Below are 57,671 nucleotides of genomic sequence, written 5' to 3' on the forward strand. Positions count from 1 at the left end.
TTGTATTTGGAACAAAGCGTAGCGATCAGTTGGTTGTGGAATGAAATGGCTATTTTCCTTATTGGAGCAGGAGTTGCCTTGCTTCTCAATCTCTATATGCCATCTAAGCAGTCCGATATTGAGAACTATCATCTGAGAGTTGAAGAGAAACTCAAAGCCATTCTTATGCGCTTTAATGGTTTTTTACTGAAAGGAGATGGGACAAATGAGGCGGTTCTCATTGGTGAGTTAGACCAGCTGTTATCGGAAGCGCAGCGATTGGTTTACCTAGAACACAACAATCAGCTCTTCCAGCAAACCAATTATCAGGTGCATTATTTTGATATGCGGATGGACCAATCTAAACTCCTTCGTCAGATGGCAGTTAATGTCAACTCTTGTCAATTAGAGAGTCGAGAAAGTGTGATTTTGGCGCATCTTTTCTATGAAACAGCAGCGCAACTTAGTCAAGAAAACCCAGCTAAGCTCCTTCTGGATGATATTGCTGAGTTTAGAGAGTTATTCCGAAAGCGGCCTCACCCAAAAACGCGCGATGAATTTGAAACCAGAGCAGTGCTTTTTCAGCTATTAAATGACCTTGAGCGTTTTATCCAACTCAAAGTTGATTTTTACAACCAGTATGGGAAACAAGTTGCCTGACTGCATTGAACCCATTAAGAGGTTTTAGACTTGAAATGGGTTGTCATTGTAAAACGGTCTAATGGAACGCCTCAACAGCCATTGCCTACTTTCTTAACGCCTAAAGAGGCGTTTTTTGGTATAATCAAATAAAGAATGATGCTTTAGAAAAGAAGAGGTACCCAATGAACGAAATCAAATGCCCACATTGTCAGACCGTTTTTACCATCAATGAAAGTGAGTATGCCCAGCTGCTGGCACAAGTACGCAGTGGTGCCTTTGAGAAAGAAGTGCATGAGCGACTGGAAAAGGAGACAGCTTTATTAGCAGAGCAGTCAAAAAATCAGCTTCAATCAGCCCTCGCTCAAAAAGATTTAGAGTTAGAGCAACTGAAAGGTCAACTCGAAACCAAAGCAGTGGAACAGGATCAGGAAGTTAGTGCTGCTATTGCTTCAAAAGATAAAGCTTTAGCGGAGTTGCAAGCTCGTTTTGATAGTTTAGCGAGTGAGAAGCAGCATGAATTGAAAACAGCGCTAGCTGAAAAAGACTTGGAATTAGAAAAACTGCAAGGTCAACTAGCAGCGAAATCAACAGAACAAGAACTTGAAGTCCGCTCTGCCATTGCCCCAAAAGATCAGGAAATTGCTGAGCTTAAAGCCCGTCTAGAGCGCCTAGAACTCGAAAAAGCTTACGAGATGCAACAGGCGTTACAGGCTGTTGAAAAAGAGCGTGACACGGTTCAAAATCAGTTAATCTTGCAAGAGCAGCAAGGTGAGTTATCCCGCCAAGCCTTGATTAGTCAGCATCAGCTCGAGTTGGCGCAGAAGGATGATTTGATTGCTTACTATAAGGATTTCAAGGCTAAACAGTCTACTAAAATGATTGGGGAGAGCCTAGAGCAACACTGTGAGTACGAGTTTAATCGCTTGCGCATGACAGCCTTTCCACAAGCTGAATTTGGTAAGGATAACGATGCGACGTCAGGATCTAAAGGGGATTATATCTATCGCGAGTACGATGAAAACGGTGTTGAAATCATCTCCATTATGTTTGAAATGAAAAACGAAGGTGATGAAACAGCGACAAAGAAAAAGAATGACCATTTTTTCAAGGAATTAGACAAGGATCGTCGTGAGAAGAAGTGTGAGTACGCGATTTTAGTGTCTCTCTTAGAAGCCGATAATGAGCTTTACAACAATGGGATTGTCGATGTTTCCTATACTTATGAGAAAATGTATGTGGTTCGCCCTCAATTCTTTATCCCTATTATCACGCTTTTGAGAAATGCTGCGCTGAATAGCCTTAAATATAAGCAGGAGCTAGAACTTGTTAAGGAGCAAAATCTGGACATTACCCATTTTGAGGAAGACTTGGAAACGTTCAAGACAGCCTTTGCTAAGAATTATAACTCCGCAAGCAATAATTTCAAAAAAGCTATTGAAGAAATTGATAAGAGCATCAAGCGAATGGAGGCTATCAAAGCAGCTCTAACCACTTCGGAAAACCAATTACGCCTAGCAAACAATAAATTAGATGATGTCTCTGTCCAAAAATTAACCCGTAAAAATCCTACCATGCGTGCAAAATTTGAAGCGCTGAAGGAATAAAGTCCTATGGAAATTAGAAATTATCAAACAACAGATATTGACGATTTATTACCCCTGTATGCCGATTTAGGGTATCCAACCAATAAGATGGATTTAGAACAGCGGTTAACTCACCTGTTGGCACAACCCAATTATCAGTTGAAAGTTGCAGTCCTAGATGAGAAGGTCGTCGGTTTTATTGGGTGTTCAAAACTATATTTCTTTGAACGAGATGGTTTTTATTATCGTATACTTGCTTTGGTGGTTGGAAAAGATTATCGTCGTCAGGGAATTGCAAGATGTATGATTGATAAGATTAGAGAAGAGGCTTGTCAAACAGGTGCCTTAGCATTGGCTTTAAATAGTGGCATAACAGATGAGAGAGAAAAGGCACATCAGTTTTATGAACGTTATGGTTTTAGAAAGACGAGTTATGGATTTGCATTAGAGTTGCCTGAAATTGGCTGATTGACTTTTCTCATATATTCTGTGATAATAAGATTAATATTAAGCCGTGTTAACGGCTTTTTTAACGAAGAAAAAGGAAACCTAAATGTCAATATTAGAAGTAAAAAATCTTAGTCACGGTTTTGGTGATCGTGCTATCTTTGAAAATGTCTCTTTTCGCCTCTTAAAAGGGGAACACATCGGACTTGTTGGTGCTAATGGTGAAGGAAAATCTACCTTTATGTCTATCGTAACGGGGGCTTTACAACCTGATGAAGGCAAGGTAGAGTGGTCAAAATATGTGACTGTCGGCTACCTTGATCAACATGCTGTTCTTGAAAAAGGTATGACTGTCCGTGATGTCTTGCGTACAGCTTTTGATGAACTTTTTAAGACAGAGGCTCGCATTAATGACATTTACATGTCTATGGCAGAAGAAGGTGCTGATATTGATGCCCTTATGGAAGAAGTTGGTGAACTTCAAGACCGCCTAGAATCTCGTGATTTTTATGTCTTAGATGCTAAGATTGATGAGGTGGCTCGTGCCCTTGGTGTCATGGAATTTGGTATGGATTCTGACGTTACGGAACTCTCTGGTGGTCAACGTACCAAGGTGTTATTGGCAAAACTCTTGCTTGAAAAACCAGATATTCTCCTTCTCGATGAACCGACCAACCACCTTGATGCAGAGCACATTGCTTGGCTTAAACGTTACTTGCAGGAATATGAAAATGCCTTTGTGCTCATCTCTCACGATATTCCATTCCTTAATGACGTTATCAATATTGTCTATCATGTGGAAAGCCTTGATTTAGTCCGTTATGCTGGAGATTACGATAACTTCCAGTCTGTTTATGCCATGAAAAAAGCACAGCTAGAAGCTGCTTATGAGCGCCAGCAGAAAGAGATTGCAGATTTACAAGATTTTGTTAACCGCAACAAAGCGCGTGTTGCGACACGTAATATGGCCATGTCTCGTCAAAAGAAATTGGACAAGATGGAGATTATCGAGCTTCAAGCTGAGAAGCCAAAACCATCATTTGAATTTAAAGAAGCACGTACACCAGGACGCTTTATTTTCCAAACCACTGATTTAGTCATTGGTTACGATCGCCCGTTGACCAAGGCACCGCTTAATTTGACACTTGAACGTAACCAAAAGGTTGCTATCGTTGGTGCTAATGGTATTGGTAAGACAACGCTTTTGAAGAGCTTACTAGGAGAAATCAAAGCGCTTGATGGTGACGTTGAACGTGGTGACTTCCTTGAAATTGGTTATTTTGAGCAGGAGACAGCTGGTTCTCGTCAGACACCGCTAGAAGCTGTGTGGGATGCCTTCCCAGCTCTTAACCAAGCAGAAGTACGCGCGGCCTTGGCACGTTGTGGCTTGACTTCAAAACATATTGAAAGCCAAATTCAAGTGTTGTCAGGTGGTGAGCAAGCTAAGGTACGTTTTTGCTTGCTGATGAATCGTGAAAACAATGTCCTCGTTCTGGATGAGCCGACTAACCACTTGGATGTTGATGCGAAAGATGAACTTAAACGCGCTCTCCAAGCCTATAAAGGGACAATCTTGATGGTATGTCACGAACCAGAATTCTATGATGGCTGGACAGAAGTTTGGGACTTCAATCAGATGATTTAAAATGCGATCTATGGGTAGTCCTAGTAACTATGGGAGAACATGATGACAATTTTTGAATTTTTAACCTCTCAAGGATATAAAATTAAAGATTACAGTTTTGACGTTACAGAAGCGGAGAAGAAGTTGGAAGTGCCATTCGCAGATGAGTATCGCCAGTTAATCTCAGCTTTTGGGAATTTTGAAATATCATTACATGAGTTTACTGGCGTTGAATTTGAACATTTCTTGAATATAGTTATCGTGACACTTAATAACAGACAGTATACCCATCCAGATACGCAGTCTATGTATGTGATTGAAGAACTAGGCTTTGACGGTATTGTCATCTGGCAGAATACCAAGGGAGAAATTTTTCAAACGATTCCAAATGATACGGTTAAACCAGAAAAACTTTACTCGTCATTTGAGGAATACCTTTTGACAGAAGTGATTGAATAACATCTTCTGATGTTCAAGAAATTACAAAGATTCATTTTGACTCACTAAGAAAGGTTCAGAAAGTCTAGAATTGATTTTTTATCGAAAGTGTGTAGCCTATTATTTACAGAGAGGCATAATATTTAAGGTTGGACTTTTTCTAGTCTATTTTCATCGCTCTTCCACTACGGGATAAGAAAGTCATCAATTGTTTTCTATGTTTCTCTTTTATGTTATAATAAACCTACTTATTTTTGACAAATATTGTCACTTTTATGAAAAGAAAGGATAATTCGATTAGGATTTCTAATTGAGTTTGGGATATTTTGATAGAATTTCCCTACTATGATAACTATGGATAAAATTATTATTGAAGGTGGGAAGACACGTCTTCAGGGTGAAGTCATCATTGAAGGTGCTAAAAATGCAGTGTTACCCCTTTTAGCAGCGACGATATTAGCCAAAGAAGGTAAGACTGTTCTTAATAATGTGCCGATCTTATCAGATGTTTTCACAATGAATAATGTTGTGCGCGGACTAGACATTGACGTTAATTTTGAAGAAGAACAAAATCGTGTTACGGTTGATGCTACTGGCTGGATTTTAGATGCGGCGCCATATGAATACGTTAGCCAAATGCGTGCCTCTATCGTTGTTTTGGGCCCAATCTTGGCACGTTGTGGACATGCTAAGGTTTCTATGCCTGGTGGTTGCACAATCGGAAGCAGACCAATTGACCTTCATCTCAAGGGGTTAGAAGCAATGGGTGCCCAAATCACTCAAGCTGGTGGTGACATTACTGCGATTGCTGAAAAATTAAAAGGTGCCCATATCTATTTAGATTTCCCAAGTGTTGGCGCTACTCAAAATCTGATGATGGCCGCAACCTTAGCAGAAGGTCGTACGGTTATTGAAAATGCTGCGCGTGAACCAGAAATTGTTGACTTAGCTCTTTTATTGAATAAAATGGGGGCAAAGGTAAAAGGTGCAGGTACTGAGACATTAACCATTGATGGTGTTGATAAAATGCACGGTGCAGAACACGATGTCGTTCAAGATCGTATTGAAGCAGGGACCTTTATGGTTGCTGCAGCCATGACATCAGGTGATGTGCTGATTAAAGATGCTGTTTGGGAGCATAACCGTCCCCTTATTTCAAAACTCAAAGAAATGGGAGTAGAGGTTACCGAGGAAGAGAATGGCATCCGTGTCCGTTCAGATGTGACAAAACTTAAGCCTGTTGCTGTCAAAACCTTACCACATCCAGGTTTTCCAACAGATATGCAGGCGCAAATGACCGCACTTATGGCAGTCATTAAAGGTGAGTCTACGATGATTGAGACGGTCTTTGAAAATCGTTTCCAACATTTAGAAGAAATGCGTCGCATGGGACTCCACTCTGAAATTTTACGTGATACAGCATTGATTCACGGTGGAGAAAAGCTTCAAGGAGCTCCTGTGATGTCAACAGACCTTCGTGCCAGCGCAGCCCTTATCTTGACAGGAATGGTAGCAGAGGGAACAACAACCGTTGGAAAGTTAACTCACTTAGACCGTGGCTACTACAAATTCCATGAAAAATTAGCTGCCTTGGGTGCAACTATCAGTCGTGTAAATGGTTAAGGAAAGGAGAAGGGGGTTAGACAACTTGATGTCACGTCACACTTAAGAGTTATGTTCTTAAGCTTTGTTTCAACATCTCCCTTTAGAACAAAACTATGGATATTGGTTGGAAATACATCGGCAAGCAGTTCCTGCTTATCTTTGTCATCCTAGTGCTCTGTATTATTTGCTTTGGACTTGGTTTGGTGTTAGGTTATGGATTTTTTGGTGATGGCGCCAAACCATTTTCTATTCTTTCTCCTGAAAAATGGCAGGGCATTATCAGTAAATTTACGGGTCAGTAGTGAAGAGGTTGGGACATAAATATCTCAACCTTCTATTTTTAATGGTAATAACAGATTGACGCAGTGGTTGATTGGAGGTCCTAAACCCTTGCTACGCAATCGTTAGCGGCCATCCTAATCAACTGTGCGGAGGTGGGACGACGAAGTCAATTTCTTCGAAATCATGACTTCTGTCCCACTCTCTCTCTTTATAAAAGGAATATGAATAAAAAACAAAACAAAACGGGTTTATCACTTTTAGCTTTGCTTGTAACGGTTGCTGTTGGACTTTTTGGTGGAAGTTCTACGGGACTGTTTGATCGATTAGGCATTTCGTTAACAGGTCATCAGACGCAACAAGCAGCTAGTCACATTGAAGCAGCAGAAGGGACACCTTCTCAAGCTTTAGCTGAGTCAGTTTTATCTAGCGAAGTTAGAAAACAGCTAGGCACTATCGAATGGAACGGTGCGGGAGCTTTCATCATAAATGACAATAAAACGTCACTCAATGCTGATGTAGCAAGTCTTCCCTATGCTACCAATCAGACAAAACGTGTACAAGGGAAAGTAGTACCAGTAAATGGTAATGCTCTCTTAGCAAAAAGTACGCGTCAATATAAAAATCGAGAGCAGACAGGGCAGGGAAGAACGGACTTTCGTCCTGCTGGCTGGCATCAAATTCATGATTTGAAAGGTGAATTTGATCATGCTATTGATAGAGGTCACTTGATTGGATATGCACTTGTTGGTGGTTTGTCAGGCTTTGATGCGTCAACAAGTAATCCTGAAAACATCGCTGTCCAAACAGCGTGGTCAAATCAAGCGAATTTAGAAAATTCAACAGGTCAAAATTATTACGAATCACTCGTTCGTAAAGCCTTAGATAATAATAAACGCGTTCGTTATCGTGTGACCTTAATCTATGAAGGAGATAACCTCATTGCTTCAGGTAGTCATCTAGAGGCAAAGTCCTCAGATGGTGAGTTAGAGTTTAATGTCTTTGTTCCAAATGTTCAAGATGGTTTAACGGTTGATTACTATAGTGGGAAAATTACCACAGTTGAGTAAAGAAAAAGCATCTGGTCGAGTTTTAACTCGATCGGATGCTTTTTAAGATATCACAGTTTAACATTAATGGATATAGTTTAGTTTTCCTCTGAAGTCTTCGATCGTTTGATAGCCTTTTTCAGTCATAATCTCTTTTAGCTCTTCGGTGACACGGTCAAAGATGCTAGGCCCTTCCTGTTGTAAGGCTGTCCCGATTTGGACCATGCTAGCGCCGCAGAGGATATGCTCAAAAGCGTCTCGCCCATTTTTAACACCCCCAGTACCGATAATCTGAATTTCAGGTTTTAAACGCTGATAGAAGGCATGAACATTAGCAAGAGCTGTTGGTTTAATATAGTCACCGCCAATACCACCAAATCCATTTTTAGGTTTTATGAGGACAGTTTCGTCGTCAATGAGCAAACCATTACCAATCGAATTCACACAATTGACAAAAGTGAGCGGAAATTGATTGAAAATAGCGGCAGCTTGGTCAAAATGGACAATATCAAAGTAAGGAGGCAATTTGATACCTAGTGGTTTTGTGAAGTAAGTAAAGACCTCTGTTAAAATGGTTTCAGTTGTCTCGAAATCGTAAGCAATTTGAGGTTTCCCTGGTACATTTGGACAAGATAAATTAAGCTCAACAAGACCTTTGTAGTCACTCTCTTGAACTTTTTTCAAAATAAGGTGGGTTTCCTCTGGTGATAGACCGACTAATGATAGGAAATGAGGCTTACTTTCTGGATTTTCTTGTAATTCTGTTACATAATCAAGGTAATACTGGAAACCATTGTTAGGAAGTCCCATTGAGTTAATTGAGCCAAGAGGAACGTCCACATAGCGTGGTTCTGGATTGCCAGGACGTGCTTCGAGGGTACCCGTTTTAGTCACGAATGAACCAGCAGTAGAAGCTTCAATCTCCGCTAATTCCTCACGTGTCATGCAATAAACCCCAGCAGCATTCATCAAGCAATTGGTGAATGAAAAGTTACCTATTTTAGTCGCAGTAGAAACCATTTTTGGAAAACTCCTTTTAGATAAATTTTTTCTATTGTATCATTGAGATAGGTTATTTGCAAGATTTTAGAGAAATTTAACCGAAATGTTCGGAAATAACCTTGTTATGTTGTAGAAAACACTCGAAATATGTGTTATTTAAGATTGATTTCAGAAATTTCCTTGAGGTTATCATAAGGACCTGATACTGATTTTTTACCGTTTTGAAGAGAATTATTGGTAAATCGTTCACAAATTAGTATTCTCAGACTAGCTTTTTTTGTGTTTTTTGGGTAAAATAGTAAAGGTAAATGGTTTTAAACCATAATTATAAAGGAGACTACTAATGGTAAAATTGGTTTTCGCTCGCCACGGTGAGTCAGAATGGAACAAAGCTAACCTTTTCACTGGTTGGGCTGACGTTGATTTGTCAGATAAAGGAACACAACAAGCGATTGACGCTGGTAAATTGATTAAAGAAGCTGGTATCGAGTTTGACCTTGCTTTCACATCAGTTTTGAAACGTGCTATCAAAACAACAAACCTTGCGCTTGAAGCAGCTGACCAACTTTGGGTTCCAGTTGAAAAATCATGGCGCTTGAACGAACGTCACTACGGTGGTTTGACTGGCTTGAACAAAGCAGAAGCAGCTGCTGAATTTGGTGATGAGCAAGTTCACATTTGGCGTCGTTCATACGACACATTGCCACCAGAAATGGCTAAAGATCACGAGCACTCAGCTCACACAGATCGCCGTTACGCACACCTTGATAGCTCAGTTATTCCAGATGCTGAAAACTTGAAAGTAACGCTTGAGCGTGCGCTTCCATTCTGGGAAGATAAAATTGCGCCAGCTCTTAAAGATGGTAAAAATGTTTTCGTTGGTGCACACGGTAACTCAATCCGTGCCCTTGTAAAACACATCAAACAATTGTCTGATGATGAAATCATGGACGTTGAAATTCCAAACTTCCCACCACTTGTATTCGAATTTGACGAAAAATTAAACGTTGTATCTGAGTACTACTTGGAAGACAAATAATAACACACGAAAGCAGGCTTTTAGTCTGCTTTTTTGCCATCACATTAATTGGGTCACACGCTTTTCGATGATATTATACTCATTCACAAATAAAATTAGCATGAAAATACCTTTTATTTTGTGAAAAGTCTTGCAATCTTTAGAGAACTTGTTATAATAGTAGCGTTAGAAAACGATTGCAGAAAGGAAAAAAGATGTATTCGCCAGAAGAAATTTTAGAAAAAACGATCCATACCGGAGAACATAAGATTGAGAAAACGTTCTTGCAGAAGGCTATTTTAGGCTTTATTGGTGGGGCAATGATTAGCTTAGGCTATTTGCTTTATGTTCGTATTGTAGCTAGTGGTATGGAGACTTTGGGGCACTTTGCTTCGGTTGTTGGAGCGGCAGCATTTCCGATTGGCTTGATTGTTATTCTATTAGCTGGGGGAGAATTAATTACGGGCAATATGATGGCAGTCGCAGCTAGTTTTTTTGCTAAAAAGATTTCTCTTGTAGATTTGCTTAAAAATTGGGCTATTGTAACCTTGTTCAATGTTATTGGAGCTATCTTTGTGGCTTATTTCTTTGGGCATTTTGTTGGTTTGACAAGTTCAGGTCATTATTTAGAGGAAACGTTAGAAGTGGCACATGCTAAGTTAGCAGCGTCTCCGGCACAGGCTTTTGTTTCAGGAATTGGTTGTAACTGGTTTGTTGGTCTGTCGTTGTGGCTCTGCTATGGTGCTAAGGATGCAGCTGGCAAAATTCTTGGCACATGGTTCCCTGTGATGACCTTTGTTGCGATTGGCTTCCAGCATAGCGTGGCGAATGCCTTTATTATCCCAGCAGCTATCTTTGAAGGTGGCGCTACTTGGTTTGATTTCTTGAAGAATTTTGTCTTTGTTTATGCTGGAAATATTGTAGGTGGTGCTGTTTTTGTTTCCCTATTTTACTTCTTGGTCTATGGAAAAAAAGATTAGAAAAAAAGATGAAACTTGCTATCATTTTAGCAAGTTTTTTTAGTGTAATTGTGATAAAATAGATTGCAAAGTTTTTCAATGAGAGGGTCAAATGGCAAGTAGGAAGAGAAAGAAATTACAGCAGCAAAAACGGCTAGGAAGTCAAATGTCTAGCCGTATCAATTTGATTTTTGCCATTATTGTTGCACTCTTTGTTGTACTGTTATTACGGTTGGCACAAATGCAGTTACTTGATAAAGAGTTTTACACTAAAAAATTAACAGCAACGACAAGTTACACGGTGAAAAATTCAAGTCCTAGGGGAAAAATTTACGATGCGCAAGGAACCTTACTGGTTGATAATGACATTAAAGAAGTCGTTTCCTTTACTCGGAGCAATTTTGCGACAGCTGAGGAAATGAAGAAAATCGCATGGGATTTATCAGCTCTTGTGTCTTACACTGAAACGAATGTCACAACTCGTGAGAAAAAGGATTATTATTTGGCAGATTCTTCAAATTATCAGGCAGTTGTTGCCTCTCTTGATGATAGTAAGAAATATGATAAGTTTGGCAATCAGTTGGCAGAGAGTGATATTTATGCGAATGCTATTGAAGCAGTAACAGAGGAGCAGATTAATTTTTCAGACGAGGAATTAAAGGTGGCCTATATTTTTAGCCAAATGAATGCGACGCCAACCTTTGGAACAACGTCGTTGAAAACCGTAGATTTGACTGCAGAACAGATAGCGCTTATTTCGGCAAATAAAGACTTGCCAGGGATTTCAGTTCGGTCAGATTGGGAACGACAAAATATTGCCAAGTCCTTATCACCGATTATAGGAAAGGTCTCGAGTGAAAAAGCAGGGCTTCCAGCCGAGGAAGCTAACGAATACCTTGCAAAAGGTTATTCACTTAATGATCGTGTGGGGACCAGTTACCTAGAGAAGTCGTACGAAGATGTTTTGAAAGGGACGTCTCAGGTTCGTCAGATTACAGTTGATAAAAAGGGCAAGGTTATTGCTAATCAGATTACGCAAGAAGGCAGTAAAGGCAAAAATATTAAATTAACTATTGATTTAAACTTCCAAGAAGGGGTTGAAAACATTCTCAATCAATATTTTATGGCTGAGAAGGCAGAGGGTAATGTAGAACTTTCTGAAGGTGCCTATGCTGTCGCACTTAACCCTAATACTGGAGCTGTACTGGCGATGGCAGGTCTTTCCCATGACACGACTACAGGTGAGGTTGTTAAAAACGCTCTTGGAACAATGACCTTAGTCTTTACACCTGGATCTGTTGTGAAGGGGGCAACAATTGCATCGGGATATGAAAATGGTGTGATTGGTGGCAATCAAGTCTTGTATGATCAAGCTATTCAGTTTGCGGGATCTAGCCCTATTAAATCTTGGTTTACTCTAGGGAGCCTACCTATTACAGCTACTCAAGCCTTGGAATATTCATCCAATACCTACATGGTACAAATCGCCATGAAATTAATGGGACAGGAGTATAGCCCAGGAATGTTTTTAGCAACAAATGGATTAGATACGGCCATGGCTAAATTACGTTCGACCTATGCTGATTTTGGTTTGGGAGTCGCTACAGGTTTGGATGTTTCAGGAGAATCAACGGGATATATTCCAGAAAAGTTTGACTCGGCATCGCTATTGACAGAATCTTTTGGGCAGTTTGATAACTACACCACGATGCAATTAGCACAATACGCTGCGACAGTTGCTAACGGTGGCAATCGTATTGCTCCGCACTTGGTCCAAGGCGTGTATGATACTGATAAATCTGGTAATCTTGGTAATATGTTGGAAGAAAAAGGTGCAAATACTTTGAATACTGTCAAGGTCTCTGCTGAGGAGATGGGAATTATCCAACAAGGGTTTTATGATGTGGTGAATAGCCCATCAGGATATGCCACAGGTAAAGCCATTGGTGTGGGTGCGGCAGTTCCGATTTCTGCTAAGACAGGTACGGCAGAATCTTATGTGACTAACAACTCAGGTGAGTCTATCTACACAACAAATATGAATGTTATAGCCTATGCACCAAGTGAAAAACCACAAATTGCAGTAGCAGTTGTCTTACCACACGAAACGAACTTTAGCAGTAAGGCAAGTCACTTAATGACACGTGACATCATTAATCTATATAACAGTTTACATCCAATGAATTAAGGGAGGATTTCAGTGCTTTATCCAACTCCAATCGCAAAGTTAATTGATAGTTTTTCAAAGTTACCTGGCGTCGGCATTAAAACTGCAACAAGGCTCGCCTTTTATACAATCGGTATGAGCGACGAGGATGTCAATGAATTTGCCAAAAATTTATTGTCCGCCAAGCGTGATTTAACTTATTGTAGTGTCTGTGGTAATTTAACAGACGATGATCCTTGCGGCATTTGCCAAGATGAGACACGAGATCCGTCACTTCTTCTTGTGGTAGAGGAATCCAAAGATGTCTCTGCTATGGAAAAAATTCAAGAGTATCGTGGGAAATACCATGTGCTGCACGGCTTGATTTCTCCAATGAATGGCGTTAGTCCTGATGATATTAATCTGAAAAGCCTTATCACACGATTGATGAATGGCGATGTGACAGAGGTTATTATTGCAACTAGTGCTACCGCAGATGGTGAAGCGACGTCAATGTATATTTCACGAGTTTTAAAACCAGCAGGTATCAAGGTTACCCGTTTAGCAAGAGGTCTGGCAGTTGGTTCAGATATTGAATATGCGGACGAAGTAACCCTTCTTCGAGCTATTGAAAATCGTACAGAATTATAGAGAGCGAGTTAGAAATCGGTAGTTTAAAAAACGATTTCTACCGCTCTTTTTTTGAGAATCATTTTTCCAAAATAGCATAATGTCAATTATAGTAGATTGATTGGTGACGAAAATTATTGGACGTACCTCTTTGTTTTTAGGGAATGATAAGTATTATCAACATAAAACTTAAATTTGTTGTATGAAACCTATAGTTTGTAGGTTTCTTTTTTATCCTCTAAGGAGCATACTATAGATGAATCAAAAAAGAATGCGCTTACAAAAATGGTTTTTAATTTTTTTAATTATCCAAAGGAGGAAAAAATGGATAAACGTCAATTTACAAAATGTGCAGTAGGTTTAGTCTGTGCAGCAGTCTTAGCAAGTGCAACATTACAGGCAAATGAAAGTTTTAGACTTCATGGTTTCCAACCAATGGTGGTTCAGGCACAAGAAAACACCAATCGTGCAACTGATAGTGTTGGAATCGTCAACGAAATTCGTTCAGGTATCAGAGGACCGCTTTATGGTGGATACTTCCGTACATGGCATGATAGCGCTGCGACAAAGAATAAGGATGCAGCCACCGATTCACAAGGGTACCATGAAGAACAGTTAAACACGTCATTTAATCGTCCTAATTCAATTGCAGAAGTCCCAGAAGAGGTTGATATCTTATTTGTTTTTGATAACTATGTTTATGAAAAGAGTCCGTTTTGGGAAACATTAAAAACAGAATATATTCCAAAAATGCATAAACAAGGTACTGCTGTTGTTCAGACAATTGGTGTGAAGGAGTTAAGTGGTAAATACGGTCTTTCAAAAGATAAATATCCAAATGATGACGAGATTAGCAATAAAGCTCTTGCAGCTGAAATTGTTCAAAAATATGTTTATGATCGTGGTGTAGATGGACTTGATATTGACGTTGAGCTTCATGATTATAATGTAAGGACTGATGCTACAGATGTGCAAAAGGCTGAAATTGTTCGTGCCAACAAGGTATTTAAGGAGATTGCGAGATTAATTGGTAAGACTGGTAAAGATACCAATAAAATGTTAATTCTTGATACTACACTTGGAGTGGAACACCATACTATTTTAAAAGAAAATGCTGAATCTTTAGATTTTGTACTTCGTCAGTATTATGGTGCACAGGGACCAACGTCAGATATGCACCGTAAAATCAATGAAGATTGGAAAGGATACAGTAACTATCTGACTCCTCGCCAATTTATGATTGGATTTACGTTTTATGAGGAAAATGCAGATACTAAAAGTAACTTCTGGAATGACATCAAGGACTATGACGCCTCTAATCTAGAAATTGGTAAAGATATTTCTGGAACTCGAGCAGAATCATATACAAAATGGCAACCAACGGGTGGTCTCAAAGGAGGTATGTTTGCTTATGCGATTGATCGGGATGGGGTAGCCCATGCTCCAAAAACGGAAGGGGTAAAAGACCCTTCTGATGAAATCGTCAAAACAGACTATACTGTTTCTAAAAAGCTGAAAAAAGAAATGTTGAAAAATGAGAATTATAAACTCATTGATGCCACTGACTTCCCAGATCCAGCACTTTTACAAGCGGTTAAAGAGCAAGTAAGTCCTTATCGTGGTGATTTAGCACTTTATGAAAAAGGCTTGAAATTGGAAAATCTTCCAATTAAAGATTTGACAGGTTTGAATAAGCTTACTAAATTGTCTTCATTAGAGATGGCTAATTTGACAGAACTAAAAGAGCTTAAAGAAACTGATTTGCCAGAAAGTTTACGTAAAACAGGTGACATCAAATTAACAGGTATGTCTGCTTTGGAAAACTTGCACCTTCCTAATTCTCAATTACAATCTCTAGCTGATTTTGATGTGGTATCTATGACAAGTCTGAAGAACTTTGACTTGTCTAACAACAAGTTTGATTTTAAAGGTGATAAAGAACGTTTAGAACACTTGATAGCTGTAGTTAAAAAGAACAACCCATCAGCAAGCAACAGCGATATCGTTTTTGAAGGGCAAAAACCAAGTGGTTATCTTCCAGAGATTTATGAAACAGCAGAAGTAACAGTTCCAGCTGACGGTACGCCTTATAATATTTTTGAGGACGCAATATTCGGTAGTGTGACAAGAGCTAATTTCTTTATTGGAAACTCTGATGAGTTTGAAGTTTACAAAACTAAAACAGTTGATGATCGCACATTTGTTGATCCTAATTGGACGTATGATAAATTTAAGGCGGATTATAGCAAGCACACTATAACAAGCTTTACTTCTACTTTGAAAGAAGCTAACAATCACGTACTTGAGACAACTGAAAATGAGTCTTATATTGTCCATGTTTATGATAAACATGGTAAAGAAGTTCATGCGATGACCGTTACTGTTGGAGAAGGAAAACAGATTTTAGAAAATCTCTCTTTAAATGCGCAACCAGTCAATACCTATTGGGATATGAAGGAAGTTATTAAGAGAGCCATAGACAACAATAAGTCAACACATTATATTTCTTATCGTCAAGATAGTGAATTTACGTTGGATTTGGGTAGTTTATCGCACATTAATTATCTCAGACTGATAAATGCAGAAGAAGTTGGTGGCTTAAAACGTCCAAACAGTGTGATTACCTCAGCAACTATCTGGATTCCAAAAAATCCTCTAGTGACAAATGTATCTCAATTGAAACCAGAAGACTGGGTACAGATTGCTGAAATAACAGATGGAAAACTGATTGAAGAACAACAGATTCGTGGAGGGGGAGTCGCTCGATTCTGTAAACTTATCATTAAATCTACAAAAGGCGAAGATACTCCATACCTCTCTGAATTCCAAATTCTTGGTTGGAAAGTTAATGGCGAACAATATCTTTCAGCATTGAAAGAAGTGAATGAATCTAAAAAGGCAGCAACTACAGAACTTTCAGAAGCTACCATTAAAGCATTTGATAAAGATGTCGAAGAAGCTAAAAAAGGCTTGGAAGCAGAAGAGTTAGGTCAAGCGGGTATTGATGCTGTCGCAACTAAGTTGTCAGAGCTTGCCAAAGGGTTAAAAGCACAAGTTGAAAATAAAAAAGCTGCTTACGATATTCAAGCAAATTATCGTACATTGATGAATACGGTTAAAACCTTGGAGCGTGACAATGAGCTTTTCAAAACAGTTGAACCTCTTCATCAAGAAATGATGACATTGGATTCACAAATTGATGAAAAATTAGGTGAGTTAGTTTGTGACGACACACTTGCTAGCTTAGTTGCTGAAATGAAAGTTAAAATGACAGCAGTTGCAGAGCTTCTAGGTTTGACGTTAAACGACAAATTTGAAGTGGCAACAATTGCAGAACCTATGACTGACAAGGTTGAAGTGACTGAAACTTTGGAAACAATCCCAGTAGAGACAGTTACTGAAACTGAGTAATTTTTATAACAGTTATCTTATTACCTCTCCTAAAGACACAAAAGGTCCGAGAATTACCTCTCAGACCTTTTGTTTGTTCTGTTTAGAAAGTAATGCTTTAAATGGTCCAGCCGTCAGGCAGGGTGCGTTGAAATTCTTGCAAGGGTTTTAATTTTGTTAGCAGATAATTGCCTGTTAGCCCCACTAAAAATCCAGATAAGATGCCACTGAATGACAGTATAGGGAGGTAATTTAAAACGAGCCATGATTGTCCGATGAGGGCAAAAACAACGAGTTGTCCAACATTATGCATAACTCCGCCCATGACAGAGATTCCGATAACACTGACACGCTTTAGTCCTAATTGTTTTAAAACTAACATAATACCGTAGCTCAGCCATGTTCCCGCAAAACCATAAAGAAAGGTAGAAAAAGAACCTGCTAAAAAGGTAGAAATGCCTAATCTAAGTAGGACGACTTTTAAGCTATCTTTAGGTGGGAGGGTGAAAATAGCAATGATGCTAACAAGATTTCCAAGTCCTAATTTTGCTCCTGGAGCAAATGTAAAAGGAGTTGGTAAAAAACGTTCAAAAAATGAAATAATGACAGCTTGTGCAGCTAACATAGTAATGAAAACGAGTTTACGATGTGAAAACATACCATTATTTTATCACAAATTAGTGAAAAATTTCCAAATGAGATTGAAAAAAAGAGCTTATTTTGTTAGAATATTAACGATTATGAATAATTTAAATCTATTTGTAACTATCTTAAAGGAGAGGTCAAAATGACGAAAAATATCGTTATCGTCGGAGCTGGTTATGCTGGTGTTACAGCGGCTCGTTCATTGGCGAAAACATTTAAGAAAAACGATGAGGTGACCATCACTCTTATCGATAAAAATTCATTCCATACTTACATGACTGAACTGCATGAAGTGGCAGCTGGTCGTGTAGAGCCTGAGGCTATTAAATACGACCTTCAACGTATTTTCAAAAAATATCCTAAGGTTGACTTGGTAACAGACAAGGTTGTTAGCATTGATTATGACAAGAAAGTTGTTGTAGCAGAGCACCAAAACTTGCCATTTGATTACCTCTTGCTCGCTATGGGTGGTGAGGCAAATGACTTTGGTATTCAAGGTGTTAAAGAACATGGCTTTACTCTTTGGTCTATTGAAGCAGCTGAACAACTTCATGATCATATTGTTGATGCTTGCTACCGAGCAATGCGTGAACATGATGAAGCCAAACGCCGTGCTCTTTTGACCTTTACAGTCATTGGTGCTGGATTTACTGGTATTGAAATGGTCGGAGAACTTATTGATTGGGTTCCAATCTTGGCTAAACAATTCAAACTTGATCCAAAAGAATTCTCACTTAAAGTTGTTGAAGCAATGCCTAAAATCCTTAACATGGTGACGGATAAAGAGCAAGTTAAAGCAACTAAATATCTTGAGAAAAATGGTGTTGAACTTGTCCTTAATGATGGCGTGACAAGTGTTACAGAGGATGCTTTGCATTTGTCATCAGGTCGGACCATTCCAACCTATACTTCAATTTGGACAGCTGGTGTACAAGCTACTACGGATGCTGCAAACTTTGATATTGAAAAAGCGCGTGCAGGTCGCTTGGTTGCTAACGAATTCATGGAAGCTAAAGGCAAAGAAAATGTCTACGTAGCTGGTGACTTGGTTTACTTTGAAGAATCAGAAGGTCGTCCAACACCACAAATTGTTCAAGCAGCTGAACAAACCGGTCATACAGCAGCCAAAAACATTGCGGCAGCTATTACCAGTAGTGAAAAACATGCCTACAAAGGTAAGTATGACGGTTTCATGGTTTCAATTGGTGCTAAATACACAGTTGCTTACGTTTATGACAAATACCACGTTTCTGGATTTATCGCAAGTGCTATGAAGCACTTTACAAACTTGCTTTACTTCTTCACAATTAGTTCATTCTATAACATTTTTGCTTATCTTCGTCACGAATTCTTTGACATCAAAGATGGTCGTAACATGTTTGGTAGCCATACCTCAAGCAAGGGAAATCGTATGTGGTTGGTTCCACTTCGTGTTTTCTATGGATCAGTTTGGTTGTTTGAAGGTGTGAAGAAAGCATTTGGTCTTTTTGGAACAAATTCATGGTTTGGTGACAAGGTTGTCTTCCCATTCCCATGGTTGCAAGAAGTCGCAGAGGCAACGTCAGGTGCTTCTGAAGCAGCAACCGAAACAGTTTCTGCAGCATCAGGCGCTGCAGAAGCAACTACAGAAGCTGCTCATCAAATCTTCAGCTTGAGCTACGCTTATGGTGAAGAGCCAATGCAAGTTTTGAAAGAGATGCCAGATTGGTTTGCGGCCATCATGAAATTTATGATTCCTAACCAAGACGTTGCGCTCTTTATGCAAAAATTCATGACAGTTGTTGAAATTGCAATCGGTCTTGCCCTCATTGCAGGTGCCTTTGTTTGGCTTGTTAGCGCGGTCACAGCATCGTTTGTTGTTATGTTTAGTTTGTCTGGAATGTTCTACTGGGTAAACATCTGGTTCATCCCAGTTGCTATCGCTCTTATGGGTGGTGCAGGACGTAGCTTTGGTTTGGACTATTGGATTATGCCATGGTTAGGTCAGTTCTTGGATAAATGGATTTACGGCACTCCAAGACATATCTATCGTAAAAAATCCTAGGAAACTACACAATTAAAAATATTCGTGTTATAATGTATAGAGTTACTTCTCACTATGTAGAGGTAACTCTATTTTCTTGAGATAAGGAGTTCTAGTGGTACATCACATTTGGGATGCTTATCCCCATATTCAAAAAAATCTTTACCGTGTCAAAGAAATTATGATTTCTGAAATGACTGTTATTCATCCCAGTGTGAAAGTCAAAATTCTGGATTATATTAATGCGCCAGGTAAGTATGTCAGAGCCGGACTTTGCTTGCTTTTCTCTGCTGATGAACAAGGGAACATCCCAGAAGGAAAATTGTATCTTGCGGCTTATATTGAATTGCTGCATTTAGCGACACTTATTCATGATGATGTGATTGATGAGGCTGACAATCGCCGTGGAATCACCGCAATTCATAAAACCTATTCTAATCGTATTGCCATTTATGCAGGTGATTATCTTCTTGCGTATGCCAATCGCTTAGCGCTTAAAGGCATTGAGTTGTTAGACATCACAAAGGAAGATGCCACAATAACCAATCTCAATCTTCTTGAACGTCTATTAGCAGGTGAGTTAGCTCAGCTGATGAATCAATTTCGCCCAGAAATGACCATGAAAGATTACCTTAAGCAAATCAAGGGTAAGACAGCCTTTCTGTTTGCCATAGCTTGTCAAATAGGAGCTTGGCGTCCGAAGGCAAGTAAAAAAATGGGGCGCATTGCATTTAATCTTGGTCAGCAGGTTGGGATGGCTTTTCAAATCTCTGATGATTTAATTGATTATCGTCTGTCTCAAGAAAAATCAGGAAAACCACATATGCAAGATATCCAAAATGGCATTTACACCGCGCCTTACCTTTTTGCGAAATCCCTCTCTAATGACTTTAAAGATTATCTGGAAACGATTGATATTAAAGATTTGAATGATGATCAGCTAATGGCTATTTATCATCTGATTGAGGAGTCTGGAGCTTTTAAAAAGACAGAGGAGTTAATTGATAAATTCCTCAATAAAGCATTTATTAACTTAGAAAAATTAAAAATATCTGATACTAATCAGATGAAACTTTTCCTGGCACAATTAATGAATCGACAATTTTAAAGGAATTGTTTGAACAATTAAAATAGTTTGTGGAAGGTCAGGTTTTATATAGACAGTGTTTACGTTTTGTGCTAAAATTAACCTATAAATTAAGGAAGGAATTTTTTCAAGAAATGAAAAAGAAAATCGTTCTAGCATCATTGCTATTTGCATCAGTACTAACATTAACTGCTTGTGGCAGTTCTTCAACTAAAGAAACAGCTAAAGAGACAACTACAGAAGCCGCTAAAGTTGAGAAAAAAGCAGAGCTTAAAGACGGTACTTACAAAGCTGAGACTGGATTTGACGATCGTGGTTGGAAAGCTGTACACACAATCACTGTTTCAGGTGGTAAAGTAACTGAGTCTACTTTTGATTATGAAAACAAAGAAGGTGCTTTGAAATCAGAAGATGCTGAGTACAACAAAAACATGGAAGCTAAATCTGGTGTTTCTTCAAAAGATGCAACAGACAAATTAGATGAAGAATTCCTTAAAGCTCAATCAGCAGACGTTGAAGTTGTAACAGGTGCAACACACACAACTGAAAACTTCAAAGCTACCGCAGCAGCTCTTTTAGAAGCAGCAGCAGAAGGTAACACTGAAACAATCGTATTGAAATAAGTCGATACGGATACATTTTATCAAGTACCTCTTGCCAATGAGGTACTTTTTGCATTAAAGGAAAATACATGAAAAATAAGGTTTTAAAACTCATTGTTGTGGTTTTTCTCAGTCTCTTTTATTTATCGGCTTGTTCTTCTAAGGAAAAAGCGGGGCTAAAAATTACTGATAAGCCTGAAACACGAACGGAGTCTTTGCTTCACACGGTGGTTCAGCTCAGCATTTACCATGAACATCAAGAAAAAGCAATGGAAGATGCTTTGGACTATATCAAAGACATGGAAGCACTTTTGTCTACCAATCTTGAAGGTTCTGATGTTTATAAAATTAACCACGCAGCAGGTAAAGAGGCAGTTAAAGTTCAAAAAGAAACGTTTGATATCATAGAGGCTGCGCTTACCATGTCAGAACGTAGTCAGGGCAAATTTGATGTTTCTATTGGTGCTGTCAGCAACCTCTGGAAGATTGGCGATACCGACGCTAGAATTCCAGAACCTCAGGAGATTACAAGCGCTCTTAACAATATCGATTATCGTCGTATTAAATTAGATGACAAAAATCAGACTGTTTTTATTGAAGATGGGATGACTTTGGAGCTTGGTGCCATTTCAAAAGGTTATATTGCTGATGGGGTAAAAAAAGTATTTGAAAAGCACGGCATTACAACGGCTATCATTAATTTAGGTGGTAATGTTCTAGTGATGGGAACGTCTCCAAAATCTAAGGATGGTTGGACTGTTGGCGTTCAGAATCCTGATGCTGTTCGTGGAGAAACGGTTGGTTCCGTTAAGGTGATTGATAGCTCTGTTGTGACCTCTGGTATTTATGAGCGTTATCTAAAAGGACCTGATGGTGAGATTTATCACCATATCTTGGATCCAAAGACAGGTTATCCAGTTGAAAATAACATTTCTGGCGTTACTGTTTACACCAAAACATCTATTCAAGGTGATGAATTTTCAACGAGTCTCTTTTTACTAGGAATTGATGAAGGGCTTAAATTGGTCAATGAGACTGAAGGAGTAGAAGCTGTTTTCATTGATAAAGATGGTGGCATTCATCTCAGTGAAGGCCTCAAAGATAGATTTGAATTAAGAAACGAGGATTACCACATTGTCGACTAAACACAATGCTTTAACACTACCAATCTTTTTAGAATTTGTTGAATTACGAACAAAGGTTGCCAGTGTTTTTCCGATGTTCATAGGAATTTTTTGGGCAGTCTATCATTATAAGACCTTTAATCTGGTGAATACCCTTCTCTTTATCTTAGCTGCTATCACTTTTGATATGTGTACAACGGCCATTAATAATACGATGGATTATAAAAAAGCTCTTGATACCGATTATAAAGAGCAGGAAAATGTGATTGGCGCCAATAAGCTTAATTTTCAGCAAATGGTACACATTATTTTTGCTCTCTTAGGATTTTCAGTGCTGATATCGCTGATATTAGTATGGCGAATAGACATCATCTTATTGCCAATCGGTATCCTGTGCTTTTTAATCGGTATTTTCTATACCTTTGGTCCTATGCCTTTATCACGTTTACCACTTGGCGAGTTATTTTCAGGTGTTACCATGGGATTTGGCATTTTTTTCCTTGCCATCTTTATTCAAAAGCCGGATTTATTGGTATCAAGCCTACTAACTGCAAGTGCCTATCAGATTAACCTGGCTTGGCTTGAAATCATCCAAATAGCAGTTCTAAGCCTGCCACTGATTTGCTTGATTGCTAATATCATGTTGGCAAATAACCTCTGTGACTATGAACAAGATATCAAAAATGGTCGTTATACTTTGGTTCATTACATTGGAAAAGCCAGAGGCGTCACCTTATATACGGTGTTAAATCTCATGCCATGGATGTTATGGGTAATTTATCCCCTAGCAGGGCTTTTGCCTAAATGGACGTGGTTAGGGCTAGTATTAGTCATCATCAATGTGACGTTTTTGAAAGCTTTTCGAAAAGAACAAGTGAAACGATTGACCTTTATCAATGCCATCAAGAGTTTTGTTCTCTTTTCTGGACTATATCTGATAAGTTTAGTTATCGCAACAATAATATAAAAAAGCTGAGACGTTCTCAGCTTTTTTAAGTGGCTCTATAAGGGTAAAATTAATTCTTCTTCGTCAGACTCAGAATCTTCAGGAGCAACAATTTCAATAATCAACTGGTGGGGAAGGCAGATAGAGAATTGCCCGGCTCTCTGTATCCAACCCGTGTTAACAGCGATCTGGTCAGGACTATTATCTTCTCTGACACGGATACGTGAGCCATCAACCTCTACAATATTATATTGCCCCTCAGCAGGATAGTAGGTCTTTTCAAAATGCTCACCACCCTCAGATAAAGGAAATTCATCAACAATCTCACCCTGAATCTTAACAATCGCTATTAAATGGGGTTGAGACTCCTGATGAGCAGTGCGATACCAAGTCACACCAAGAGGAAGAAAGGATAAGATAATCGCTAAGCTAATAAAAAGGTAGTCAAAAGGTTTAAAGTACTCTAATAAAGTTATTCTTGATTTTTTCACAGTAACTATTGTATAGAAAAATAGGGGTATTGTAAAGGAAGAAAATGTTTACGTAAAAAACGTATCGCATCAATTGTGATTCTAACTGCTATGGGACCTATGTTTGTTAGCTCCGTTAGTGCAACTAATTCTTTAGGATCTGAACGTCATATTGTTCAAATTGGAGACAAACTTCCAGACATGAGGACTTCTATTCCTAATTATACCTTTGTTGGTTATATCGAAAATGATATTGAGGATGATTTATTTGAAACGAATGCTTCTGATGATTCCTTTGTAGATGGTAGTGTTGCACCTGATGCATCCCTACCGACAGTAGAAACTCCTAAAGCTGAAGTTTCTGAGATTACCGAAATTCCAAGTGATTACCCAACGGTAGAATTGCCAGAGGCAGAGCTTCCAGAAATCACTGAAGTTCCAACGGAATATCCGACAGTAGAATTACCAGAAGCAGAAATTACGGAAGTTCCAAGTGATTATCCGACTGTAGAGCTACCACAAGCCGAAGTTCCAGAAATTACTGAGGTCCCAATTGACTATCCAACAGTAGAACTACCAGAAGCAGAGCTTCAAGAAATTACCGAAGACACTGAAATTAGTGAAATCCCATCTGATTACCCAACGGTCGATCTTCCAGAAGCTAAAATTACAGAGACGACTCACCCTATTGAAAGCAAACGCGTTGAAGACAGTACCGTTTTTGTTGGCGATGATGCCACGCTACCTGGGACGCCATCGGTAACTTTCCACATTGAAATTGATGGCGAAGCGACAGACGTCACAAGGCCTGGTACCCCTGAGACGACTATTGTCGGAACTAGACCTGTAACTGTTATTAGAAAAGAAACTAAGGTTTTACCTTTTGAGACCGAGGAAACCATAAATCCAGAGGCTTACACTGATGAAGTTGTAGAAACGCCAGGTGTTAACGGCGAGCGAGTAGAAGTGATTACGACTAATGAAAAAACAGGTGAAGTGACAACGACTGTTGAATCAGAAACACCTGCTAAACCTCACACGATTGTTAGAGGTAGCAAAGAAATTAAAAGTCGTATTGCAGAAATCAATGTAACTTCTATTCCATTTACGGAAACCATTGTTGAGGATTCAGCTCTACCTGTGGGTCAAAGTGTTATTGATACACCAGGTGTGGATGGTGAACTTGAAACCACTGTTGTCTATGAAACGATTAAAGGTGTTAAAACTGATACTGTTATTTCTACAGAGAGCAAGCGATTAAAAGAGCCTGTTACACAAGTCAAACGTGTTGGTAAGAAAGTGGCAAAAGATGAGCCGACTGTAACATTTAAAACACTGTCAGAAGACGATCTCAATAAAGACATTTCAGTAACGCACACGATTAACGATCCTGATAAGGCGTTAACTGCAACAACTTTTACCATTTATAATAAGCAAACCGGTCAAGCTGTTAAGACTGTGACGATTACTGATCAAGCTGTCAATGTGACGGATGGTTTAGACTATGACACGCCGTATGAAATTGAAACGTCATACACATACGATATCGGTGCAGGTTCGGTGACTAAAACACTCCCTGATCGCGTTCCGTTTGAACTTGAAATCAAGAAAATTGAAATGCGTAATATCGTTTCAACCAAGTTGTTTGAAATGGTTGACAACACACCAGCTGAACGTAGTTCGCTTACCAGTCAACCAACAGATATGTCTAAGTTCTACATTCAGATTGATACGACAGACAAGCGAGATGCTTACATTCCAGTTCATGCGATTGAAGAAGCAGTCGTAGATGGTGAAGCGGCTTACAAAGTAACCGTCAAAATGGATGAATTGGTTCAAGACCGACAAGGCTATAAAGAAGACTACACTTTCTATGTGCGTAAGTCTAAGGTGAGCGCTAATAATACTTACTACAATTTTGGTGATTTGGTGACAGCTATTAAGGCTAATCCGCTCGGCCATTTTACATTAGGAAGTGACTTGTTCGCTCCTGAGGCTAAAGACGCTTACGTCAAAGAATTCTCTGGTATATTAACGGGTGGCAACTTCGCTATCTATAACCTGACAGCGCCACTGATTGCGAAGGCGAGTGGAAAAATTTCTGACCTTGACCTTAAAAACGTTAAGATTAATTCAGACCAGTCCTTTGTCGGTGCCCTTGCAGGGGAACTTACCACAGGTGCTCGGCTTGAAAATGTTGCCGTTACAGGCAATATCACTGGTAAAACCATGGTAGGTGGTATTGTAGGTAAAGCGACAGAGTCACATATGGAAAATGTTCTCTTTAAGGGAACAGTAATCTCAACAAATACTGATCAAAATAATGCTAACTTTGTTGGTGGTTTAGTTGGTCGTATTGAACATGGCGGTATCAATCGTGGCTATGTCGATGCAACAATCGAATCATCGTCTTGGAATAATAATCAACGCGTTGGTGCTGTTGCTGGATCGCTTTATACCACTAAGGGAACCGGAATTGAAAATGTTTTTGCGACTGGTTCAGTTATCAACCACAACGCAGGCGTTCCCAAAGGTGCTTCAGGTATTGTCGCTTCGATTTGGCAAAATGGTTTCTTGCGCAACGCTGTAACAGATGTTAAGGTGACAAATGGTGTCCATGTTAATAGTGATGTAAATCATGGCTGGGCCAATGTTAATCGCCAGACTGTTCTTGTGACACCAAATGCTTCTGCAACCGATAAGGATTTGTGGAGCAAGGTTGATGAGAAGGCGATGGAAAAAGTAGCAGGATTTGGCATTAATGTGGCTATTAATCCTGATGGTAATTTGAAACTTTATGACACAAGTTACACGGTGGATTATACAGACCTTCCAAACTATTCTGCGACAAAAGCCATTGCTTATAAGAATGTTGAGAAGTTGTTACCTTTCTTCAATAAAGAAACCATCGTTAAATACGGTAACCGATTGACTGGTGATTTAGCGACTAAAACAATACGTTCAGTAACGCCAATGAAAACTGGCAAGGTGGTAACCCATGTCGATGATAATACTGACATTGACAGTATTCTAATCCACTTTGAAGATGATACGGTTCTTACGCAAAATGTAACTTTCAAAGAAACCTTTAAAAATTCTGGCGTCCTAGAATATGATCTAGCAGGTTCGCTTTACACACCAGAAATGCTAGTTGGTAACTATGATAGTATCATTGCTCGTGTGTCGCCAGCAATTCAGCAAATTGACTATCATTCACAAGCAACAGCTGAAATGCTTGGAAAAACAGCCACTGAAAAACAAATTCAAGACCATGCCAAGAGTGAGAAGCTTAACATCGAAGACGGTCGTACCCATTGGTACCGTACGCGCATGGATGAGTTGTATCTAAAACCAACGATTGATCATATCAAGGCAAACTTGACCGATTATTTGCGTAACCTTCTAACAGCAGATGCGTCAGTTAATACGCTAGGGAAGGCTGTTGAAGATGCGATGGTTCACAAAATCACAAGCAATAAGGAAAAACTGATTTTCGGTTTAGCTTATATGCAGCGTTGGTATGATATCGACTTTGCTAAGATGAATGTCCGTGACTTGATGACCTATCATCAAGATTTTAATGGGTCACCAATTAGTGCTATTGATTTCTTGATTGCGCTAGGTAGCAACTATGAGAACGTTAAGTTATCTAACAACTTGGCAACGTATCGAAATAATATTAAAACTGGTGATGAGAATACTATTTTAGACTTTTACACGGATTTCCGCGAGAAGTTTACGGATTATGCTGATGATCAAGAATGGTTCAAAAACACTTCTGAAATTATTGTCAGTGAAAATCCGTCTCTCTTAAGACCTGATTTTGATGTGAGCATCTGGCAACGACTTACTGCTAGTGATTATGAGCGTAAGCATATTTTACCGCTTTTAACAGCTGATCGTGGTGTTTATGCCATTACAAGTACCCACGGTATTATGTTTGGTGGTATTGATACCTACAAAAAACGTGCCGAGTTAACTGAGGAAGAATTTGTTAAATTTGAAGAGACTGTTAAGAAAATTGGTGAATGGCACCGTGCCTACTTTGATTTCTGGTATCGTGTAGCTAATGCTGATGTTAAGGACCGCCTTCTCCGTATTGAGCCATTGCATACTTGGGATGCTAAAGGAAATTCTCCATGGACTGGAGACACCATTACAGAGTATGTCAATGACTTTGTAGGACCAATCGGCGTTCGCTGGGCAATGAATGGCTCTGCAGCTTACGCAACTGGTTATGCAACCTACTTTGTTGCTTATCAAGCGCTAAACCAAGCAGGCCATACGACCTATACCCATGAAGCAACTCACAATTTAGATGGTCAGGTTTATCTTGGTAAATATGGCCGTCGTACGCCATCGGGTGCTGAGATGTATGCCCGCGGTCTCTTAGAAACCGCAGGTTCATCAAGTCATGGTATTATTGGACTTAATATGACCTATGATTGGACAGCCGACCGAAACAACGCTGTCAAATCACAAACTATGGTACATAATGCCTCTCCAGACCGTTTCCAAAATGAACAAGATACTAATGATTACTTACGCCGTGCCTTTGATGTTATCTACTCACTGGATATTTTAGAAGCGGAATACGCACTTAAAAACAACAAGGTAGGAGTGCTCTTCAATAAAATGGATAGTTCTCACCCAGGTTGGTTAGCTCAGATGACTCGTGCAGAAATCACTGATCCATCAAGGATTAAGACACTCGGTGACTTTGTCGATAATGAGCTTATTTCATACCGTTATGGTCGTGGTAGTGCAGATGGTTACGGATTGCGTGAAAATGGTTATTGGTTTGTCTCTTTAAGTGCTCCGATTTTCGGTACAGGTACTGGCCCTAAAGGTATCGCAAGCGATCTTCCGTATAGACGTATGGCTTGGGAAACTTGGGGGAATGCTGGCTATACCGATGGCTTCCTAAACTATGCTTCCAATAAACTTAAGGTCAAAGATGGCCCGAATGTTACAGATAGCATGATTGCTAAGGAAATTTCAAATGGTCAAACCGATGATCTCAAACAGCTCAAGAAGCAGTGGTTAACGGAACGTCAAAACAAGCTAAATAAACTCAAATCCATTACCTTCACAATGAATAACAAGGTTTATACGCTTAATGGCGTAGAGGATATCCGCAAACTTATTGATGACACATTAGCAAGCGATTTGGCAAACAACAAACGTGATATCGAAAAAGTTAAAAACCACATCTTTGCAGCTTATCTACGTGATACAAATGAATTCCGTACAGACATCTATAATTAAACCTTGAAACGTCGTTTTATCGACTAAAAATAGTATCAGAAAATAAATCTGGTAAGATAACTAAAAACCCTTCTTGGAAACATGGCTATTTCTAAGAAGGGTTTTATTTTTGCAGGTATCCGTAAAAGAGATAGTGTTTAGAGGAGCGCCATAACCTCAAGACGTTCGTTAGTCTAGTAATGAAGATATTAGTCCCAATTTTGTTGTTGAATGAGTCTTTATCAAAACTAAAAATTTATGAACAATTGAGACAATGAGGTCTGAACCCTTGTTAATACTGAATTAGAATCATAAAGTACATTCTCTAAAAAATGTACTTTATTTTTGTTTTGTACATTATTTTAGACACTAATAAAGTACAGTATTGGGTATAGATTTTGTAGTTATGGTGGAAATTCAATTGTACAAAATGAAGTAGAAAATAGCGGTGAGATAATAGGCCCAATTGTACATTTTTTGAAGATAATATAGTGCATATTAAGTGCAATAGTATTGGCTACATACCGTATTATTTATATTGTTAGTGGTATAATAAATGGTAAATAGTGTTATGTAGTGAGGTGAGTGTTTGGCAAACAATAGACAGATTGAAACATTGGGTGTTGAATACCTAACAACATTTATCAATAAGCATAAGTTGCTTCAGACATATTTTGATAATAATGATAAAACTCCATCGTGGGACGGAGAAGTCCATGTGCTTAGAACTTCTAGCGAGAAGAAGAGCGAAATATTTGGTAAAGTACCTGTTCAAATTAAAGCTACAAAACAAAAGAAAAATATGCTTAAATATTTTTCATTAGCCATGAATGATTTAGAACTATATTCAAAAAATGGTGGAGTAGTCTTATTCGTTGTTTGGTTGAATGAGAACGGTGATTTAAGAGATATATATTATAAGTCACTGCCTCCTCTTTCTATAAAGAAGCTGATTAAAAAAAGTAAATTAAAAACTAAGTCTGCAACCCCAAAAACGGTTTCGATACAGATTCATAAATTAAATGAAGAAAAACTGTATCCGATGTTAGTTGATTTTATTTCCAATAGTCGCAAGCAATATAGTTTTATAGACGCTGATGGAATCTCAATCGAAAATATTGCAGATGATAAAGATATAACGTTCTATTTTTATGGTCAAGATAAAGGAGATATTTTTAATTATCAAGAGGAACATGATCTCTTTGTATATGTTAAAGATCCAAAAACTGGTGTTGAAATTCCTCTTGATAATACAATAAGAGTTGTTGAAACTTACGAAGAAACAGATTTAATTATTGGAGTTGGTAGTCATATATTTAAAGATGTAAAGAGGCATCATTTCCCTGATGGGAGTGTACAACTTCATTTTGGCGGAGCCTTTAAAATGTTTGTTGATGTTAATAAAAAGCTATTCAAATTAAATTTTGTAAGATCTAATATGCTATCAAAAGCAATAGAGTGTACTCAAGCTCTTCAAGAATTAGGAAAAACAGGATATTTCACTCTCAATGATAATGAAATAGAGCTAGATGAACAGTCCTTATTAGATATTACTTCTCGTGATTTAGACGATCAGATAAAAGAATTATTACAGATTTCAAACTTCATGATCAATATGGGTATAAAAAAAGAGGTTGATCTATCTTTATTTGATAATCAATCTCAAAGAAACCTAAATATTCTTAATTCAGGTCTATTTTTAAAAGAGAAAGTTACCCCAGAGTATGATGAGTCGAAATTACTTCATCTTAAGATTGCAAATATCCACATTATCACATTATATGAATTTGAAGATGATAAGAACGGAACCATGATAGACATCTTTAATGAAACTCCTTGGTGTCGAAGAGGAGAAGATGAAGATTATTCAGATATTTCTATTTTTGAAGTTTTTGAACCGAATGAATGGTTAAAGATAGATAATTGTAACTTTGATTCAGTAATAGCCTCCTATCAACGACTAGTTGATAATAACTTGAAATATGACGGAGCTGACAACACAATAATCAAAATAGTTGCTGCTGCCGACATGGCAGAAGACATTTCAAGAAGAGAATTGTTACTAGATTGGGCTCAGAGACTTTCTGACTGGAACTTAAATTATTTTAAAAATAGTGAGATATCTATCATAAATGACTTTCAGATTAAGTCAAGAAATCGTGAATTGAGTAATATTGAGCTGGAAATTCTTAGTGAGATATTAATCAATAATTATGGTAAAAATGAAATTTGTTTTGGTGCGTCCGTGTTATTAAAATCAAAACCTCAAGCTTCCTTATTTTGGAATAAGCTAGATAAAGAGACACAAGAGCATTATTTGGATTACCCTATTTTTAACTTATACAAGAGATTGTAACTATAGGCAGTAGTAAGTGATTAATTTATATTAGTTTAAGGGTGTTTGTAATACCATTAAATGAGTCTTTAAAAGAAGTCTATCTTCTCATAAATACATTCAGGAGAAAATGAATAGCCCAATTCATCGGCATTGAGAATTTGGGCTATATTTATGTGATTATTTACTTATTGACAATCTGATGTAGAGCCTATAGTGAATTTACGAAAGTTTTACATTAATTTCAGTTTCCCACCAATCCTTAAGTGGAGCGTCGCTTCGATAAGCTTCTTGGAACAATGTGAATAAATTTTTATAGGTTCTATTGTTACTAAGAGCATAAATTACATTATCTATTATCAATGGAATGATCATATTATCTTCGGCCCATAATCCCTGATAATAATATGGAGTTATCTTCTGTTGTCTAAAATGTATTTCAGTATTCTTGTCTAATTTATGAGTTAAGAACGCACAATATACATCATTGGGGAAATTTTTTATTTTATACTCTCCAAGGTGTCTACTTACAGGCTCCATTTCAGCACGTCTTTGATTACTATCCTTATTTAGGGTTACTTCTAGTATAAAATCATGGTCGGGAACGCCTTCATAATCTCGATATTTAAAAATCAAATCCGATTGTCCACCTGAAGCATGAGTTTTTGGTAAAAAATCGCCATCAAGAGATAAATTCAAAGCTTCCAAAGGACGAATTTTTTTCTCAGAGATATAATACCAAGCTATTGCAGCGATATATTCAAAAGCTGTCGGTGTACTAGCATCTTTGGAAACCTCACGCTGTACATTCTGTTCGAATTTTCTAACAGACCTAGCGTTGTTTGTGCTATATTGATTTTTAATATATTGAAGAACCTCAATAACTTTATTTTTTGGAAATTTAGAATCGATAACTTCAATAAATTTTTGGTTATCAAGTTCAATCAAAATAGATTCCACATTGTTTTCATCTACAGTTTCACCTAACCGGAGACTTAATTTTTTGTAAATTTCTGCAGGTTTAGAAACAAGTTTTCCATTAAAGAGTCTATCGAATGAGACGTATTCGAAGTTATTCATTTTAGAAGTTTGTCGTGCACAATCAACTAAGTCGGAAACTTTATCTTGGAAATACGCGTGATGGAATAAGTTTAACGTTATTTTATTTGAATATGAGAACATTTCCGTCATTGATAAGACCCTCTTATTCAAATCAAGATAATCATCTAAAGTACTTTTAGTTTTTATGAAATGCCAATTGTACAAAAACCATTGCCTAAACTCTTGACCTGTCATTGAAGATATTTTCTTCAGAAGTTCTTCGAGGAATATGGCTTTCTTGTTTTTTTGATTGCTCTCACCTAACATAAGCTTTTTCCAGAAAGACTTTTTGCCTGAAGAAATCCTGCTTAAAATATCAGTAATATTATCTAGAGACGGGCTTACTTTACCTTCATTACAATCTCGTAGTAAGAGATAAAGTTTTTCTTGAGAAATTTCGTACTGAGAACCGTTCATATTGATGCCTAAGTTACGAATTTCGCAATCTTTGACAGAGTTGTTTACAACAAAATCTTTATACAGCTCTTTGTAATTGTCCATAGAAAACAATAATTTGATTATATAGTCAAATAGGAATTTTTGTTTATTATCGGATTCTCTATAATCTTTGATAGCTTGTGAAGCCTCAAAAATCTTATTATTATCAGTAGTGGTCATAACGAAGAATTGGAATTCTTCATCCGTTAGATATTCATTTTCGATTATTGTTACCACTGTAGCTATAAAAGGATTGATTGAGGTAGTGCTAGTAAATGAATATGATTTTTTTAAAAGTTGTAAAAAATATAAGTTCCCATAGTCTGAAAGAAGGAACTCGTTTTTTTGAATTTCTTTCTTTGAAGATAACTCAATAACTTTTTCACCCACATTTGTTAGGTATCTTTCAGAATTGCAAAGACCAAGCTGCTCTAAAAAAGAGGTGATTGCTCGTGCATCTTTATCTGGCAAAGAACCTGCATAATTGATAATGTCAAAAGAATTCAATTCCTTTAAGAACTCTGAATATAAAGTATTCCATTTCTCTGTTGGATATTTCTGCCTTACGTTTTGTAGTGCGCGACAACCAATCTCTAACTTTAGTGGTAAAGTGCTTTGTCTAAAAGTTGTAGTACCAAGTGACCAAATAAAACTGCGGTAATTATAATTGCTCATTTTGTAACTCCGTTTCTATAGTTATATTATACCAAAAAGTAATGTTGACGGATACATGACATTTGAATTACCGATTTATATTTTGATAATATTATAAAAGGCTAAGATATTTTTTATCTTAGCCTTTTATTAATTAGTAATTTGTTATCAATATCTCGATCGTTTCCTTCGCTTTTGCATTTGACTGATAATTTGAGTTGTTATAGTTGTAATTCAAAGTGTGTACATTGTATTTTCTAGACCAATCTATCAGAATGTCGTTTCGTTTTCCTTTATGAATAGTAACGTTGGAAAGTGCAAATTTGATATTTTGGTTATCTAGTTCATCAAGTAAGGCTAGTAAATCCAGTTCATCTTTCTCTGTCCATCCACCATTCTCATTATAAGCAGCAGTTGAAATAAGGTAGGGTGGATCCAAATAAATAAAATCATCTCTCTCAAAGTTATTGTTTTGAAGCACTGAGCGAAAATCAGTGGAACTATAGATAATATCTCTATTCTGTATCTGAGTTAAGAAGTTTTTTAATTTCAAAACCATCTTTTGGTTAAAATCTCGTTTACCAGGAGGCATATTAAATTGATTCTTACGATTGAAACGGATTTGATTATTAAAACCATAAACAATTAGTAGATAGAAAACAAGAGGTTCGATTGTGCTATCAAAAATACCGTGGTTAAAGTCATTTCTTAACCTTATATAGCTTTCTTTGTTAACATCTTTTAGCCCCTGTGAAGAATTGACGTTGTAGTATTCATACCCCAATTTTTTGGTATTTGATAGACCATACTCTTTAATTAGATTTTCTATCACATTAATAATCTCGGCATAGTCATTTTTGGAAAAATAATCATAGAGCTTAACGACCTCTTTGTTAATATCGTTTAAAAAATACTGCTCAGCCTCAACATTGATAGTGACATTTGCCCCTCCTGCAAATACATCGAAAAATCTATTGATGTTTTTAGGGAAGAGTGGAAGTAGTTGGGGCAGGAGTTTAAATTTTCCACCTGTGTAATTTATTGCTGATTGACTAATTTCAGTCGCTTTGTTTTTTTTACTTTGAAGTTTTGAATTAAACACTTCACATAAATAGAGTAATTCTTTATGGTCTTCTATATTTGTTTTACCGGTTGTAAACACCTTGAATGGGGTTTCGAAAACCTTAACACTTCCTTTCTTACTTAAAATTTCAATGATTTCTTCATTGGAAATCTTAGCATTGGAACGACCATTGCCTTTTTTAGCCATATTATTGTAGGAGACAAGAATGTATTTTGCATTGATGTTTTCAATTAAATCTTGAAAGGCTTCAGGTGCTTTTGAAGTTGAATAGTTGGACTTAATATGTGCACGATCCACCATCTTACAGGCTACACCAGTTACCTCTGGTTTTTTCCAATCAATAACATTCTCCAATAGATGATAAGCGTCCCCATATTGCCGAGAATTATAAGGGGTGTCAATATAGACCAAATCAGCTTTTATTTTTTTAACCAGTTCATTCGCGTCTTCACAGTAGATCTGGTTATTATTATTTTCGTTGTATTGTGGTACTTTTAAATGAATCGGTGTGAATGAATCAAGCTTTTTACGATAGGCGTCATAGTGCCCTACCGTATTTGCTACTTTATCCATAGCATAAATAAGAGAGGTCAAAAGAAAAGATTTTTCCCTTTTGTTTATGTCGTAAGATTCAATTTTTTCACGAATAGCTCCGATTTTTCTGGCATTTTCAAGTGAAAAATATTTGTCACCAAAGTTTTTAGAGAAATAGTTATCAGTAAAAGAGTTAATATTGTTGAGTTCAGCAATCAAATCACAAACCTTAGAGTAATCTATTTTATCATTTCCAAACCAGGTATTATAGCTAATTGTGTTGGAGTGCAGGATGTCATTTATAATAACCTTCGCTCCTTTACGTCTGAACATATCTGAAACAATCCCAGTTCCACCGAAGATGTCCGCAACTGATTTTACTCCTTCAGTGTTCTCAGTAACAACTCTATCGAGAAAATCAAGCATTTTTTGTTTTGACCCTAAGTATCTTCGATTGCCAATATTTAAAGGAGTTTCGTCAATTTTTTTAAGATTGTTATACTTCGTCTTCATGTCAATGATTTCTTTTATGCCTTGCTCATCAGTTTCTGTCCAAATATACCAGTTTCTAAAGTCTTTTTTAGGAGCTGGTAGAAGACCTTCAGAAATCCAGTTATGTAAAGTCTGACGTGTCACATTGTATTCTTTTTCAATTTGTTTAGTTGATTTCAATAATCTCACCTTTTATAGCAACTATGCATCTATATATTTTTACAAATAAGTATAACATAATTCTGCTGAAATTGAAAATAGTAATTCTCAGAATTTCAAATCAAGTTAATGTTAGTAACGTTCTAAGATGACAATTCAATCAAAATATGATATAATGCAAAAAAAGTAAAAATAACAAAAGTAACTTACAAAAGTAAAAGAAAAAGCGTAAATAGATAGCCACGGTAGGTATTCTCTACATCGTTAGAGGGAACCTACTGTGGTTGTCAATGTTGCTGAGCTAGTGAAAAGCTCTCATTACTAAGATGAAGTTACTTTTGTTATTGAATCAATTTAAATAATAAAACGATCAATGAAAGTACTCATCGATTTTCCCTTTTAAGGGAGATGATACTGATTTGGTCGTTTTTTTCGTTTCTTAGAGGTAAAAATCCACGTCAGTACATTCAATCAAAGTAAAAAGGAGGTGCTATGAAGTTCGTGGTTTACAAGCATTCGTTAATAATTGGCGATAATAATATTGTGACCAAGCAATTCATAGTTCTAAAGCAAGATGACGGTACGTTACAATTTACCAATTTTCATCGATACGTCAAATCTGCTAACAAAGTAAAGTCAGTATCTGATGATGGCAACAAGAGGTTTTCCTATGTTGTTAAGTTTCTGAACTATGTCTTTGAGGAAATGAGAATTACTTCTCTTGACCGTCTTACGATTGATATGGTTAAGGATTTTCTCATGAATTATGGTTTAGGGACACTACCCGGGGACACTAGAAAGCGCAAGAAGACAACTATTTGGACCTGTCTTAATACTGTCCTTGATTTTCTGACCGAATACCTAAAAGATAGAAAAAAGAAGGCTATTCTACACCCTAGTGATCTATATGAAACAACGACCTACACTAACAAGAAAGGTAGGCTGATCAAGAAGAAGGAGACTACTTTTGAAGTCTTTGTAGATGATAGCCTGACTGACCAGATGATATTCAGGGACATGCCTAATGTCGCATTTGAAATGCTGTTTGCTCATATTGCGCATCATCACCGAGATTTGCTTATGGTAGTAGCACTAGGAGCATTTGTTGGCCTACGCCCATCGGAGGCTTGTAATGTCAGGCGAGAAGATAGTCCGCTTGGTCCTGGCATCCTCTTTCATCAATCCTATGATGAAGTCTTTAAAATTGAGATTGATCTTAGAAAAGAAATACCACTTAGAAGTGATCTCAAACCCACAGGAAAAATCAAAAAGGAGAGGTTGCAATCTGTTCCTTATATCTTTCTGGAAATATTTCTAGATACCTACAACGACTACATGACATACTTGGAAGGGAAGAAGTATGAAAAGGACTACGGGCCGCTTAGTCTCAACAAGCAAGGAAAAGCATTGACCTATGATGTCTACTATCAACGGTTCCGTAAGATAATCAGGGAGGAGATGATACCTCTTAACCTAAAGTCTGATGACGCAGAAGTAGTATTCTTTGGCCATCTGTTGCAGGAGCATAATATATCCCCTCATATCTTTAGACACTGGTATACAACGCAGCTTGTACTATCTGGCGTGAATGAGATTAGCGAGCTTATGTCAGCTAGGGGAGATAAGTCTCCAGAGAGCGCTTGGGTTTATCTACAAAACAAGGGAGAAATTGCTAAGCAATATGGTCAGGTCAATGATGGCGTATTTGATTACATGAAATGGCGGGCCAATAATTTATACAGTCAGGAGGAAGAATAATGGCGGTATTATTAAAAGGCTTTTTGGAGAATATTCTCTTAGAGTTAGATCAAAATAATCCAAACATTAGATACAAAGTGAGTCAGTTTTTACTGGACAACAACTGGTTTAATATTAAAATTAACCATGATAATTTTAGCATAAGTGAGATTGACGCTCTCACCTTAAAAGAGCGTATTGTTGATTTCCTTACGGAAGAAAGTGGATTAGAGCGACTAAAGGAAATTTTCTACTACAGATTCCCCGAAACATTCAATACGTTTCAGAAATTCATAATTGAAAGTAAGATTGACGAAGCAAGTCAGTTTTACCTTCAGGATTTCTTAGCCTATCATCTAACAAAAGATCTCTTTCTCTATAGTGATTTTGAAGTTGAAAATTTGATGGAGAATGCTACTGAGGTGTTAACCAAAACGCATGGTATGAAGTTAACACAATTCATCAAGTGGCTATTAGAGAAAGGTATAACGAAATATCGTAAATCCTATGAGATGACACAACGCTACACTCTTGAAGATAAGAATGGAGCTTACAAATTAGATGAGTACTTGGAGCTGATGTACTATCTGTTCAATGACGACTACATCGAGAAAAACGATATGTATTATCAGGCAGCAGTCTCTAAAGATTACGCGGATACCTGGTTGTACTTGGCATTGCATTTTATTTGTGCCCTTAGAACAACGGATTTAGAACAACTCGGACACCCTAAGCTACCCGACACCCCAGAAGTTGTTTTAGAGACTATTAAAAATGGTAAATGGAGATCAGTAGATGCTAGAAAAACCCTTTTAAGTATTACAACCAGGTTAACCTATCTCAATATCACACCCAACAAAACAAAGAGGTCAGCAAATGTAGGACAGTTAAAATTTCACGTTCCTGAGAGTTGTCAAGTTCTCATTGGAACACTCTTAGCTATCGCTGAGTCACATTATCAGCTAGATAAATCTACTACAGAAGCACCTTTAATCCGAAAAATAGCTGATTATGAGCGCATTTCTAAGTATATGGGTGAAGAAATTGGTGAGCTGTTCTTAGAACGGGATTTTAGCAGTAGGTCTGCAAACAAATCCTATCTGCAAACCATTGCTATGTTGGCCAATGATGTGCTGGAGGAAAAGTCGGAGTTAAATATCAAGGGATACTTCTTGGCGTCGTTGGCTAGGAGCCACAAAGGATCCTACGATGAGTTTGCCCAAACAACTACAGTCTATCTGAAAGACGCTCAACTAGGGCAGTTGCGGCCAGAAATGGTGGCTAAAGAACTCTTCGAGCGAGGTGTATTGTCAATGGTACCATCAATGCTGCTGACAATTGTGACGAGAGGACAATACAAAGAACTGAGTCCCAGTCAACAAACTCAAATGATAAAAGAGCTAGATTTAACACCTGCAGAGATTGAGAAAACTTTAGAATTGAGTGTAAGAGCAGATAGTCGCTCAAAAAAAGCATTACAGACAGTAGTAGAAGAAGGACTTCAGCCTAATCAGATTCTGACCGTCTGTCATCGTATTGGTAACGGAGAGGCATTCTCAAAACAAGCTGAGAGTATGTGTTTGCTCTCTGCACTCGGACAGCTATGTCCCTATGATGACCGACAACACTGCGTAGGCTGTAACTATGAGTTGCAAACAAAATCAACCTTGTTATTGCTCATAGGAGAGTTTAACAGGCTTAATCGAAAATATACGAAGGTGAAAAGTGACTTAGAGAAAGGAAAAATCAGAGCTATTTTGGAACATCAAATCAAGCCCTGTCTTGAAGATATGCTACAAGCGCTTTCTGACCAATATGGAGAAGAAGTGCTAAATGACTACGAAGAAATCATAAGGGAGTTAGTAAGTTGAGTAATCAAGCTAAATTATTTCGTTCCATAACGGATGTTACGATATTCGATGACGGTTTCATCAAGCAAGCTAGGGAACAGTTCGAAGATTATGTATCAAAAGGCATAATTTTAACTACCAATTTCGATGAATACAAGTGGCAAACCACAAACGAATATCAAAATATTGGGTTTCTATTCAATGTGAATAGCTTTCAGTACAAACGCTATTTCGAACCCTTATTAGGGTTAACTCACGCTGAGTTTATTGACTATTTAAAGAGTTTCATCGTTCTCTCAATGGATAAGCATGTCTTACAATCCTTACAACACTTCTTACGTGACATCAAACGGGTTATTAAGGAAGTAAAGCAAGATGTGGTTGAAGATGTTGAGAGTATTAGGATAACTTCACCAACACTTTGCATAAACTTCTTATCAAGTTTACCTTCACCGGATGATAGTGAATTAGGACTAGTACTGGAACAACTGGACAACGTGCTTAATGTCAGCTATCAAACCAAGCCTAAGCAACAGAGGCAACTTGCCCAGTTTCAATCCTACTTCGTTTTTAACGATATTTTGACGGACTATTGGTCGAGGCAACTAACCATTGAAGAACGCTTATTCTACTATCCTCTTTATCTCTGGTGGCAGATTACAGCAGTAGTGCCACTTAGACCAAGGGAATTTCTCCTTACTCAAAGAAATTGCTTAACAGAGAAAGATGGGAAGTACTTTTTAACATTGAGGAGGAATAATTTGAAAGGCTCTGATAAGGATGTATCCCATAAAATCTCTGAGGATTATTACCTGACTACCTATGAAATCCCTTCAACGTTGGCAAATGAGATTTCTTATTACCTAGATAAGACAAAAACACATACTTCCACTCAACTAGACACTTTATTCCTAACGGATAGCCATTACAAACGGTGGGCAAGAAAGGCAGGCATCAAAAATAGGTTCCTAACTTACACCAACCTCAACACGATACTGAGGTATTTCTTCAACGAGGTGATCAGAAAAGATTATGGCTACCAGGTTTATCACATCAATCCACCTGCACGCCTAGAAGATAATGAAATCAATTCAAATCTCAGCAACTTCATTGAGTGCCGAAGCTATCACAAGTGTATCGTAAGTTAACGAGTTCTCAAGTCACTTATGAAATAAGCAAAAGCAAAGCAAAATATACTATCGGAAAAGCTTACACTATGTTGGAAAATAATGCCCGGTGTTACTCACCACGGTTTGCAGCAGGTGATTATTCCGACTGTCTCAAAGTCATTAGTAAACACGCTGAGTTAGGAGCTTGTACAAGCTGCCCATTTTACAGAAAAGCAGGAAGAGATTATTTTTCGATGGACCAGTCTTATAAAAAAAGCGTGGATGAAGAAGCAATGATTGTAGATTAGGCAGTAAAACGTGTGAGGGAAGGAAAAGGTAACATTGAAGATATAGGTGAAGCTTTACTAAAACTGAAAACCGTAAGTCACTCCTATCAAGAGTACCTGGCTTCAAAGCAACTTTCTCAACCTAAGATGGAGGGCTAAATGGCAAGGAAAAAACTCATCGAAGATGAAGTCTTAATTACTATACTAGAGGATTACCTTATTGAAGAGTGTCAAGCAAACTATAAACTTTTTAAGTTACCAAGATTTGGTGATTATCTAAGAAATAATGGTTATCCAGCGGTTGCTGACACAACTCTACGTAGGAACACAGTATTTAGAGAATATATTGAAACTCTTAAGCACAAATATGAGGACGAAGGCGTGCTAGCTGTCTTAACTTATAAGACACTTGACGTGGATAATTTCCTTAGAATCCACTCTTCTTTACCAGCACTTAAACAAGGATTGGTTAAATTGAACGACCATCACAAACGCATCACAGAAGCAGCGATAGAGTTTAAAAAAGAAGTAGAAGTACTAAAAAAAGAAAAGAGCAGTCTTCAGGATCAGCTTGAAATAATGAAGCAGGAGCTAAGTGATAATAAAGAGAAACTGATAGCTGATAAAAGGCTTGAAAAAGAAAACCAGAAACTTAGAAATTTAATTAAGTCGAGTGTGTATCCAGAGGAGATAGCTAATGAACTCCTAAAGGCTGATGGTTTGCTGAAATTGGATTCCGATGTTATTCAGGTAAGTTATCTTCAAAATGAAATACTAACCGCTGATTCCGAGATAAATTTTCATCAAAAAGATACATCTCAGACTTCAAGCAAGCAAAGCAAAGTCGTTAACATCAAAAACTTACTAGATAGCAAAACCAAATATTAAGGAGGTATCGTATGAGGTTACTAAAAGATTTTCCAGAGGTTTTGAAGTGTTGGGATTATGAAAAGAATAATCAAAAAGGAATGACGCCTGAAAGATATAGTGCATGTTCAAATAAGAAGTTTTTCTGGAAATGTCTCACCTGTAATTTTGAGTGGATGGGAACCATAAAGAAAACTGTTGAACACTATAAAAAACACAATAGCCCCTGTATGGAATGTATAAAGACTGAACAGAGTATCTATACCAAGTTCCCTCAAATTGTAAATTATCTTAACTTTAATTACGAAGACATATATACTATAATTGAGACGTTACAAAACACTTTAGTCATAAGCAAAAATATATTTCTTTTTAAGTGCCCAACGTGTAGAAAAAATTGGAGAGATTATGCAGACAATCTACGATTAGTGCAACTTGAAGATGGTACCTTATGTCATAAAAACTGTAATGAAACGACACATAACTATAATTATAGTGACATTTACCCAAACCTGGAAGCCATATATGTCGGTGACTTCAGCAAACTGAATTTAACGACTAATATCTCTACGGTGCAAAATTGGTGTTGTAACAAGTGTGGTGTAAACTTTAAGTTGACTATTGATAAAATACTGAATCGAATATCAAGGACGGGCGGATACTGTAGTAATTGCGACGCTTCCTTTGACACTTCTTTACCCATTAGTTCTAAAGCCTGTCCACTTACATTTCTAACAAAGGATTTAATACCTTAGAAGTGAAGTATCCACAATTAAAAGTGTTTTGGAACAGCTCTAATCCAAAAACTTTTGCTGATTACTGGGAATTTTCTAAAGAACAACTAAGATGGAATTGCCCATGTTGTTCAATTCAATTTTCATGTAGTCCAGCCGAGTTAGTAGCAAAAATTAGCAAAATTAGTTTTGATTCCATGACTTGTCCCAATTTTTGTGATTGGAGCACGAAGGTGTTAGTATATAGAACATTTGCCGACAAACCAATACTGTTACATGAATGGAGTAAAAAGAATAATGTGCTGCCTCAAAATGCCCTACATCACATTGATACCAAAAAGTATTGGTGGGACTGTTCAATATGTCATGGGGAATATCTTTGCTCTATTCCAATCCGTAGAGAGGTAGATAATACTTGTCCTTACTGTAACATGGAAGTGTTAAAGCCTGATTTTAACAGCATAGGATGCAACTACCCAGATCTCAATCAGTACTGGAGTTACAAAAATCAAAAAACAACAGACGAGATGATGCCTTGTAGAGCTAGAAATGTTAATTGTTACCTATTTTGCCCCGAGTGTGACCAAGAATTTCGCACGACAATGATGAATTTATTCGAGAAATATGACAAAAAGGGTATACATAGCGCCTCTGTGAGCTCTGTCCGTATTGTACAAAACAACTTCCTATACCAGGTGTGAACTCACTGGACTTTGTGAAACCTTATTTAGTAAAAGAGTGGAGCGTATACAATAATAAGAAAGTGACAGAAGTATTTCCAAACAGTAATAAAAAGGCCTATTGGGACTGCAGAAAATGTAAAAGATATTTTAAAGCATCACCAAATGAAAGATTTAAGGGTGACAGCTGCTGCCCTTACTGTTCAGGAAGAAAATGCCTTGCGGGATTTAATACAATAGATACGACTCATCCAGAACTTATTAAAGAATGGGATTACTTAAACAACATGCTTCTTGCTGACCCGACGCAACTCATGGAGACTTCGAGAATTAAGGTTTGGTGGATTTGTCAAAACAATCCCGAACATAGATATAAATTACCAATAAACAAGAGGATAATTGTTCGAGAAAAGAGGAAGAGTGCCATGTTCAATCTGTAAAGGATTAAGGCGGAAAAGAGAGCACTATGCTCAATATAAAAAATAAAGTAAGCTAGTAATTCAGCTTACTTTTTGTATGCAAGAATTTTGTAAGGGGCAACAAGTGAAAATCACTATAAAATTCAAATGTACATTTTTCCCGTCATTATAAGTCCTAGTTTTGTACATTTTTAGTCAAAGTTGTAAAAAAAATTTTTTTGGTTATCTAAAATATGAAGTAAAAACTCCATTAACATCTTTCTGAAAAACTATAATTTTCTTGAAACAAATATATAGGCGTGGTATAATACTACTATAGAATATTTGAAGGAAAAATGATTATGAAACGTGAGTTGTTATTAGAAAAAATTGAGGAATACAAAGCTTTGATGCCCTGGTATGTATTAGACTACTATCAATCTAAATTGGCGGTTCCTTATAGTTTTACAACCTTGTATGAGTATTTAAAGGAATACAAACGTTTTTTTGATTGGCTAATTGAATCTGGAATTGCTGAGGCATCTCAGATTTCACTGATTGAGTTATCGACATTGGAACATCTCACCAAAAAAGATATGGAGGCTTTTGTCCTGTATTTGAGGGAACGTCCTTTGCTGAACGCCAATACAACGCAACAAGGTCTCTCTCAGACGACCATCAATCGTACGTTGTCGGCCTTGTCCAGTCTCTATAAATACTTGACTGAGGAGGTTGAAAATGAGCATGGTGAGCCATATTTTTACCGTAATGTGATGAAAAAGGTATCAACTAAGAAGAAAAAAGAAACTTTAGCAGCTCGTGCGGAAAATATTAAACAAAAACTCTTCTTGGGTGACGAAACCATGGCATTCTTAGAGTATGTAGATTGTGAATATGAGAACAAACTGTCTAATCGTGCGAAATCATCTTTCCGGAAAAATAAAGAACGGGATCTCGCTATTTTAGCTTTGCTATTGGCTTCAGGTGTACGGTTGTCTGAGGCTGTGAATCTGGATTTAAAAGATGTTAACCTCAACATGATGATCATTGAGGTTACGCGTAAAGGTGGTAAGCGTGACTCTGTGAATGTGGCTGGGTTTGCTAAACCATATTTAGAAGCCTACTTGGCTATTCGACAAACACGTTATAAGGCTGAAAAAACAGATGTTGCTTTCTTTTTGACAGAATATCGAGGGGTGCCAAATCGCATTGACGCTTCTTCTATCGAAAAAATGGTTGGAAAATACTCAGCAGACTTCAAAATTCGTGTCACACCCCATAAACTACGTCACACCTTGGCAACTCGTCTGTATGATGCGACAAAATCACAGGTTCTTGTGAGTCATCAACTTGGCCATGCCAATACTCGGGTAACAGACCTCTATACCCATATTGTCAATGATGAACAAAAAAATGCTTTGGATCAATTGTAGTTTAACGTAAAATAAATTATGTAAAGTATGTAAGAGCCTAATCATTTGACCAATAATAGAACAATAAAAGAAATTTGCTAATATATTATGCCATGGATTATAGTCTGTATAGAAAGTAAATGTATTTTAATATCATAAAAAGTCTATCGTTGTTGATAGACTTTTCCTATTATTCTCAAATGGGCTATTCTAAATAATGGGCATATTTTTTCCTATTATTTCAATTGAGGAATTAGCACTTTTTTAAGCATATAGTTTCTTGTCAAAAATGTATTACATAATAAAAATTATGTAAAATCAATTTATTTTCCCAATATAGTCGACCATATCTTGGACAGTTTCTAAACTATCAGCTGTTAGGATATAAACTAAATTACCTTGCAGGGCTGAGAAAGCATCTGGCATACGTCTAATCATTTTAATACGGTCTGCGTAGCGTTGTTTGATTTCCTCTTCAGTGTGGGTGTAGTTCGTCTTGTCACGACGGCTAATAGCTAGGGAGAACTGAGGCGCGTATGGTCGCTCTGCTATTGTTTCTCCAGAAGCAACTGCTGCATAATCACGATAGAGATCGATGGAGTGCGCAAAGTTATAGGCATCAATGGTAAAGGCGCCAGCGGGACGATTATTGTATTCAATAGCGATGTAGTCTTCTCCATCTCGGAAGAATTCGATATGGAAAAAACGTTCTTTCATGCCAAAGGTCTTGATGATATTTTGACCATATTGGCGGAGTTTGTCATCGACTTTATCGTAGATGAAATAGGCATTGTCTTTTTGTTCAAGGACCAATTGTAGTGGTGTATAGACGTACTCTAAACTGGCTTCGTAAACCACATTGCCATGGTGATCAATCAAACCATCATAGGTGATGATTTCGCTAGAATTAACAAACTGTTCAAAGAAATAAGCTGTTTGACGATCCCATTCTGCAAGAAACTGCTCAATGTCTGCTGGACTTTCTAACTTGTAGGTCGCTGCTGCACCAACACCGTTATCTGGCTTAGCAATCATTGGAAAACCAATAGCAACGATAGCTTTTTCAACGTCATGCTCTGAAGCAACTATCTGACCAGGGACAACAGGTACACCTGCTTTTTTAAAGTAGGTTTTCATTTCTGATTTAAGTTTGGTTTTGGTCAAATCCTCGGATTTTGGACCAAAAATATTAAATTGGCTACGAAGTGCGGCATCAGTTTCTAACCAATGTTCGTTATGAGATTCGACGCGGTCAATGGGGCCGTGTTTGTAAAAGAGAAATGCTGCCGCACGTTTCACTTCCTCAATATCTTCAAGATTTTCTACTCGGTGCCCCATCTATCAAACCAAGTTGGGATTTGTTTTTCAGCGAATGCTTTTTCCATAATATCAAAGCTAGGCAAACCATCTTGTTCCCACGCGCCTAAGCCTGTGCAGACAATGATATCAGCCTGGCGGTAGCGGTCAATGAACTATCCATCATTTTGGTTCCAAATATAATCTGCTGGAGAATTTTGATAGACAGCTTTGCTATTGCCATAATCCTGATGATTGTTAAAGAAACGCGCATCATAGACGCCTGAGAGTGCAATGACCTTGTTGAAGACGTCGGGATGCTGGAGAAAGAAATTGAGGGCGTGGTAGGCTCCCATAGAGCAACCTGTAGTCATCATCGGGTCAAACCAACCTGTTTGATGTTTGATAAAAGGAATGGCTTCGTGGATGACGTATTGTTCATAGGCGATATGCGCAAGTGCACGGTCGTGAATCGGTTTCCAATCGGCTAACCAGCTCTTATTATCAAGGCTATCAAGGGTGAAAAATTGGACTTTCCCTGCTTCAATGAAGTCCTTGCAGGCATCAATCATGCCAAAATCGGCGTATTCATTGTAAGAACCACCTGATGAGGGAAAGACTACGATAGGAATACCAGCGTGTCCGTAACGGTTTAAAGACATCTGACGCCCTAACTGAGCAGACCAATGATTTAAAAAATCAACATGCATGTTTTTTCCTCCTACTAATTACCAATGTTCACTTAAAAAGCGTAGGCAGTCTGGAAGATAGGCAGCCCAGGCTTCCTCGTTGTGAATGGCACCTGAGATAACTTCCAGTTTCAAATGAGATAGAGCAACTCCTCCTGCAATCAGCTGACGGTAGTAAGAAAGTGATGAATTGATATAGGCTTGTTTAATATTTCCAGCCATTAACGTCTTATCAGTATCGTCGGCCTCTTCAGTACCAACATAGATATAAACCCGTTGGTTCATGTCCAAAGTTTGGCGTTCCATAAAACGGTCAAAGGCATCCTGATGAAGCCAATTTGCTGACGAGAAAACACCTAGACAACCAATTTGCTCTTGGTAAGTCAGTCCCATAAATTGTGTGATATTGCCGCCCAAGGAAGAACCAATCATGGCCGTATGCGCTTTGTCAGGTTTGGTGCGGTAAGTTTGGTCAATGAAGGGTTTGACCACTTCCATCACAAATTCAGCATACTCTGTCCCCTTGCCACCAAATTGAATACCTGGAATGTTAGATTCTTGATATTTCCAAGCAGAATACTCATGCATCCGGTTGAGACCATCGTTATCAATAGCTACCACAATCATTTTAGCAATGTCAGGATTACGCTTAAGGGTAGGAATAATCTTCCAAGAATGCCCAGAAAAGGATTCTTTACTGTATAGGACATTTTGCCCATCATGGAAATAAACCACAGGATACTGTTTCTCTGTGTCTTCATCATAATGTTTTGGCAAGAGCACACGAACGCGGCGTTTTTGCCTGGTGTAAGGCACTTCGAGTTCATGTGTTTTCATATCAAGGTAAAAGTAGGACTTATTCATAGGTCACCTCGGTTAAATTCTTGGAATTATTATACCATATTATGAGATGATTTTAGGAATGTTTGACAGTAAAATCATTTATTATAGTTCATGAGATGATTTAGTATTTTTGGTTAGTACTTACCCTAATGTGATGTAGGGCATTCAAAGCTCTGAGGGATTTTTATGACGGGAAATGAAGCTGATGAAATCGTGTCAATACCTCCTAAGGCGTTGACTGTTTTTAAACTAAACGACGATATAAAAAGCCTACCACTTTAGTATCGGTAAGCTTTTAGTTTTTTTGGCAATTAGTCGATATCAATAGATACAGATACTGTCTGAACAGGGACATCATAGAATGGATCTTCACGACGTCCTAGGAAATCACGGGCCTGTTTAGGGAAGGAAGCGTAGCTTAGCACATCTTCTTCGCTGCGAGCATACTCTGCAATTTCTTCGCGTAAAATTGGCATTTGAGGCTCAATCAAATCAGCAGGACGAACAGTAATCACTTCTTCGTCTCCAATGATTTTTTCTTTAATGCCTTCTGCAAGTGGCGCAGGCGATTGTCCATAGAGGCCACGGACATAGTCCTTGATTTCATTTGGAACAACTTTGTAACGTTCGCCTGAGATGACATTCATTAGAGATTGTGTCCCTACCATTTGTGACAATGGTGTTACTAGCGGTGGGTAACCAAGGTCGGCACGGACACGTGGAACCTCTGCTAGCACTTCTTCGTATTTATCAGCAAGGCCTTGTTCAGTTAATTGGCTGAGAAGGTTTGATAGCATACCACCAGGTACTTGATAAATCAATGTTTTTGGCTCAGTATCTTTGACTTTTGGATTGAGAATGCCTTCGGCACGATAGTGGTCACGCACTTTATTGAAATGCTCTGCGATTTCTTCAACCTTTTTGAGGTCAACACCTGTGTCAAAACCAAGTTCCTCAAGTGCAATTACCATTGACTCGGTCGCTGGCTGGCTAGTTCCACCTGCAAAGGATGATACAGCAGTATCAATAATGTCTGCTCCTGCTTCTGCCACTTTAAGATAAGTCATTTCAGAAATACCAGAGGTTGCATGGGTATGAACTTCAAGAGGCAAATCAACAGCTTCTTTGATACGTTTAACGAGATCATAACCCGTTTGTGGCGTGAGAACCCCAGCCATATCCTTGATACAGATGGAATCAGCACCAATTTCAGCATAGCGCTTCGTCAAATCGACAAAGTAATCAACGGTATGAACAGGACTTGTCGTGTAAGAAATGGCAACTTGTGCGTGCCCTCCGGCTTCTTTTGTTGCTTTAACAGCTGTTTGGAGATTACGTGGATCGTTCAGAGCGTCAAAGATGCGGACGATATCAATCCCGTTTTCAACGGATTTCTGAATGAAACTCGTCACAACATCATCAGCGTAGTTGCGATAGCCAAGAAGGTTTTGCCCACGAAGAAGCATTTGTAGTTTCGTGTTTTTAACAGCTTTGCGGATGGTACGGAGACGTTCCCAAGGGTCTTCGTTGAGGAAACGGAGACAAGAGTCAAATGTCGCTCCTCCCCACATTTCCAGAGCGTGGTAACCCGCTTCATCCAATTGTTTAAGGACTGGGAGCATTTCTTCCGTCGTCATGCGGGTTGCAATCTGACTTTGTTGCCCGTCACGCAAAACCGTTTCGGTAATACGGATTTTTGTCATGGATTTCTCCTAAATTTATTCATTTTATGGCAATCAGTCTCACAGATGATTCGTCAGAAGATTGCTAATGGCTTCTTGCATCTCTTCGATACTATGTTTACGACTTCTGCTGCATTCTTTGGCAATAGCAGAGCAGACATAGCAAGTTCTTGGAGGGAGTCCTATATCAGAGCGACTCATTGGATGAATGTGACCATTACTCAGTTCAATCACATCCAAATCAAAAAGTCGTCCAACAGGACTCGTTTCTTCAAGAGCCATAACGTGTTGTTTTAAGTCTAAAGGGGAAAGATTTGAAACAAGGTAATATTCCCAACCGGTAGGTGCTTCTAACTTTCTAGCGAAAATGACATGAGAAGCGAGTTCTTGCTCAATCGTTGCAATCATATCATCAAAAGCTTTGTTTAATACAGTCGATGTTTTGACTGGACCAGGAATATTCATTGTCGCGGACAGAAGGCTTTCGCCAGGATGACGTTCTAAGAGAGAACGCTGACGAAAACTCCTTCCTTCACGCGCAGCCATCATGTCTGTTAAAGTGATAGCTGGACCATTAAAAATCGAATTAGACATTGCGAACAACATCAATCAAGCTACCGTCACGGTATTCAATAAGGGCAACAACTTTGTCACCGTATTGAATTGGGTCAGGATTGCCAACGATAGCGTAAGCTTTTTCTTGCAATTCTTTGATGGTAAATTGAGGTACCTTGAGGTCTTTAAAGTGCTCAATCAAATCAGGACGATTTGGATTGATAGCAATACCGACTTCTGTTACAACCACATCAACAGAGGTACCCGGTGTGATGACAGTGTTTACCTCTTCAACAAATGTAGGAATGCGACCACGGATAAGTGGTGAGATGACCATGCTCATTTTAGCGGCGAAAGCCGTGTCACAGTGACCACCTGATGCCCCACGGATAACACCGTCAGAACCTGTCATAACATTAACATTGAAGTTGGTATCCACTTCAAGTGCAGACAAGATACAAGTGTCCAACATGTTAATAGCAGAGCCTTTGCTGAGAGGTGAAGCGTACATATTGGCATCAATTTCAAGGTGTTTCCCAACATTACGATCAAGTGAGAGGGCAGATGGGTGGTCAAAGTCTTGAACGTCAATGATTTTCTCAACCAAGCCTTCTTCTAATAGTTCAACCATGGCATTGGTAATACCACCTAAGGCAAAGCTAGCTTTGATACCATCTTTAATCATGGCTTCACGCATGAAACGTGTCACTGCAAGAGACGCTCCACCAGTACCTGTTTGGAAAGAGAAACCTTCTTTGTAGTACGGTGAATTTGTAATCACTTTAGCAGCATATTCAGCAATCAAAAGTTCTTTTGGATTTTTAGTGAAACGTGTAGCCCCTTTTGCAATCCCTTTTGGATCACCAATAGCCTCTACTTCTACCACATAGTCAACATCTGTTTGAGGAATACTGATTGGTGAGTTAGGGTATGGTACCAAAGTATCAGTAATGATAACAACTTGGTCAGCGTATTTAGCATCAACCATCGCATAACCGAGTGAGCCACAGGTTGCTTTACCTTTTACGCCATTAGCGTTTCCGTAAGCGTCTGATGATGGGGCTCCAAGGAAGGCTACGTCAATGTGAATATCTCCTGCTGCAATAGCGCGTGCACGACCACCGTGTGAACGGATAACAACTGGATTTTCCATGATACCAGCTGAAATGGCTGCACCGACTTTATCACGGAGACCAGATGAGGTGATATTTGTTACTACCCCATTTTTAATGTGTTCGATCAATGGTTCATGGACATTAGCGATTGAACTTGGTGCGATAGAAAGATTTTTAATACCGGCCTTAGCAATTTCATCCAAGACCATGTTCATCACGTAGTCACCTTCACGGAAATGGTGGTGGAATGAGATTGTCATACCATCTTTAAGACCCGTTTTTTCAATCGCTTCACGAATAGACCCAAGTAATTTTTCATCACGCGGTTTTACTGGCTTAATACGGCGAGTTGATTCGTTGTAATCTTTGATATGAGCCAGTTCACCCTCAAATACACCATATTGATCAGCGTATGCTTGAGGAATGTCACGACCTAATTTATTTGTAACCATCTTAAATATCCTCCTCAGTCAATACTCCTGCTGCTTTGGCAAGCATGATAACACGCTCAGCACGTTCCACGATTGGTTTATCAACCATCTTACCATTCAAGGAGATAACACCAGAACCCTTGCTTTCAGCTTCACGAATAGCCCAGATAACTTGTTTGGCGTGGTCGATTTCTTTTTCAGTTGGCGTGTAGATTTCGTTGACCAATGGAATTTGGCGAGGGTTAATAACAGATTTACCGTCAAAACCAAGTTGTTTGATGTGACGAACTTCATTTTGGAAGCCTTCTGGATTATTAACGTCAGAGTAAACCGTATCAATCGCTGCGATACCAGCTGCACGAGCGGCGTGAAGAATCATGCTACGAGCAAAGAAAAGTTCTTGACCATCAGGGTAACGACGAGTTTTCATGTTAGTCACGTAGTCCTCTGCCCCAAGAGCGATACCGATTAGACGATCAGAGGCTTTGGCAATCTCACGAGCATTAAGCACCCCTTCTGCTGATTCGATAGCGGCCATCATGCGTGTACGTCCAACTGGGATACCGTATTCGCGTTCGACACGTTCAATTTCTTTTTCGACATCAACAATGTCTTGAGCAGTTTCTGTTTTTGGAAGACGGACAACATCAACCCCAGCAGTAACAACTGCTTCAATGTCTAAGGCACCACAAGTGTCTAAGCCATTGATACGAACCACAGTCTCAATATTGCTGTAATCAAAGGTTTTCAAAGCAAAGTGGACAAGAGCTCGTGATGTATCTTTTTCTTTTAGTGAGACAGAGTCCTCAAGGTCAAACATGACCGCATCAGCTCCATATAAAGGAGCATCACGAAGCATGCCAGCATTGGCACCTGGGACAAACATCATAGTTCTTCTTAAACGTTCCATGCGTCAATCTCCTTCCAGTTCATGCGTTCAACCCCAGCAGCACGGTGAACGGCTGCAATGGTACGAGCTTGAATGGTACAATCCAAGGCTCCTTTATCAACAGCAGTTACATCAACATTGTTGACACCGAGATTTTCTAAAGTTGCTGTGATTACTTTACGGATTTGCTTTCCGAATTGTTTTTCAACGCTACTGTCAAGGTCAATCGTAATCCCTTGATTTCCTGGATGAACTGTTATCATGATATCACTTGATTCAAGTGATCCTGCAACAGCAGTTGTTTTTAATTCCATAAGTCACCTCTTATTGTTTAGAATAAAGGCGGCGCGAGTGAGAAAAATCTCACAGGGTCGCGGATTTGTTATTATCATTATTTTTTAACTGGGAAAATTTTAAGCAGAGCTTCTGCTGACGCATACAAGATTCCCAAAACGAGAAAGACACCAGCCATACCAAGAACCATTAGTTCAAAGGCTTGCATTAAGTGATCCATATTGATTGTCATTGTGTTCTCCCTTCTAAACTAGCTAAAGAATGCAAGGAGCAAGCCACCTGCAATAACAGAGGCGATTTGTCCAGATACGTTAGCACCAACTGAGTACATCAAGATGAAGTTTTGAGGGTCTTCATCTGTTGCCATTTTTTGGATAACACGACTTGACATTGGAAAGGCTGAGATACCAGCAGCACCAATCATAGGATTGATTTTGTTGCCTTCTTTGCGGAAAAGGTTAAGAATTTTAGCGAACATAACCCCACCAATTGAGTCCATGATGAAAGCTAAAAGACCAAAGAGGATAATCAATAGTGTTTGAACATTCAAGAATTGATCAGCCTGCATTTTCACAGAAATGGTCAAACCAAGCAAGATGGAAACGATATTAACCAATTCATTTTGTGCCGTTTGAGATAAGCGGTCAAGTACCCCACACTCACGAAGAAGGTTACCAAACATCAAGAAACCAACAAGTGGCAATGAGATTGGTGAGATAAATCCTGCTACCAATGTAATCACAATTGGGAAGAGAATCTTAGTCAACTGAGACACATTTTCAGACTTGTAAGTCATGCGGATGCGACGTTCTTTTTTAGTTGTAACCAATTTAATCGCAAAAGGTTGGATAATTGGAACTAAGGCCATGTATGAGTAAGCAGCTACCGTAATAGGACCAAGTAAGTTCGGCGCTAATTGGTTGGCAACGAAGATTGAGGTTGGTCCATCTGCGGCACCAATGATACCAATAGAGGCTGCTTCTTTAATATCAAATCCTGCAAGGACTGCAACAACGACTACAAAGAAGATACCGAATTGTGCTGCTGCACCAAAGAGCATCATAAATGGGTTTTGTAGGAGCGGTCCAAAGTCAATCATTGCTCCGATACCAATGAAAATAAGCAATGGGAACAATTCTGTCCCGATACCAAATTCAAACAATTCTTCAAATACCCCAGCTTGCTGAATACCGTTAACGGTCTGGTCTAAAACGCCTGAATTTGGGAAGTTTACTAAGATCGTTCCAAGTCCCATCGGAACAAGTAGGGTTGGTTCATACTCTTTTTTTATCCCTAGATACATCAAGAGAGCTCCAATAAGCATCATGATGACTTGAGGGAGGGTAATGGATGTTATTCCTTGAATTAAAATGTCCACAAAGTCACTTCCTTCTATAATATGATAGTAATAGTATTGGTCTTAGCCAATTGTAATCAAGCCGTCACCAGGGTTTACGACTTGGCCTGGTGTGACATGGATACCAGTAACAGTACCTGCAGAAGCTGCAACAATCTCATTTTCCATTTTCATGGCTTCAAGAATCATCAATGGTTGGTTTTCAGTAACAGTATCGCCAACATTAACGAGAATACGCAAGATCGTACCAGGCATTGGTGCAGAAAGCGCATCTGCTCCTGCTGCTGAAGATGGTGCTGCTGGGGCAGGGGCTGGTGTTTCTTCAACTACTGGAGTTGGTGCTGGGGCAGGTGCTGGAACACCACCGATTTCTTCCATTTCAACGAGGTATTCTTTACCATCAATAGAGATTTTAAATTTACGTAACATGTGTTAAGTCTCCTTTAGACATTAGTTTTAGTATAAATTGATTTGACAGTCAGTTGGCTGTCAGGATAATCGCCTGCAGCGATACTTGATGCAATCAGAGACACTGTTAATGCTTCTGGATTGCGTTGCATGATTCTCGTTACCTTAAATTGACTATCTGGATAGTCACCAGCCGCGATGGCTGTTGCAATGACACTGACCAATTCATAATCTTCTTTATCAGCTGGTATGAAGCCTGGAACAGGTTCCCAGCCATCAAGCTCATTAGGTACTGGTTCAGCAGTCTGTCTTACTTCTGGCTCACGAGATTTTCCAAATAAACGTTGAAAGAATCCCATAATTTCCTCCTCTCTGTTGTATAAATATAGAAAGTAAGTAACCGTTTTTTTATTGTGTTACCGTCTCAACGTTTCTAAGACTATTATATAATAAGCTGACTGTTAGTAGTTGATTTTTTTGTGTTTTTTTGCAACGCTTTCATCACGGTTATTAAAGTCCTTTAGTCCCTATTTTTAATTTTGAAAATGGTTTCTACAAATAAGACTATTACATAATAGAACAAGAGGTTATATAGTAGAAAATGAAAATATTTCTTCTGCTTGTCAAACATAATGCTCATAGCTGTGTTTTTTTTGTGTCTTTTATGAAAAAACATCTTTATATTTCAAACGCTTTCAATTATACTTATGTCATAAGGTCTAGCACACCTTCATATTTTATTCAAGTTCAATAGACCATATTGAATTTACAAAATTAACTAAAGGGGAGAATAACATATGTTATTGACTGTTTTGGCTTATGCTATGATTATCGTCTTCATGTATGTCGTGATGACGAAGAAAATGTCGCCATTTACGTCACTTGTATTAGTACCGCTTGTATTTGCAGCTGTGCTTATTATTACAGGTTCCGCAGACTTGGCTTCTGATGCTAAATTTGTTAGCTTCGTTGGTGAAGAAGGAAGTGTCAATGGTTTAACTGCCATTGGTGACATGGTACTCTAGGGGGTAAATACAACTGCAAAAACTGGTATCATGTTGCTTTTTGCCATCCTTTACTTCTCAATAGCGCGCGCTATGTCAGTTCTTGGTGTAGGTGCTGAAATTCTTGGTTACCTTGCTCCTGGTATGATCCTATCACTCCTCTATGTAACCCTTTGGGTAGCTCCTAGCATGGGACGTAAAGAACGTGCTCGTCTCGGTGTTGTGGAATTTACAGAAGCAGAATTGAAAGAATTAACTGATATTACTGATCCTGACACTCTTGCCATTCGTCGTCCTAAGAATTTCGTCTTCAATGCTATTTTGACCATCGTCCTTATCGGTTGGTTAGTTGCTGGTTCATTTATCGAAACCATTGAACTTGCACCACTTCTTCTCTTTGCGGTTGGTACAGTTATCGCTCTTATGGTTAACTACCCTGTTCTTAAAGACCAATCTAAACGTATCGGTGATAATGCTGGTGATGCTGTTCAAGTTGTTATCTTGGTATTTGCGGCTGGTATCTTTATGGGTCTTTTCCAAGGATCAGGTATGGCGACTGCTCTTGCTAACAGCTTTGCAACAATCATTCCTAAACAATTGGCTGGTTTCTGGGGACTTATTATTGCTCTTGTTTCTGCACCAGGTACCTTCTTCATCTCAAATGATGGTTTCTACTATGGTATCCTTCCTGTTATGGCAGAAGCTGGTGCTTCTTACGGTTTCACACCTGAAGCTATGGCTCTTGCATCACTTATGGGACAAGCGTTCCACTTGCTCAGCCCACTTGTAGCCTTCATTTACCTTCTCCTTCGCTTGACAGGACTTGATATGGGTGAATGGCAAAAAGAATCAGCTAAGTATGCTGCTGTAATCTTTATCATCTTTGTTGTAACAATCATTGCAACTGGACACATGCCATTGTATATACCACAGTAAGACTAATAAACTTGAATAATAAAAAATATGAAGTGACCTCTCAGAAAAAATGCTGAGAGGTTTGTTGTGGTTTCGTTAAAAAATGCTAACAACTTCTATCAAAATTAGGTATAATATTAGTGATACTTGAAAGGAAAATGTGAATTATGAATCCAATCATTGAAGCGGTTAAGGCTAACCTTGATCTTTCAAAAAATATTCCCCTTAAACAGGCCTTCTATGAGGCGCTTAGAAAGACCATTATTTTAAGTCAAATTCCAGCAGGAAGCCGTATAAATGAAAAAGAATTTTCAACAGAACTCAATATTAGTCGTACTCCGATTCGTCATGCCATCAGCTTGTTAATTGAGGAAAAATTAGTCGAACACACTCCTAAAAAAGGGATTGTTGCTAAAGGGATCAGCGCCAAAGATGCCGTTGAAATTTTTGACATTCGAAAAGCACTGGATACTCTTGCGACAACAAAAGCCATGTATAAAATGACTGAAGCTGACTTTGAAGAAATGAGAGCTGTTTTGACGGAGTGTGAAGGCATGATTTCCGATGACAAAAATATTGACAAAATCTTAGCTAACTTTAATCAATTCAATAATCTTATTTATGAGAAAAGCCAGAATGCTACGCCTACGTGAAATCGTGACAGAATTGCAGACTTACTTGGTTTATTTCCGTGAAATTTCGATTTCTTCCCTAGAACGTCGCACCAAGGCTTTAGAAGAACACTGGATTATCTATCGTGGCATGAAAAATCAAGACATTGAGCAAGTAACATTGATTACCCATGAGCATCTCAATCGTTCATTAGATTTTATTCTCAAGGAAATGGAAGCTATTTCTCATGCCTGATACACCATTTCAGTATTTTAGCAACTTAGCCACCAAGGCCCTCTTATACGAGGTTTCTCTAAGTCCTAAACCTGGTCTCGTTGACCGATTTGATGATGGGGCTCATAGGGATATGACCTTTTCAACCTTTATTGATAGCACGATGGCTTTGGCGCCGTTCTTTGAAAAATATATCAGCTTAGGCTATCAAATGGCTGATGAGCCACCACTTGCCCTCTTTAATGCTTTACGGGATTTAGGGATAAAGGCAGAGCAGGCGATGTTTGAAGCAACAGGTGGGATTAACACCCACAAAGGAGTCAATTTTTCTCTAGCAGTTCTCCTCGGAGCAACAGGTGCTTATTTGAAAAAACATCTTAAACTCTTAAAAAATCCAAAACGTTTTTCCGAAGATGACACTAAAGTGATTTGTCAAATCAGTTCGTCTCTTTGTTGCCATCTCATTGAAACGGATTTAAGCCATTTGAGCGAGAAAAAAGAATTAACCTACGGTGAAAAACTGTATCTCGATTACGGTATC

At 38.3% G+C, this 57,671-nt stretch carries 44 protein-coding genes and 4 pseudogenes (2 of these 48 running past the window's edge); 31 read left to right on the plus strand and 17 right to left on the minus strand.

The features are described from left to right. The 8 genes from AB6M99_RS04890 to AB6M99_RS04925 form a co-directional block, all read left to right on the plus strand. A protein-coding gene (locus AB6M99_RS04890; RefSeq protein ID WP_369351150.1) for an aromatic acid exporter family protein crosses the window boundary here: on the plus strand, positions 1-639 show its 3' portion. 324 nt of this gene lie to the left of the window's left edge; 639 of the gene's 963 nt are visible here — the last part of the coding sequence; its start codon lies beyond the left edge, outside the window; it ends in the stop codon at positions 637-639. A 164-nt stretch (positions 640-803) separates the two neighbouring features. Then, positions 804-2,225 (plus strand): DUF2130 domain-containing protein, encoded by a 1,422-nt coding sequence (locus tag AB6M99_RS04895; protein ID WP_369351151.1) that lies wholly within the window; start codon positions 804-806, stop codon positions 2,223-2,225. A 6-nt stretch (positions 2,226-2,231) separates the two neighbouring features. Beyond that, positions 2,232-2,672 carry a GNAT family N-acetyltransferase gene (locus tag AB6M99_RS04900; protein ID WP_121834477.1) on the plus strand — a complete coding sequence of 147 codons (441 nt, stop codon included), beginning with the start codon at positions 2,232-2,234 and terminating at the stop codon, positions 2,670-2,672. Positions 2,673-2,757: 85 nt separating this feature from the next. After that, complete coding sequence (locus AB6M99_RS04905) at positions 2,758-4,296, plus strand: ABC-F family ATP-binding cassette domain-containing protein (protein ID WP_121834478.1); 1,539 nt, start codon at positions 2,758-2,760, stop codon at positions 4,294-4,296. 42 nt (positions 4,297-4,338) lie between these two features. Continuing rightward, complete coding sequence (locus tag AB6M99_RS04910) at positions 4,339-4,734, plus strand: SMI1/KNR4 family protein (protein ID WP_121834479.1); 396 nt, start codon at positions 4,339-4,341, stop codon at positions 4,732-4,734. Positions 4,735-5,067: 333 nt separating this feature from the next. Then, positions 5,068-6,336 carry a UDP-N-acetylglucosamine 1-carboxyvinyltransferase gene (murA, locus tag AB6M99_RS04915; protein WP_369351153.1) on the plus strand — a complete coding sequence of 423 codons (1,269 nt, stop codon included), beginning with the start codon at positions 5,068-5,070 and terminating at the stop codon, positions 6,334-6,336. A gap of 95 nt (positions 6,337-6,431) precedes the next feature. Then, positions 6,432-6,620 (plus strand): DNA-directed RNA polymerase subunit beta, encoded by a 189-nt coding sequence (locus AB6M99_RS04920; protein WP_121834480.1) that lies wholly within the window; start codon positions 6,432-6,434, stop codon positions 6,618-6,620. Between the two features lie 201 nt (positions 6,621-6,821). Next, positions 6,822-7,667, plus strand: a complete 846-nt coding sequence (locus AB6M99_RS04925) for a DNA/RNA non-specific endonuclease (RefSeq protein WP_121834481.1) — start codon at positions 6,822-6,824, stop codon at positions 7,665-7,667. A gap of 63 nt (positions 7,668-7,730) precedes the next feature. On the opposite strand, the gene AB6M99_RS04930 is transcribed toward AB6M99_RS04925, so the two are convergent. Then, on the minus strand, positions 7,731-8,666 hold the full coding sequence (locus tag AB6M99_RS04930) for a dihydroorotate oxidase (RefSeq protein WP_369351154.1): 936 nt from the start codon (positions 8,664-8,666) through the stop codon (positions 7,731-7,733). Positions 8,667-8,991: 325 nt separating this feature from the next. On the opposite strand from AB6M99_RS04930, the gene AB6M99_RS04935 reads away from it, so the two are divergent. From AB6M99_RS04935 to AB6M99_RS04955, 5 genes are all read left to right on the plus strand, one after another. Further along, positions 8,992-9,687: a phosphoglycerate mutase gene (locus AB6M99_RS04935; protein WP_121834483.1), complete on the plus strand. Its 696-nt coding sequence runs from the start codon at positions 8,992-8,994 to the stop codon at positions 9,685-9,687. Positions 9,688-9,881: 194 nt separating this feature from the next. Beyond that, positions 9,882-10,646, plus strand: coding sequence for a formate/nitrite transporter family protein (locus tag AB6M99_RS04940; protein ID WP_121834484.1), 765 nt, complete (start codon positions 9,882-9,884; stop codon positions 10,644-10,646). Between the two features lie 91 nt (positions 10,647-10,737). Further along, positions 10,738-12,813, plus strand: coding sequence for a penicillin-binding protein PBP2B (pbp2b, locus tag AB6M99_RS04945; RefSeq protein WP_121834485.1), 2,076 nt, complete (start codon positions 10,738-10,740; stop codon positions 12,811-12,813). Positions 12,814-12,825: 12 nt separating this feature from the next. Continuing rightward, positions 12,826-13,422 (plus strand): recombination mediator RecR, encoded by a 597-nt coding sequence (recR, locus tag AB6M99_RS04950; RefSeq protein WP_121834486.1) that lies wholly within the window; start codon positions 12,826-12,828, stop codon positions 13,420-13,422. A gap of 303 nt (positions 13,423-13,725) precedes the next feature. Next, the gene (locus tag AB6M99_RS04955; protein WP_369351156.1) at positions 13,726-16,812 is read left to right on the plus strand and encodes a hypothetical protein; all 3,087 of its coding nucleotides are present in this window, start codon (positions 13,726-13,728) and stop codon (positions 16,810-16,812) included. Between the two features lie 97 nt (positions 16,813-16,909). Here the strand turns inward: AB6M99_RS04955 and AB6M99_RS04960 are convergent, their stop codons facing one another. Beyond that, positions 16,910-17,449, minus strand: coding sequence for a Gx transporter family protein (locus AB6M99_RS04960; protein WP_369351157.1), 540 nt, complete (start codon positions 17,447-17,449; stop codon positions 16,910-16,912). Between the two features lie 129 nt (positions 17,450-17,578). Between AB6M99_RS04960 and AB6M99_RS04965 the strand changes: the two genes are divergently transcribed. The 5 genes from AB6M99_RS04965 (at position 17,579) to AB6M99_RS04985 (ending at position 23,239) form a co-directional block, all read left to right on the plus strand. Then, complete coding sequence (locus AB6M99_RS04965; RefSeq protein ID WP_121834489.1) at positions 17,579-19,480, plus strand: NAD(P)/FAD-dependent oxidoreductase; 1,902 nt, start codon at positions 17,579-17,581, stop codon at positions 19,478-19,480. 94 nt (positions 19,481-19,574) lie between these two features. After that, positions 19,575-20,567 (plus strand): polyprenyl synthetase family protein, encoded by a 993-nt coding sequence (locus AB6M99_RS04970; RefSeq protein WP_121834490.1) that lies wholly within the window; start codon positions 19,575-19,577, stop codon positions 20,565-20,567. Between the two features lie 113 nt (positions 20,568-20,680). Then, a complete protein-coding gene (locus AB6M99_RS04975; RefSeq protein WP_121834491.1) occupies positions 20,681-21,169 on the plus strand; it encodes an FMN-binding protein in 489 nt (162 codons plus the stop codon). 68 nt (positions 21,170-21,237) lie between these two features. Beyond that, positions 21,238-22,293, plus strand: coding sequence for an FAD:protein FMN transferase (locus AB6M99_RS04980; RefSeq protein ID WP_121834492.1), 1,056 nt, complete (start codon positions 21,238-21,240; stop codon positions 22,291-22,293). Then, positions 22,283-23,239: a 1,4-dihydroxy-2-naphthoate polyprenyltransferase gene (locus tag AB6M99_RS04985; protein WP_369351158.1), complete on the plus strand. Its 957-nt coding sequence runs from the start codon at positions 22,283-22,285 to the stop codon at positions 23,237-23,239. The genes AB6M99_RS04980 and AB6M99_RS04985 overlap by 11 nt, the downstream gene beginning before the upstream one ends. Before the next feature lie 35 nt (positions 23,240-23,274). Here AB6M99_RS04985 and AB6M99_RS04990 read toward each other — a convergent pair whose 3' ends face one another. Then, on the minus strand, positions 23,275-23,709 hold the full coding sequence (locus tag AB6M99_RS04990; RefSeq protein WP_121834494.1) for a NusG domain II-containing protein: 435 nt from the start codon (positions 23,707-23,709) through the stop codon (positions 23,275-23,277). Positions 23,710-23,808: 99 nt separating this feature from the next. Between AB6M99_RS04990 and AB6M99_RS04995 the strand changes: the two genes are divergently transcribed. Both AB6M99_RS04995 and AB6M99_RS05000 read left to right on the plus strand, forming a co-directional pair. Further along, positions 23,809-28,956, plus strand: a complete 5,148-nt coding sequence (locus tag AB6M99_RS04995; protein ID WP_369351160.1) for a ZmpA/ZmpB/ZmpC family metallo-endopeptidase — start codon at positions 23,809-23,811, stop codon at positions 28,954-28,956. Between the two features lie 568 nt (positions 28,957-29,524). Continuing rightward, entirely contained in the window at positions 29,525-31,291 is a 1,767-nt protein-coding gene (locus tag AB6M99_RS05000; protein WP_369351161.1) for a DUF4365 domain-containing protein, read from the plus strand. Between the two features lie 201 nt (positions 31,292-31,492). Here the strand turns inward: AB6M99_RS05000 and AB6M99_RS05005 are convergent, their stop codons facing one another. Both AB6M99_RS05005 and AB6M99_RS05010 read right to left on the minus strand, forming a co-directional pair. After that, positions 31,493-33,484, minus strand: coding sequence for an AlwI family type II restriction endonuclease (locus AB6M99_RS05005; RefSeq protein ID WP_369351162.1), 1,992 nt, complete (start codon positions 33,482-33,484; stop codon positions 31,493-31,495). A gap of 133 nt (positions 33,485-33,617) precedes the next feature. Further along, complete coding sequence (locus AB6M99_RS05010; RefSeq protein WP_121834498.1) at positions 33,618-35,753, minus strand: Dam family site-specific DNA-(adenine-N6)-methyltransferase; 2,136 nt, start codon at positions 35,751-35,753, stop codon at positions 33,618-33,620. 471 nt (positions 35,754-36,224) lie between these two features. On the opposite strand from AB6M99_RS05010, the gene AB6M99_RS05015 reads away from it, so the two are divergent. The 8 genes from AB6M99_RS05015 (at position 36,225) to xerS (ending at position 44,827) form a co-directional block, all read left to right on the plus strand. Then, positions 36,225-37,490, plus strand: a complete 1,266-nt coding sequence (locus AB6M99_RS05015) for a site-specific integrase (protein ID WP_369351163.1) — start codon at positions 36,225-36,227, stop codon at positions 37,488-37,490. Beyond that, a complete protein-coding gene (locus AB6M99_RS05020) occupies positions 37,490-39,340 on the plus strand; it encodes a hypothetical protein (protein ID WP_121834500.1) in 1,851 nt (616 codons plus the stop codon). The genes AB6M99_RS05015 and AB6M99_RS05020 overlap by 1 nt, the downstream gene beginning before the upstream one ends. Next, on the plus strand, positions 39,337-40,467 hold the full coding sequence (locus AB6M99_RS05025; RefSeq protein WP_369351164.1) for a hypothetical protein: 1,131 nt from the start codon (positions 39,337-39,339) through the stop codon (positions 40,465-40,467). Before AB6M99_RS05020 ends, AB6M99_RS05025 begins: the two co-directional genes overlap by 4 nt. 407 nt (positions 40,468-40,874) lie before the next feature. Continuing rightward, positions 40,875-41,603: a hypothetical protein gene (locus AB6M99_RS05030; RefSeq protein WP_121834501.1), complete on the plus strand. Its 729-nt coding sequence runs from the start codon at positions 40,875-40,877 to the stop codon at positions 41,601-41,603. An 11-nt stretch (positions 41,604-41,614) separates the two neighbouring features. Continuing rightward, positions 41,615-42,337 (plus strand): zinc-ribbon domain-containing protein, encoded by a 723-nt coding sequence (locus AB6M99_RS05035; protein WP_369351165.1) that lies wholly within the window; start codon positions 41,615-41,617, stop codon positions 42,335-42,337. A gap of 176 nt (positions 42,338-42,513) precedes the next feature. Continuing rightward, positions 42,514-43,017 (plus strand): zinc-ribbon domain-containing protein, encoded by a 504-nt coding sequence (locus AB6M99_RS05040; RefSeq protein ID WP_369351201.1) that lies wholly within the window; start codon positions 42,514-42,516, stop codon positions 43,015-43,017. Between the two features lie 14 nt (positions 43,018-43,031). Further along, entirely contained in the window at positions 43,032-43,436 is a 405-nt protein-coding gene (locus AB6M99_RS05045; protein WP_369351166.1) for a zinc-ribbon domain-containing protein, read from the plus strand. A gap of 320 nt (positions 43,437-43,756) precedes the next feature. After that, positions 43,757-44,827 (plus strand): tyrosine recombinase XerS, encoded by a 1,071-nt coding sequence (gene xerS, locus AB6M99_RS05050; RefSeq protein WP_369351202.1) that lies wholly within the window; start codon positions 43,757-43,759, stop codon positions 44,825-44,827. A gap of 297 nt (positions 44,828-45,124) precedes the next feature. Here xerS and AB6M99_RS05055 read toward each other — a convergent pair. The 12 genes and pseudogenes from AB6M99_RS05055 to AB6M99_RS05110 form a co-directional block, all read right to left on the minus strand. Continuing rightward, a pseudogene (locus tag AB6M99_RS05055) lies at positions 45,125-46,135 on the minus strand (acetyl-CoA carboxylase biotin carboxylase subunit family protein); the annotation flags it as partial. Then, positions 46,129-46,812 (minus strand): annotated as a pseudogene (locus AB6M99_RS05060) (esterase family protein). The pseudogenes AB6M99_RS05060 and AB6M99_RS05055, both read right to left, overlap by 7 nt. 18 nt (positions 46,813-46,830) lie before the next feature. Then, positions 46,831-47,655: an alpha/beta hydrolase gene (locus AB6M99_RS05065; RefSeq protein WP_369351167.1), complete on the minus strand. Its 825-nt coding sequence runs from the start codon at positions 47,653-47,655 to the stop codon at positions 46,831-46,833. Between the two features lie 290 nt (positions 47,656-47,945). Next, positions 47,946-49,337, minus strand: a complete 1,392-nt coding sequence (locus AB6M99_RS05070; protein WP_369351168.1) for an oxaloacetate decarboxylase subunit alpha — start codon at positions 49,335-49,337, stop codon at positions 47,946-47,948. A gap of 39 nt (positions 49,338-49,376) precedes the next feature. Further along, positions 49,377-49,910, minus strand: a complete 534-nt coding sequence (gene citX / locus AB6M99_RS05075; RefSeq protein WP_369351169.1) for a citrate lyase holo-[acyl-carrier protein] synthase — start codon at positions 49,908-49,910, stop codon at positions 49,377-49,379. Next, positions 49,903-51,438, minus strand: a complete 1,536-nt coding sequence (gene citF / locus AB6M99_RS05080; protein ID WP_369351170.1) for a citrate lyase subunit alpha — start codon at positions 51,436-51,438, stop codon at positions 49,903-49,905. Before citF ends, citX begins: the two co-directional genes overlap by 8 nt. A gap of 1 nt (position 51,439) precedes the next feature. Next, entirely contained in the window at positions 51,440-52,327 is an 888-nt protein-coding gene (gene citE, locus AB6M99_RS05085; protein ID WP_369351171.1) for a citrate (pro-3S)-lyase subunit beta, read from the minus strand. Further along, the gene (gene citD, locus AB6M99_RS05090) at positions 52,315-52,620 is read right to left on the minus strand and encodes a citrate lyase acyl carrier protein (protein ID WP_369351172.1); all 306 of its coding nucleotides are present in this window, start codon (positions 52,618-52,620) and stop codon (positions 52,315-52,317) included. Before citD ends, citE begins: the two co-directional genes overlap by 13 nt. 77 nt (positions 52,621-52,697) lie before the next feature. Further along, positions 52,698-52,832 carry an OadG-related small transporter subunit gene (locus tag AB6M99_RS05095; protein ID WP_369351173.1) on the minus strand — a complete coding sequence of 45 codons (135 nt, stop codon included), beginning with the start codon at positions 52,830-52,832 and terminating at the stop codon, positions 52,698-52,700. An 18-nt stretch (positions 52,833-52,850) separates the two neighbouring features. Beyond that, positions 52,851-53,978: a sodium ion-translocating decarboxylase subunit beta gene (locus AB6M99_RS05100; RefSeq protein WP_369351174.1), complete on the minus strand. Its 1,128-nt coding sequence runs from the start codon at positions 53,976-53,978 to the stop codon at positions 52,851-52,853. Positions 53,979-54,020: 42 nt separating this feature from the next. Continuing rightward, positions 54,021-54,386 (minus strand): acetyl-CoA carboxylase biotin carboxyl carrier protein subunit, encoded by a 366-nt coding sequence (locus AB6M99_RS05105; protein ID WP_121834505.1) that lies wholly within the window; start codon positions 54,384-54,386, stop codon positions 54,021-54,023. Positions 54,387-54,400: 14 nt separating this feature from the next. Further along, positions 54,401-54,724 (minus strand): hypothetical protein, encoded by a 324-nt coding sequence (locus tag AB6M99_RS05110; RefSeq protein ID WP_121834506.1) that lies wholly within the window; start codon positions 54,722-54,724, stop codon positions 54,401-54,403. Between the two features lie 438 nt (positions 54,725-55,162). Between AB6M99_RS05110 and AB6M99_RS05115 the strand changes: the two are divergent. The 3 genes and pseudogenes from AB6M99_RS05115 to citG form a co-directional block, all read left to right on the plus strand. Next, positions 55,163-56,305 (plus strand): annotated as a pseudogene (locus AB6M99_RS05115) (citrate transporter). Between the two features lie 146 nt (positions 56,306-56,451). After that, positions 56,452-57,151: pseudogene (locus AB6M99_RS05120) on the plus strand (GntR family transcriptional regulator). After that, positions 57,144-57,671 carry the 5' portion of a triphosphoribosyl-dephospho-CoA synthase CitG gene (gene citG, locus AB6M99_RS05125; protein WP_121834509.1) on the plus strand. 357 nt of this gene lie beyond the right edge of the window, so the window shows 528 of its 885 coding nt (coding positions 1-528); its start codon is at positions 57,144-57,146; the stop codon falls past the right edge of the window. The pseudogene AB6M99_RS05120 and the gene citG overlap by 8 nt, the downstream one beginning before the upstream one ends.

Source organism: Streptococcus hillyeri, from assembly GCF_041081565.1.
GTDB classification, from domain to species: domain Bacteria; phylum Bacillota; class Bacilli; order Lactobacillales; family Streptococcaceae; genus Streptococcus; species Streptococcus hillyeri.

Coding starts and splice junctions, on each gene's coding strand:
- AB6M99_RS04895 (WP_369351151.1), top strand. CDS start 804: ATGAACGAAATCAAATGCCCACATTGTCAGACCGTTTTTACCATCAAT.
- AB6M99_RS04900 (WP_121834477.1), top strand. CDS start 2,232: ATGGAAATTAGAAATTATCAAACAACAGATATTGACGATTTATTACCC.
- AB6M99_RS04905 (WP_121834478.1), top strand. CDS start 2,758: ATGTCAATATTAGAAGTAAAAAATCTTAGTCACGGTTTTGGTGATCGT.
- AB6M99_RS04910 (WP_121834479.1), top strand. CDS start 4,339: ATGACAATTTTTGAATTTTTAACCTCTCAAGGATATAAAATTAAAGAT.
- murA (WP_369351153.1), top strand. CDS start 5,068: ATGGATAAAATTATTATTGAAGGTGGGAAGACACGTCTTCAGGGTGAA.
- AB6M99_RS04920 (WP_121834480.1), top strand. CDS start 6,432: ATGGATATTGGTTGGAAATACATCGGCAAGCAGTTCCTGCTTATCTTT.
- AB6M99_RS04925 (WP_121834481.1), top strand. CDS start 6,822: ATGAATAAAAAACAAAACAAAACGGGTTTATCACTTTTAGCTTTGCTT.
- AB6M99_RS04930 (WP_369351154.1), bottom strand. CDS start 8,666: ATGGTTTCTACTGCGACTAAAATAGGTAACTTTTCATTCACCAATTGC.
- AB6M99_RS04935 (WP_121834483.1), top strand. CDS start 8,992: ATGGTAAAATTGGTTTTCGCTCGCCACGGTGAGTCAGAATGGAACAAA.
- AB6M99_RS04940 (WP_121834484.1), top strand. CDS start 9,882: ATGTATTCGCCAGAAGAAATTTTAGAAAAAACGATCCATACCGGAGAA.
- pbp2b (WP_121834485.1), top strand. CDS start 10,738: ATGGCAAGTAGGAAGAGAAAGAAATTACAGCAGCAAAAACGGCTAGGA.
- AB6M99_RS04955 (WP_369351156.1), top strand. CDS start 13,726: ATGGATAAACGTCAATTTACAAAATGTGCAGTAGGTTTAGTCTGTGCA.
- AB6M99_RS04960 (WP_369351157.1), bottom strand. CDS start 17,449: ATGTTTTCACATCGTAAACTCGTTTTCATTACTATGTTAGCTGCACAA.
- AB6M99_RS04965 (WP_121834489.1), top strand. CDS start 17,579: ATGACGAAAAATATCGTTATCGTCGGAGCTGGTTATGCTGGTGTTACA.
- AB6M99_RS04975 (WP_121834491.1), top strand. CDS start 20,681: ATGAAAAAGAAAATCGTTCTAGCATCATTGCTATTTGCATCAGTACTA.
- AB6M99_RS04980 (WP_121834492.1), top strand. CDS start 21,238: ATGAAAAATAAGGTTTTAAAACTCATTGTTGTGGTTTTTCTCAGTCTC.
- AB6M99_RS04995 (WP_369351160.1), top strand. CDS start 23,809: ATGTTTGTTAGCTCCGTTAGTGCAACTAATTCTTTAGGATCTGAACGT.
- AB6M99_RS05005 (WP_369351162.1), bottom strand. CDS start 33,484: ATGAGCAATTATAATTACCGCAGTTTTATTTGGTCACTTGGTACTACA.
- AB6M99_RS05015 (WP_369351163.1), top strand. CDS start 36,225: ATGAAGTTCGTGGTTTACAAGCATTCGTTAATAATTGGCGATAATAAT.
- AB6M99_RS05020 (WP_121834500.1), top strand. CDS start 37,490: ATGGCGGTATTATTAAAAGGCTTTTTGGAGAATATTCTCTTAGAGTTA.
- AB6M99_RS05030 (WP_121834501.1), top strand. CDS start 40,875: ATGGCAAGGAAAAAACTCATCGAAGATGAAGTCTTAATTACTATACTA.
- AB6M99_RS05035 (WP_369351165.1), top strand. CDS start 41,615: ATGAGGTTACTAAAAGATTTTCCAGAGGTTTTGAAGTGTTGGGATTAT.
- AB6M99_RS05040 (WP_369351201.1), top strand. CDS start 42,514: ATGACTTGTCCCAATTTTTGTGATTGGAGCACGAAGGTGTTAGTATAT.
- xerS (WP_369351202.1), top strand. CDS start 43,757: ATGAAACGTGAGTTGTTATTAGAAAAAATTGAGGAATACAAAGCTTTG.
- AB6M99_RS05065 (WP_369351167.1), bottom strand. CDS start 47,655: ATGAATAAGTCCTACTTTTACCTTGATATGAAAACACATGAACTCGAA.
- AB6M99_RS05070 (WP_369351168.1), bottom strand. CDS start 49,337: ATGACAAAAATCCGTATTACCGAAACGGTTTTGCGTGACGGGCAACAA.
- citX (WP_369351169.1), bottom strand. CDS start 49,910: ATGTCTAATTCGATTTTTAATGGTCCAGCTATCACTTTAACAGACATG.
- citF (WP_369351170.1), bottom strand. CDS start 51,438: ATGGTTACAAATAAATTAGGTCGTGACATTCCTCAAGCATACGCTGAT.
- citE (WP_369351171.1), bottom strand. CDS start 52,327: ATGGAACGTTTAAGAAGAACTATGATGTTTGTCCCAGGTGCCAATGCT.
- citD (WP_369351172.1), bottom strand. CDS start 52,620: ATGGAATTAAAAACAACTGCTGTTGCAGGATCACTTGAATCAAGTGAT.
- AB6M99_RS05095 (WP_369351173.1), bottom strand. CDS start 52,832: ATGACAATCAATATGGATCACTTAATGCAAGCCTTTGAACTAATGGTT.
- AB6M99_RS05105 (WP_121834505.1), bottom strand. CDS start 54,386: ATGTTACGTAAATTTAAAATCTCTATTGATGGTAAAGAATACCTCGTT.
- AB6M99_RS05110 (WP_121834506.1), bottom strand. CDS start 54,724: ATGGGATTCTTTCAACGTTTATTTGGAAAATCTCGTGAGCCAGAAGTA.